The organism is Streptomyces sp. NPDC037301, from assembly GCF_055602785.1.
Window position 1 is genome coordinate 1 of the sequence record NZ_JBVJWD010000037.1, and the last position, 57671, is coordinate 57671.

Below are 57671 nucleotides of genomic sequence, written 5' to 3' on the forward strand. Positions count from 1 at the left end.
GCTTCGTTGTGTACGGACCGAGCACACCACGCATCGTCATACCGCCGTGACCAGCACCTTCACCAGCTCACCCGGACTTTGAAATCACCCTGCCCCCTCGTGCTGCCCGGGGACAGTCCTTCCCTGCCGCAATGTACCAACGGCGCAAAGATTCCCCTCCTGTAATGGCTCTCGGACCGGCGGCACCTTCCCACTCCCAGGCTTGAGGACGCATCACGGATGCCCACGCTGGCATCACCGATGTGGCAAAGCCGGGAGCGGTGGTCTGACGCTCGGGCACCATCGGGCACCGCCGTCTTCCCGCTGCCCCGGAAGGCCGTGCCCCCTGACCGCCCGGTATTTCCGCCGTGCAGGACATCCGGCAGTTGCTCTCCCGCAGCGCGGGAAATCAACACCCTTGCCAGCAAAAGAGCTCTGAAAGGGGGGAACGCCCCCTCAGGATCAACCGGTGGCCACACCCAACCACGCAGGGAAGCGCCACCTCAACTCCGCTGGGAGGAGGCGCGGTTGCCCCACGCCAACGATCCGGATGTCATCCACCTGCCAAGTGAGACACCCCCGCGCCCTGACGAGCCGGGACAAACCCGTTTGGACGAAGCCTTTGATTCGGCTCAGTCAGACCCGGCGCGCATCCCCACGCGCGCCGTATTCAAGTCACTGACCGTAGCCCGCAAGGCAAGCCCACGGGACTTTGGCCAGTTCGCCAGACTCGCCCCCGGTGGTCGGCATGTCACGGTGAAACCCAGCCGCCACAGCCGCAAGGTGGAAGTACGTAATCTCCCTGACGGCTATCCCGCCCTGGACGCAACATACGCCACCCATGAAGAGGCAGGCTGGGCCGCTGGCCAACTAGTCCTTGAGCAGCAGTGGAAGGATGCGGAGCGCCTCGGCAAGGATGTGAGTCCCGGCCCGTATGCCGACGTTACCGCCGACGGAGGAGTGTCGGCGGCCCGCGAGGCACTGCGCATGGCGCTGCAGCACATCGAGGAGGCGTGGGCTGCGTGGTCCGCCTCGCCGCAGAGAGCCCAGGTCACCAGCGCCCGCAGTACAGCGAAACTGGCTCGTGCTCTCGATGAGGCGTGGCAGCAGCGTGGTGGCGATCCGCGCCAGTCGTCCCTGAAGAACCGGGTTTCCGGCCACGTGGAGATCCACCGCGCGGCCATGGCCCTGCGCACCGCGTGGGGTGCCACCGGCTCCGAAGCCGACATGCTGACCCGGCTGGCTCGCCTGTCCGGCTGGGATGCCCACCGCACGGTGGTAACCGTCAACCTCAGAAGCGAAGCCGTTCAGCGCCAGAAGGCAGAACAGGCGGCACAGGACGAAGCCAAGAAGGCCGCACAGGACCAGCAGGCCGAGACAGCTCCTCCGCGACCAGCCGTCATGCCGGCAGACGCGAAACCGGTTGAGGGCGCCCCCGGATACCACTTCACCCGCGCTGGAAACACAATCGATGGCACCCTCACCGTCTACGGGCCCGACGGGACCCCGATCGCCACGGCGCAAGACACCTACGACGGCGTTGTCGGGACGGTCGACGGCGTGCGGATCCCCGGGGGCGCCTGGCGCGGCAATCTGTTTCCGTTCCTTGCCGCCCGCCAGCACCAGGCCGCTTCCATGCCTGCGGACCAACGCGACCGGGTCTGGATCGAACTCACCAAGGTCGGCAGTGCCGTTGCCCACCGCAGCATCAGGGATGACGCACAGGACCTCAAGGCGTGCAAGACCGCAGGACATTTCTACTGGAAGCCGTCGATCAACATGTACGGCAGCGGAACCAACTGGACGCCCCCCACACGGGACCGCAACCTTGCCGCCGCACTCGCAGAGTTCGCCGCCCAAGGCCGCCACGTGCTCGTCAGGTCGGCCTCGCAGGCACAGGAGGAGAAGGAACCAGCACCGGCCGGAATGACACTCGAAGCCCTGCAGCAGGAGCTGAACGACCTCGATCGGACCATCAGTTCCTGGAACACCCGCTTCCGGGGCGGTGATGTGCCCCTGCGGATCTCCTCCGCCATGGCGAGGCGCTCCGTGCTGCGGGCCGAACGGTCACACCGCCTCATCCAAGACCTGAGCCAGCGCCCGGCCCCCGCCTCAGTCCCGGACACTCAGGAGCTGCTTGACGAACGGAAACTGCTCCAGAACCAAACGACCACCTACGCCAACACCGATGCCAGGAAGACGATCGAGACCCGTCTCAAGGAGGTCGACAGCGAGATCAGGCACCGCGCGGCGGTGGAGATCGCCTCGCGCCCCGATCCCCAGACGCTTGAGCAGACCCGGATCACCACCGAGCAGCGGCAACTCGTCAAACTGCGCTCAGACTACGAGCCAGGGTCCGAGGACCGAAGGATCCTCGACGACCGCATCCACGCCCTCGGCGCCGCCTGGTCAGTCCACGAGATGAAGCGGCTCCACGCTCAGAAGGAGCCCGCCGACCTCAACGACTTCGCGCTCCAGGGTGAACGAATGACTCTGCGGGAGCGCGCCGCCGATGTCAAAGACGCGTCGGAGGAATACCTAGCCGCCAGGCGGCAACGCTTGGAGGATCTGCGGGCCGAGGCGGAACGTCGCGATGAACCGACCTACCGCGCGGCAATTGACCGGGTCACTTTCGAAGGCAAGAGCCTGCTCATCGACGGCCAGCGCTACGGCGAGATCGGTTTCAGCGAAACCGATGAAGCATGGCTCGGACGCTACGACCCGGGACTTACCCAGCATGCGCGGCGGACTTTGGGGCGCTCGCGGGCCGCAGTGATCGGCTACACGGTCGGCCACTACGACAAAGACCGTGACATGGAAGGCGCTCGAAAGTGGGGCCCATACGAGTACCTCCAGATCCCTAAGGCCTACAGCACCGCCTACGCCGAGCACGCGGCAGTGCACAGACACCACCGGCCCAAAGCGACGCCCGAGAACCACCACCTCGCCGAACTGATCTCGAACCTGTCACTTAATCAGCACCGCACGGAGCGAATGCGGCTGCCCAGCGGGCTGCTGGCAGAGCTGGAACGCCAGACCCACAAGATTGTGGAGTCCCTGCGGAGCATCAATCTGGACCGTGGCCAGGACAAGAGCGACCGGGACCGGGCTGGCCGGCAGATCAAGGCGACAGCGCCCGTCCTGCTGGAGATTCAAGAATTGCGGGCGCAGGTACGGTCCAAGGGATGGGACGATGACCGCAAGGTCGTCTCCCGCGAGGAGCTGGCCCAGCAGCTCGAAGGGCTAGCGAATGCCTCGGGAAGGGAGGGGAACGAGAGTGGACCAGTACGGGCAGAAGGCCTGGAAACACTGGGAAGACACGTACCCCCAGGAGCTGGCCAAACTGAAGAACCCGCAGGTCTACTTCACGGACCTGGGCATGCAGGCGCAGCGAACGATCGGCGAACTGATGCAGACGATCCAGGAATCGATGCCAGCGACGGACGACTACCAGGAACGCATCGGCCAGCACAACCAGGCACGGGCCATGGCAGAGGAACAGGTCCTGCAGGAGCTGGTGTACGCGCCGCCGCCGATAGCCACGCAGTAGCGCTCCCGCGGTTCGTCTACACCACCCAGGACGACATGGGGCCCGACAGCCCGGTCGCCAAGGCACAAGCCAACTTTGAAGCCATCGCCCTGAAAAGAGAGATCGAATCCTCTGGGCGGGCGCTGACAGAGGCGGACCGCCGGACGCTGGCCCAGTTCTCCGGATGGGGCTCTGTACCGCTGGTCTTCGCGCCCCGCCCCCGGGACTCCGACCCCGTCTTCGGCCCCGGAGGCGAACGCGAAGGTACTTTCGACGCGGCTCTTGAAGACTGGATGCGGTTTGCGCCGGTGCGTGACCGTCTGTGGGAACTGCTCTCGCCCACCGAGTGGCGCACCGCCGCGAGCTCCACCGTGTCCGCGCACTACACCCCACCCGAGATCGCCCGAGCCATGTGGGCAGGATTGGAGGCTTTCGGCTTCGACGGAGGCGAGGGCCTGGACGCCGGGTCCGGCATGGGTGTCTTCCCAGGTACTGCGCCCGAGAATGTGCGCCTGACGTTGGTGGAGAGCGAGGTGACGACCGCTGGCCTCTCCCGCATGGTCTTCCCGCACCTGACCGTGCTCAATGAGTCGTTCGCTGACACCGATATCCCGGCCGGCACGTTCGACTTCGCTATCGGCAACCCCCCCTTCGCGAACATCCCCGTCAGCGACCACGCCAAGAGCCGCAACGGGCACCTGATCCACAACTACTTCCTCATCAAGCAGCTGGAACTCCTGCGGCCTGGCGCCTACGGCATCTGGATCACCTCCACAGGCACCCTTGACTCCAGGCAGTCCCAGGCCCGGGAGGAGATGGCCCGCCACGCAGACCTCGTCGGCGCCCTGAGGCTCCCGGCCCGGGCCTTCGCACGCTCCGCCGGCACCGACATCGTCGTCGACGTCGTGGTCCTCCGACGCCGCATGCCGGGGGAGGAGCCACGAGACCTGACATGGCTCAGGTCAGAGCCCTACCAGGTCGGCGGCAGCACCCCGGACCTCAACCGGTACTTCCACACCCGCCCCGACCACATCCTGGGCACACTGGCGATGAGAAACACCCAGCGCGGCCCAGAACTCACCGTCAAGGGCCGCGCCCAGGTCACCCCGCAACTGGAGGCCAAGCTACGCGCGATCGCAGCCCAGGCAGTGGCCGACGGCCTTGCCTACCGTCCGCACCCGGACGGTCCCGAGCGCCCTGCCCTACGGCTCGAAGAGGCACGGACCAAGCACGCCACTGACTTCTCCGGCCGCCTCTACACCGACGACAACGGCACCATCTGGCAGCACAACAACGGGCTCGCCCCCATCGAAGCTGTCCCCGCCGACGGCGAAACAGAACAACTGCGGCACCTGATCGCCATGCGGGACCTGGCGCTGGAGCTCCGCGCACTGGACGCCGCCGCGGACGCCGACCGCCATGTCGCAGGCCGGCTGCGCGTCCAGCTCAAGGCCGCCCACCGCGACTACACCCAACGATGGGGCCCGCTCTCCCGCCCGGGCCAGCACCTGGCCAAAGCAGGTAGCTCATCCGCTGCTGTATCCGACGAAGTGACCAGGCCGTTGCCCACGGCGTGGGGCTGGTTCCTCATGGACCCGCAGTCCGCCTCTGTCCTTGGCCTGGAGCGCTGGGACAAACAAGCCGACGCGCCCGTCCTCGCGACCATCCTCGACGCGCGCGCCGAAGCCCGCCAAGCAACCCTTGAACGCACCGACGACCCGAAGACCGCACTTGCGGCCGTGCACGGCCGCACAGGCCGGGTCGACCTGGCCGAGATCGCCCGTCTTCTGAACGTCGATATAGTTCAGGCCCGCACCGCGCTCGGCACCGACGTCTTCGACGACCCAGACCCGGAATCCAGCGAACTCATCCCGTCGTGGCTGTACTTGAGCGGAAATGTGCGCGCCAAACTCCAGGCGGCCAAGGACGCGGCCCGCCGCGACCCGGCGTTCCAGGTCAACGTCACCGCCCTGACCGGGGCGATGCCACAGCCGAGAAAGATCGGAGAGTTCAAGGCCAAACTCGGCGCCGCCTGGGTCCCCGAGGAGCTGGTGCAGGACTATCTGCGTCACCGCCTCGGAGACCCGACCCTCGTCGTCGTCCACACCCACGCCGGATGGACGATCAAGGCGCACGCCGTCCTGGATGCGGCCAACGTCCTGCACGGCACGTCCCGCCGACGGGCCGTGGACGTCGCCACTCGTGCTCTCAACGGCGGCTCGACCCAGCTGATGACCGAGGAGGTACTCCAGCTCTCCGGGGGACGTACCCGCACCCTCCGCGTCGTCGACGAGGACGCCACCCGCGAGTACCGGCAGAAGGTCGACGCCATGCGGGCCGGATTCGAGCCCTGGATCCTGGCCGACGAACGGCGCCTGCACACCCTCACCGACGCCTACAACACCCAGATGAACGGCCACGTCCTGACCCGGTGGGAAGGGATGAAACCCACAGCGGAGGGGCTGACCAAAGAACGCACTCTGGCCGACCACCAGAACGCCGCCGCGGCGAGGATGCTGCACTCCAAATCGGTCATCATCGCGCACGAGGTAGGCCTGGGAAAGACCACCACGGCCGTCGTCGGAGCGATGGCACTCAAGCAGGCCGGCCGCGTGCAGCGGCCCTTCGTCGTCGCGCCGAAGAAAGCACTGGGCGTATGGGAAGACGAGTCACGTTTCCTGTACCCGAACGCCCGGATCCTCGTCATCCGCTCCCAGGACCTCACCGGCCCCAAGCGACGTCCCCTGCTGGAGTACCTGCGCACCGACGGACACCTCTACGACCTGCTGATCTGGCAGGAAGAAGCGTTCCAGGCCGTTCCCATGAGCCCGGAGTGGCAGGAATGGTACGAAGAAGAGGAGATCCGGCTCCTCACACAGCAGATCTCCACCGAGAAGAGCCGTCTCGGCATTGACCTGCGGCAAAAGGCCCTCGAAGAGCGCATTGAGCGCCGCCGACAGGAGATCCGCCGGGCCAAGGCCCCCGACCGCCGCCCCGGCGAGATCTACCTCGACGACCTCGGACTCGACTACGCGATCGTCGACGAAGCCCACCGCTACAAAGGCCTCGCCATCAAATCGGGGCTACTTCACAACGCTCCCGAAGACTCCCTGCGCGGCATCCACCTCCACCAGTTCACCACCTGGCTGCACAGCATCCGCAACGGCTTGCCGACCCTCGCTCTCCTCACCGGGACACCCTTCACCAACACGATCGCCGACATACACAACCTGCTGCGTATTGCCGACCAGGAAGTCCTGAAAGCCTTCGCGGTGCTCGTCTTCGACGACTGGGGAATGACGTACGGAGAAGCGGTCACACGCATCGAGCAGGCCCCGGACGGCTCCGGCATCAAGCTCATCGAACGCTTCTCCCGCTTCACCGACCTGCAGTCACTGATGACCATGTGGCTCTCGGTCGCCGACGTGATGCTCGCCGAGGACGCCGGCATCGAGCGCCCCACCATCAAGGGCGGCAAACCCAACCTCGTCCTAGCCGAAGACACACCAGAGCAGAAAGAGCTCTCCAAAGAGCTCATCGTCCGCGGCGCCGCCATCCATGCCGGCGACGCCCGGCGCGAATGGCTCGAAAGCCTGGCCGCATGGGAGGACGCAGGCCGGCCAGGCGGCAAGGAAGCGGCCCCCAAACCCGACATCATGCTGTCCGTCATCTCCGACGGCCGCAAGATCGCCATGGACCCGCGACTCCTGCGCGCAGACACCACACCAGGCCGCAAGGTGACCGTGGTCGCCGAACTCGGCGCGCAGCTCTACGAGAAAACCAAGAACAACCGATACACCTACTCCAAAAAAGACCGTCGCCCCCACCCACGCCCAGGTGGACTCGTGATGATCTTCTGCGACCTGGGCACCCCAGGCGACAAGCGGGGCGCCAAATCGACCGGGTTCATCACCTATGACGCAATCAAAGCCGAACTTGTCCGCCTCGGAGTCCCCCGCGACAAGATCGCCTACATCCACGACGCCGGAGATGCCCCAGAAGCGTTCAACGAGCTCATCGCCAAAGCATGGGACGGACGCATCAACATCCTCATCGGGTCCTCCGAGAAGATGGGCGAGTCCATCAACGCCCAGAACCGTGTCACCGACGTCATCCACATGGATCCAACGCTCACCCCCAACAAATTCGCCCAGCGCGACGGGCGGGGGCTCAGGCCAGGCAACCAGAATGCCGAGGTCGGGATCCATCACGTCGGGACCCGGCACAGCCTCGACAGCTGGGGATACGGCGTCCTCACTTCCAAGGTCGCCAGCTCCCGCGTCGTGATGAGCCGAAACGTCCACCAGGCCCTGCTCCTGGAGATCGACGAAGTCGAGGCCGACTTCGGCACCATGCAGGCAGAACTTACGGGCAACCAGTACCTGCGCCAGATGTTCGACACTCGCGAGGAGCTGCGCACACTCACCTCAGACCAACGCATCACCGCAGGCCAGCGCCTCAGCACCCGCAACCTGCTGAACGAGAAGCAGCAAGAAGCTGCCCGCATCCGGGCAGCCCTTCCCATCCGAGCCGCAGCCCTGCCACGCATCCGCCCCACCACAGGTGACGACTTCACCCTCACCATCTCCGGCGCAACCCACGACCGCTACACCCCCGGAGCCCACGCCCTGCGCAGCGCGGTCGTCCAGGCCCTGACAGCGCACGCGTCTACCGGGACCGTCGGGCCCGCCACGTCGGGCCACTTCGGCGGCCTCGACCTGGCGATCCAGACCGACACAAGCTCAGGCGAACTCACCGCACACCTTCACTTCCCAGATCTTCCCGGAAGCCTCATCCAGATCTCGCCCCAGGACCTGCAGGACGACGCCACCGGCACCAGCCTCATCGGCCAACTGCGAAGCGCGCTGGAGGCAGCCCCCCAACTCCACGACGCCGAGACCGCCGCCCTCCCAGACCTGGATCACGAGATTCGCGATTTGGAGAACGCCCGCTTCAACGACACAGACTACGAGGCACTGATAGAGCGTGCACTGGGGCGGCTGGCCCACCTCGAAGCCATCGTCGCGGCCCACGCCGAGCTCGACAAACTCCCCCCAGCCTCCCACGGCACCGGTACAGACCTCGAAGCAGATCGTGCACGACGACAGGCTGCCCTTGACCAGAATGTGACGCGTCTCAAGGAGTACGACCGAACTGCCGCCACCGTCGATGCCCTGACCCCACTGGTCCAGCAGGCCGTCGAAGTCGGCGGCGAGATCAAGGAAATGACACTGCAGGCATGGGACGAGGTGTCCGGCCAGATCGAATCCGGAGGCAGCGAAGACCCCGCCGCCGACCTTCACTTCCTGGCCGATCAACTCGAGGAGGCCGCCGAAGTGACCGATCACGCCGCTCCCTTGGACCGGCCGCAGCAGGCCGCCACCCACTTCCGGCAGGCTGCCCAGCTCGCCCGGGACGAGGCAAACCACCTGCAGGGGGCCACCACCACGCCACCAGCACCAGCACCCCCTGTGCCCGACACCGACTCCGGGCAGGAAGCCCTCCTTGCCGAAATCAACAAACTCCACGCGGACCTGGAAAACGGGGACCTGCCGTCAGCACAGCGCAAATCCGCCGAGGAACGAGTCCAGGTGCTGCTGCGCGAGCGTCGCCTCTACCTGGGCAAGCCCCTCCCCGAAGACCTGGAAGATCCCGAAGAGCGCCGACGGGCCATGGCCGACCGAGACCGCCGCCTGGCAGAAGCCGAGGCCAAACGCCACGAAGAACGGGCAGCGCAGCTGCGAGGTCAGTCAGACTCGGCACGGGGCCGAGCCGACGACGCCTTCGGACGCTTCGCCGGGGGCCAACCCATCCTGGTGGGGCACCACTCCGAGGGATCCGCCCGCCGAGCACAGGAGCGCGGTGATAAAGCGATGAGCCGCACCCTGGAACTGGAGCAGGAAGCCAAGCAGAGCGACGCCCGTGCCCGCGAAGCCCGCGACCGAGCGGAGATCGCCGGATGGCGGGCACACATGGCCCGCGAATTCCGGCAAGATGACTTCCAGCCCGACGACGTCATCGAGTACACCTGGCGAGACAGCACGCTCCTGCGCGGGGTCGTCAAGCGGCCCAACCCACAGACGATCACCCAGACCGGCTCCACCACAAAGATCGAATACGCGCGGATCGTTAAACGCATCCGCAACGGAGCGGTGGTCAAAGACCCCGGGGAGCTCGACGAAAACCGACTGCATCCGGACGCATCACCAGCCACCGGAGCCGACGCTGCCACACAGATGGCGACATTGGATAGGGCGGGCAACGCGACCACAGACAACGACGCCGCTCTTCAAGGTGTCAGCATCGCCCCCGGAAACACCAGCCACCCGCACACCGACCAAGAGCCCGCACAGGCACCCCGGCTTCAAGCCAACCCTGAAGGGACATCACCACAGGACGGCGCCCCCGCGGATGCCGATACCAGGCGGGTCTCCGCACGCGACGAGAACCATGGGCCGGACAGCGAACTCGCACATGACGCAGCGCTGTTGGACAGCACGCTCCCCGCCCAGATGGACAATGAGGCACTGGAGGCCGAGGGCAGTGACCTGCACGACCTCCTGCAGGCGCTCGCCGGTGCAACGGACCCGCTGGACCTCGCCTACCGCCACCGGGCAGAACAGCGGGCCTGGGAGGTAGCCGACGAAATACGGCGCCGGGAACCCATAGAGGCGGAACGGGAGCGCGGGCAGATCATCCATGACCGTCTCCTGGGGTACGGACTGAGCGACGACGCCCCGACGGTCAGCGGCGGCGACATGGACCAGGCCAGGGACCAACTGCCCCCTGCAAAGCCCGGATCCCCTTCCGACGAGGAGTGGGCCCGGATCGAGACGGAAGCCAGTGCGGGGGAGACCTACCCGCCCACCCCAGAACAGCAGATTGTCATCGAGGCAGTGGCGCGCCGAGGCCTCAACGTCGCCGTACGGGCCCTCGCGGGCACAGGAAAGTCGGCGACGGTCCAGAAAATCTCCCGCAGGCTGCCCGGCAAGAGGATTGCCTACCTCGCCTTCAACCGGAGCGTCGTCGAGGAAGCCAAGGCCGCGAAAGAGGCCGGCAAGTACTCCGACAACATCGAACCGATGACCGCGAACGGACTTGCCTTCAACGCGGTCAACCGACGCTACGTGGACGCAGGCCGAGGCCTGAAGGAACGCCTGCCTGAGAACGGGGGTGCATCCCGGCAAACCGCTCAGCAGATCGCCGACCTGATGCGAGTGTACGACGACATATCCGTCGGCACCCGCCGCCTTCATCCCGCCCAGGCGGCAGCGATGGCCCGCAACATGCTCCAGCGGTGGTGCCAGTCAGCCGACACCGAAGCTGGCCCGCAGCACGCCCAAGTACCCACGTTCCTCGGCGAAGCCAACCGCCAGGCCCTCTTCGAAGCCCTCAAGCCCATCGTCGACCGCATGTGGGCGGACATCACCGACCCGTACGGCACGCTCACCTACGACCATGAGTACATCGTCAAGCAATGGGCTCTGTCGGGCTTCCGGATCCAGTACGACGTCGTCGCATGGGACGAGGCGCAGGACGTCAACCCGGTTCTTGACGGGGCATTGCGCGCTGCGATGAACCAGGGTGTCCAGGTGGTCATCGTTGGCGACGCCAATCAGTCCATCTACGGCTTCCGCGGTGCGACCGACGCGCTGTCCCACTTCCCCGTCGACGTCCAGCTCACCCTCACGCAGTCCTTCCGCTTCGGTGATGCCATCGCCGATGCCGGAAACCGCTTCCTGCGGCTGATCGGCACCCGCATGCGGCTCAAAGGCCTGTCCAGCAAACCCGCCGAGCTAGCCGAGCTCGGACCCGACGACGTGGACGCGGTGCTGACCCGCACCAACGCCACCGCGGTGACCGAAGCACTCGACGCACTCGACGCCGGAAAGCGCGTCGCCGTGGCAGGCGGACTCAAAGAGATCCGCGACTTCATCGCCGCCGTTGAACAACTGAAGGAGACGGGAAAGAGCACCCACAAGGACCTAGCCGCGTTCCACTCATGGCAACAGGTCGTCGACTACGTAGACGACGAATCCGAAGCGGCCGGCTCCATGCGAACCATCGTCTACCTGATCGCGGACGACAAGGAAGGCCGCCTCGACCAGCTCCTCACATCCGAAGGCCTCGCCGATATCCACCTCAGCGAGGACGGCCAACGGCTGTGGGTTGAGGGCACCCAGGCCGGAAACCCCGAACACCAGGCCTTCACCGACTGGCTCAAGGACCGGAAGACCAACGGCTTCGGCAAACTGGTCTACGACGGCAGCTCCCGGCGCTGGTACTACCAGCCCGGGCGTCACAGGGCCTCCTTCGTCAAGGGCGGTCAGACCATCAGCTACTGGGTCAACAACCCTGCCGACAGTCTTGCGGACGCCCGTCGCGCCATTGAAGCGCACATCACCGCCCAGACTCCCGAGCCCGAGCCGGGCCAAGGCGGAATCGTTACCGAGCACCAGAACCCAGACATCACCATCTCCACAGCCCACAAGTCCAAAGGGCTGGAATGGCCACGAGTACGGATCGCCTCAGACTTCGTCGGCCCCGAACTCGACCAGGCGGGCAACATCCAGTGGGACACCATGCCCGAGGACGCCACACTGCGCCTGGCCTACGTCGCGTTCACCCGCGCCACCGAATACCTTGACCCCGGCTCCCTCGGCTGGGTCCTGGAAGCGACCTCCGACAAGGACCCACAAGAGCGGCCCAACGGCATCTACCGCAGAAGGTGGACCACCGAGGACTTCATCCCTGGCCGCACGGTCGCCTACGAAGCCGACGATGGCAGCCCCCGGCGTGGAACCGTCCTGCGCACGGAACCGCCCACCGGCCTCCTGGTCCGAAACGCTGATACCCACGAGGCTGAAGACCTCATCCTGGACCAGGTACTGCTCTGTGACGGCCATCAGCCGCCCCAACTCCCCGTAGCCACCGACACCGAGCTTGACCAGGCACTCGCTGAGGGCCACTACCTGCCACCGCACCTGCGTACCACCGACTCCGCACCGACCACGGCCACCAACCCTGCGACCCCGGCGGTCCAGCCGCCCGCGCAGGCAACCGCCCAGCCGCCGAGCAACACCCCTGCCCCGCCGGTACCTGGCGACGGTCCGGCCACTCACCACACACCAGGACTGCAAACACCCACAACCCCCCAGATTGCTGCTGCCGAGACCGAGGACCTCGCTCGGCGCGCGCACACCTTGATTGCCCTCTACGACAGGGCGCTACAGAGCAACGAACCTGCCGAGCGAGCGCTGCGTACAGCCGCCACTGCAGGCGACGCCCATTACATCCAGGCCTTCGATAGCTGGTTCGCCGATCAGGCACCGGCAGATGCGCCTGCAAACGCAGCCATGCGAGAGGCACTGCGGAACGCGATCGCCCTCGCCTCACAACCCACCCCCGTGCGCCCCTTCCCGGACCGCGTAACCGCGAAGGCCGGATCCACGCTCCTCGCCCACCGCGCCTCGCAGTGGATCGAGAAGGCCGAGAACCACGTCGCCACCCAACACCGAACCTTCAAGGCTTTCGCCAACGCCTGGAAGGGCGCCGACTACGACCGAGACCGCGGCCCCATGGTCCGTGCTGCGCGCCACACCAAGACCCTGATCAAGTGGGTGCAGAAGCAGCACCCAGAGGCTCCTGCCGACTTGATTGGCAACCTCAACCTGCTCGCCAGCCAGGCCGATCAGCTCGTGCAGCGCTGGGAACAGCACTTTGAAGAACCGAAACTCTCAGATGACCTGCGGAACGCCGCGAGAAAGGCCGAGCCCTATGGAGGGCCCCATACTCCGTACAAGACCCTGGCACAGGGACTCTTTCCCGACCGCGACGGTGTGCTGAACACCTGGAAGCGGCTTCGTACTGCCCTGCGTGCCCGCGTCCCGGCAGACGACTTCCTTCTCCTGGAAATGGACGTCCTCACGCTGCGACTCAGGGAGTACGGCACACCCTGGAACGAGGTGACCACCGCAGACCAGGCACGCCTCCTGGCCCACCGGATCGCAGACCGTGACCCCGCGCTGCACAATGCGGCCGCGCAGCATACCGCCGCTGCCTGGACCTACACCACGCGCCTGTTGGCCACGGCCAGTGGGGGAGCCAGCGGCAATGATCTGCTGGTTCGCCTGCCAAAGAGTGCTGAGACGGATGCTACAGAGACCACCCCCCCATCCACCGCACAACAATCCGTCGCTTCCGCCCTGGTACTGCATCACACCCCAACCGGCATCCCCCGCACTTCCATCGAAAACCTGCCGGACGAAGCCGCGGACCTGGCAACATCGCTCGGGTTCCAGCCCGCACCGGCAAAGCCGACAGGCACCTACGCACTGCCGGACCACTGGACGAACATGCTGCGCGGCCGCCGCGCCCACGCCCTCGCCGTCACCCTGAGGCGCGCGGGTCACGCCGTCGCCCTCATCGATGAACACGCACCCGGCTCCGTCGAGAACGCCGCGCCCTTCACGGACCCTGAGGAGCACGCCCAGAGCGAGCACACGGCGGCGGCCGCCATCGTCGAATGGAGCCAGAGCCATCTCGGCAACTACGGCAGTGACGTGCCGCGCCACGACGATGACTGGAGCACCGCCGAACACACCGCGTGGTCCGCGGCCCGCAGCGCACTGAACTCCCTGACTGCCCGGCACCGCGAGCACCAAGAAACTCAGGACACATCACCGACCGCAGGGCCCTGGCGCGACTTCTTGGCAGCAGCCGAGAACCTCGACGAGTGGAACCACCTCGCACCTGCCTCGCGGGCCTCGGCGACGCTCATTGAGGCCATAGACCTCTACCTTGCCCGTTGGGACGCTACGGCCGACACCGCACTGCTTGCTGCCCCCACGCACAACCAGGCGCTCATACAGCTTCTGGCCGGCGACGCCGCACGGGCGCTGGTCGAACGCCCCACCACAGAGCAGCGCCGCAGCGCGGCACTCGCGCGCGTCACCATCGGGGAGCCCGGCGAGAACGGCCGACGGCCCGTGCGCGTTGACGGCGAGCCAACCGGCCATCATCTTGCGGACGACCTCCACGGATGGATCCTCCACCACGACAGCGGCGCAATATCCGATCCGTACGAGGACGAAGACGAAGCGCTCTACGACGCGGTCCGTGCGGCAGACCTCCGCCGCTCCGCGACACCCAGCACACCGGCGGCCACCGCGCTGGAGCCCCAGACCAGCCATCCGGTGGAAACCACTGTCCCCGCAGGGGCTGCGGACGTTCCACGCTGGGACGATGGTGCCCCGCAGCTTGCCGTGCCCGTGAAGGCCGAACCTCTGCCGGACCGTCCTGGGTACTTCCAGCACACCGACCCAGAGACCGGCACCATTGCCGTCTTCGCCGCCCAGCAGTTCATCGGCCGCAGCGAACCATTTACCAACTCAAGAGCCCAGACCCGCTACCGCAATCACCTCGGCGACGACCAACTGTTCAACGGCAGGAGCCCCAGCGACGCGGTGAACAAGATTGCCGACGCTCACGCAGCCCTGACCAGCCCGCTCCCCGAACGCACCGGCCATGCCGAGGACGTCTGGATCGAACACCACGACCAGGCCACACGCATTCACGGGTCAGAGAAAGAGGACCTCGAAGTCTTCGCTGCACTTCAGCTGTCCGGCTCGTTCCGACCCCACTACGAGCGCACAGCGGGCCGCAAGACCTTCCAGTACTGGGCCATGTCCTCCAAGCTGTCGTGGGAAGAGCGCACCGAAGCTGTCGAGCGACTCGTCGCCCTGATGACGTCACGCGGCCGCACCCTCATACGCAAGGACCAGGCAGAACCCGGCGGCGCACCCACCCCGGCCACAGGGCCTGTCGGCAGTTCCTCCCCAGCGGCCCCGGACACCACGGACACGGTGGTCGACACCAGCGACTGGCCCGCGGATGCCGACCCCGTACCTGGCAAGCCCGGGTTCTGGCTGTTGTGGGAACCCGCCCAGGAGTTCAACCCCTACGCCGACTATCACGACTACACCCGTTATGTGCAGATCGGGCATGCCGCCACGACCATCGCCCGTGCCACCAGCCCCCGGGCGGACGGCAAGAAATGGACTCTGCAGATCGGCGGCGACCACCTGACCGGCGCCGCCACGATCGAAGGCACTGCCCAGCACGCAGTGCGCCACTGGCAGTTGCTTCACAGCCCCGCCGCGACCGCAGAGCCTGTCCGCGACCCGATGTGGGTGGAGCACAACGAGACGACCACCATCGTTCACGGCTTCGCCGAGGGCGACGAACAGGCATGGGCGGCCTTGCGTCTGGCGGACTTCGGCCGCGTCGGCAAGACCGACACCATCGGTCTACGCAGGGTCCGCGACAAGGACAAAAACCTCAAGGAGATGCACTTCGGCACCCGAAGCCACAAAACCAGCCTGCTCGTGGGCTCCCTCGCCCACGTCGGACGCATCGTCGAAGTCCACCCCTCCGTCGCAGCACGGAAAGCGGCCCTCGCTGCCCCAGAGCCGGCCCACCTCACGGCACAGGACCAAAAGCAGGTCACCGACGTCCGCGCGAGCACGACAGTAGGCCGCTGGTCCCCTGCCGACTTCCATCCAGGAGACGAAGTCCGCGTCCGCTCCCTCGCCTACTGGCGGCGTGTGAAGGAGGTCGAAGCCGGCGGCGTGGTGACCTCCGACGGCGACAAGGCTTCCTGGCGCGAAGTCCTGGCCCAGCGCCGCGACGGTCAGATCACACGCGCCGACACACCGCCGGACACCAGTTACGCGCGCCCCCTTGCGACCCGGGTGCGCGACCTCGATGACGAGGCAATCAACGCCGAGCTGAACAACCTCACCCTTCCGCCCGCGCGGCCCGAACATACCTCTCTTATCACCGCCCGCCGCAACTCCCTGAAGGCCGAGGCGGAACGGCGCAGCGAGCGCGCCACCCAGGCCGAGGACCAACGGTCCCTCTTCGCCACAGGCATGGAGATCCCCGGAGCCCTTGAGAAGGCCGGTGCTCTCGTCCTTCACGATGAAGACGGCGTCCTTCTTGGCGCGGTCATCTCCGAAGGCCGCCGACATCAGTTCATCAACCGCGACGGCTACCTGCGAGGCTTCCCCGAGGACACACCCGCCCTCGCCCAGGACGCACTCTTCAAAGAGCTGGAGCAACTCGAAGCCGCAGCCCCCGAAGGATGGCGGCCGGCGCCCTTCACCACGCTCACTGCCGGCGAAACAATCCGGCTTCCCGGCACCTGCCGCAGCTGGGGAGACCGGCGCATCAAGGTGCAGAGCGCCACCCCCGGCGAACCCTTCGAATACACCACGGCCAGCCGTACCCCGACCGGCGAGCTGACCGTGACCGGCCTCAGGGACGGACAGCCAGTCACCCACACGCTCAAACCGGACGAGGCGGCCCTCGGAGCCTTCCGCCGCGCAGCGGGGCCGCACGCCTACAACGACCAGCACCGAGTGCTGCACGCCGCGCGCACCCGGATTCGCCGGGCACTAGCAGGCGTCGGACCCATTCCGATCACTGGCGCCAAAGCATGGAAACACCTACAGGCCACCGCAGCCAGCGTCCTGCGCCGACCCGCGACTCCCACGGAGCTCTCGGCCCGACTACCGCAACTCGTCGAAGCAGTGAACGCTTTCGCCCAGACCTACACCACCGACCGATCGGACCAGCAGGAGGAGCTCACGGCCCTGGCCGATGCGGCGACCGCACTCGCTACCACCCTCCAGCACGCGCCTGCCGAACTCCTGACGGAACCGGCCGCCCCCCGACTCCCCCGGGAGACCGACGCCACAGATGACGGGCAACAGCCTTCAGGCCGGGAAGAACCCGTAGCCAGCGACGCCGATCCGGCGGAAGCCGGCCGCCGCCGCGATCCCCTGCCCACCGGCACCCGGCCCGCATCGGAGATGACCGAGTCGGAACGGTCCGAGGAGGAAGCTGCCCTGAGGGCCTACCGCTGGGCCATGGACCACAGCGTCGACCCAGGCAGCACCCCCGACGGCGCCGTATCCCCAGCGGACATCGAACGCCGGAACCTCCTCAATCACCGTCACCGCGAGTTCGCCGAAGCACGACAAACAGCAGATCACTCCCAGCCCGAGCCGGCCACCGAACAGCGACCCTCGCAAGCAGAGACGAGCTCCGTGTCGCTTGCCCCGGCAGGAGCCGCGCGAGACGACACACTCGGTCGAACCGCGTTCCGCGTCAGCAGCGGAGAGCCGTTCGCGTGTGTCCTTCTTCCCGAGCCCCTGGCCCGCCGAGCCGGGAGCGCCGGTGTGGTTGTCGACGAGCACGGCTGGTGCATCGGCCGGGCGAACGACTCACAGGAAGCAGAGAGTGTCGCCCAGGCCTACCGCGATGAGCATGACCGGCTACGAGCAGCGGGGCGCTCGACCGATCACCTGCTTCACAAGCTGACCGATGCTGAGCTGGCATGGATCCACGGCCAGGGCGACCAGGACAATCACGAGTCATCACCGGCAGATGAAGAGCCGAGCGCGGCTGAGCCAACCGCTCCCACCGGGCCCGCCCCCTCGGGCGTCTCCGAACCTGGCGTGCCAGCCGCTGAAGCGGCCGAGCCTCCGACGTCCCGGACACATCCTGGCGCCTTCACCGACATCGACAGCGCGCGCAGGCACTTGGCCACCCTCGACGACTATCGAGCCCGCGCCGTCCTCGCAGCGCTGCAACTGGACAAAGGCCAGCTCACTGCTGACGGGAACTTCATCGTCGCCAAATCCACCTCGACCGCCTCTCGTGAGGGGATTCGCCATAAGGGCCGCTGGTACATCCTTCACGCCCGTACCGCAGTAGTGGTCGGCGGCTTCGACGGGGACACGAGTAAGACAAGCGCCCTGGCCTATGCCAAGATCCTGGCAACGGCAACCGCCCTGCACGGGGCCCCCATCCCCTGGGCCGACTTCTCTGACTACGCCGCGGCCTCAAGCGCGCGCGTGGACGCCAATGCGTCGATGGAGCAACTCACAGCGCAGGAGAACGACCGACAGGCCGAGGCCGAAGACCGCAAACGGGCTGGTTCCCGGTCGGCTCCCCACGCGTTTGCCCGGCGGGCCGACATGGTGGCCCACTGGCGCTCGGGCGGACGACACTCCGCAGACGATGGCAAAACGGGCTCATTCATGCGGTACTGGTCCTCCGATGCGGAGCGCCAGACACTGCACCTCAGCGCCGATGGCCAGTTCACGCTGATCGCCCTCCGAACCGGCTGGGAGGTACGCCCGGCGGGAGACGGCATAGCCTTCAGCGGCGGCGGCCAAAGACTCAAGTTCAATTCGCGAACCAAGGCAGAGACCTTCGCCGTGAACCTGGCCGCCATCCGGCGGTCGGACGGCACGGCGCTGAACTGGGCGAATCAGGATCTCCGCGCCGAGATCAACGGCTTCACCTCGGACCGCGGAGAGCCCCTCGGCGTAACCGTCCTGCGTGCCTACGCAGACACCTACGCCGACGGAAAGGGAATCCCCCAGGGCATCGACCCGGCGGCCCTGTACCAACGCGCGGTAGCTGCGGCGGCCAACAATGGCGCCGGCAAAGACAAGAAGTTCGCCAAAGACGTCAAGGCAGGTGACCTCCTTCACGGAAAGCTCCCTCGCCAAGTCACCTCCGTCGAAAACACCGGACAGGTCTGGCGGATCACGACCTCCGACGGCGAAGTGGATGACTACGCACGGCGTGACACCCTGCAACTGTTCGAGAAGGATGCCCTCGCTGCCCGTGCGACTAACGGCTTCGACGGAACGGTCGCGACGCGCGTTTACACAGCAGAACTCAAGGCAGGCGACGTCGTCGAGTTCGAAGCCTTCGAGAAGGAGATCACCGGGCTGTCCAATTCCGAGCCAGATGAGATCCGCAACTGGAACGGCCAAGGCACATGGCGTGTCGTCGGCATCGTCAACACCGCGGACGGCCCACCAGGCACCCATGACGAAGGCGATGGCCTTCACCTCGACGCGGTGCGTGTCTGGCGCAAAGGGTGGTCCGAAGACGGCAGCGGCTGGCAGGAGCACACACCGGGCACCGACAGATTCCACCTGGACCGCTATACGGCCCCCGGAATCGTCACCCGCCTAAAGGAACACGACGCCGAGACCTGGAATCAGCAGCGCGCGCTTGCACGCGTACGCCGCGGTGTGCGCGCTGAGCATCCGACGCCGCTCGCACCCGCACATCCCGCGCCCTCCAGTGACCACAGCCCCGGCGGCGCAGCAGATCACGCTGCCTACGGCACCGGTCCCACCGCCGAAACGACCCCCGTCTTGCCCCCGGCACGAGTAGCGCCAACGGCTGCGGACACCGCCGCCGCGGAAGCCGAGCTGGCCCGCGCAGAGCGAGAGGCAGTGTTCCACGACCGGGCCGTTCTCAAAGCCATGGGGGGACGGCTCGTAAAGGACGAAACCCAGACCCTCCTCGGCGCGGTCATCAAGGTCGGCGGCAAGTTCGCCGCCATCGACCGGGACGGATACCTCGTCAAGATAGCCGACCGGCAGCGCGATGCCGTCCAGTACCTGTACTGGCACGCCGATACCGCAGAAGGGACCGCGCCCGAGGGCTGGCGCAGAGCAGCTTGGTCCACCATCACCGAAGGCGAACAGATCCGTCTGCCGGAACCGCACCTCCTGTCCACCGCCGATCAACGCACGGGTCCCCTGAGCCACGCCCGTTGGGGAGCACCGGTCACCATACGGACGGTAACCCGCAATCCCGACGGCTCGGTGGCCGTCCACGCCATGCAGGAGAGTGTCCCTCCCGTAGTCATCGCAGCTACGGAAGCCCGCGCAGGAGTGGTCCGGGAAGCTGTCGGTGACCACGCGATGCCCGCAGCGCAGATGGTTGCCCGGCAGGCGCGTGAAGCCATCAGGTCTGTCCTGCAGGGCACCACCACTGATGTCAGCTACCCGATTCCGCACAGCGAGCCTGGACGGAGCATCTGGAACACACATCAGCAACTGCTTCAAGCCGGCGAAACAGTCGCACGACGGCCCGCTTCTGTGGACGAACTACTCTTCCGGCTCGCCGCGGTGACGGGCGGAGCCCGCACCTTGGCACAGGCAGCAACCGGCGCTGGCGAGCGTCTCATCGCAGAACGTGCCGGCGAGGTCGCTGAGGCGAGTGACCACTGGATGACCTCATTGGAAGAGGCCAGCGCCCCGATATCCGAGACGGTGTCGGTGCCGGTCGCCCCCCAGCACCAACCCACCAATGTCCAGAACACCGCTGACATCGGCATCGAAGAAACCCCTGACACTGATGCCGCATCGGCCGACACAGCGCCTCCGGACCCCCAGTCCGCCCCAGACCCTGGGGACACTGAGACAGAGGAGAACGAAGACTCCACAACCGACCCCGCAACACGTCAGCGAGAAAGACGACTGACAAGGAACGCGTGGGCGGTCGACGCCCTCGGAGTGAACCAGGCTCAGGGCGAGGTGTACGAGGGGTACCGCGGGCGTTTCGGCGGCGACTATGACATCACTATGAAGGGCGGCCGGTACTGCTATCGGAGTCCGGGGGGGGCGGATCGCGAAAGATACAGTGTCCGCTTCATGCCCGATCCGACTCGCCCGTGGGAGTCCGAGCAGATCGGAACGGCAAGCAGCATCAGCGAGATCATGCCCGTGATCCGCAAGCACACAGCCAAGCAAACCAACCCACGCGACCCACAAACCACCGCACTGACCCAGGACGAGCAGAAGGCCCTCGACGCAGTGGCCCGAGGGACAATCATCCGAGGCCTGGGCAACTGGTACCGGGTCAACCCGCACGGGCGGGGAGGTAGCTCCGGGACCCACGACGACACGACACGCGCACTGTGGACACTGAGTGGCCTCGGCCTTGTCGAAGTGGCTACCGAGCCGGATCCCGACGACCGTCACTGGGCAAGCCTCACCGAGCTCGGAGAAAGCAGACTGCGCGAGCAGCAGGTCGAACCCGACTCCGAAACAGTCCAGGCTAACCGGCAGGACAGCTCCACGCTACGCAGTGGCGAGCAGGCGCCCGATTGGGTGAAGATGGATCCCCGCGTCTACGGTCTTGAAGGACGCCGGACCGCGCCTCCCTTCCCCCCGGTCGACCCCGTACACGGCCAGGATGAACTGCCCCCCGAGGCATCGCTCCATGACGCACCTCAGACGGCCCACAGCGTGGATACAGGCGAATCGGCAGTCAAAGACGATGCCGTCCCCGCGGCCCCCGAAGGCGAACAGGAACCCAGCACCGAACTCACACCTCCGCATAATTCCGCTGCGGCCGTCGACCAGCGCAGAGACCAGACGCCGGGTCAGACATTGGTCGAGTACGTCTGGAGGCAGAGCCGTTATGGGTGGCCTCCGGCCAAGCCAACCACCCTGCCGAATCTGGTCTTTGCCCACGCATGGCTCTATGAGGCCACACGCTGGACGGTACGAGGTCTATACAACCTGCTGCCCCCACCGATCACCCTGGGGGACGAATTGCTTCAGCTGTTCAACCGACTCAGGGAGCAGCCAGGTGACCGAGACATCAGTGAAACCCTGGCCACCGGTGTGTCCCGACTCAACGATTCCGCCGATGAGATAGCCGATCTGATACGGCAGATCATCCGTCTCGCCGAGGCACGCACGGACCTGCACACCTGGGCACCCATCAGAACGGAACTGGACGAACTAGCCTCCTGGGTAGACAAGTTCCAACAAGGGCTACGGACTGGGGTACCCAGCAAGGAGCCCCGATACGGCGAACACGCACGGCCCGTCCCCGTACAGCTTCCACCTGCCAGCAACGTGCTAGAAGCACGGAACGCACGAGTAGGCGACCAGATCGTGGCGAAGGACGGTCTGCCTGCACGCATCACCGACATACGGAGGGGGAATCCCCACTCAACCCGCATCCGCGCTGATGACGGCGGCGAAAGCATCCAAGTACATCCCACCCACCCACTAGCCCGAGCCGAGCACGTCGACACCGGTGTCTACGACCTGTCCGGAAGCCGCGTCGGCACACGAATTCGGACTCTCTCCGCGAAGGCCGGTGACCGAATCTCTTTTGTCGGCGACTGGCGCACTCTAGACGTGCTGCTCGCCGGCAACGGCACCATCCTCAAGGACATCGACGACGCAGACCGTCCTGCATGGCTGAAGGTCGAAGCCACCGTTGCCGCCACTCATGACGGCACCGAGACCGTTCCGCTGACGGACGTCCTCATCCAGCATCCGAACGGCGCCGTGGAACACGTCGAACATGTCGCGTTCGCACACCCGCCCCAACAGATCGTGCACCTGCAGCGCACCGCTGAGGGGACGGAGCTCACCCGGCACGACCTGATCCCGAAGGCCCTACAGACAGCCCAGTTGGCGGTGGGTGATGTGCTTGTGCGAGAGGGACGTTGCGGCGCCCTCGTGCTGGAATCCCACACCACCGAGCATGGAACCTGGGTGCATCTGCGCGACCAGGCAACCGGCCTCCACAGCCACCGCCACTTTGACGGGGCACCTCTTCTTGGTCTCCCGGCGAATGAGCAGACCACCGCCGCGGCCCACCGAGCCCTGCAGGACCCCGTCGTGCTCGGCAACGACTCGCAGTCCGCAGGAGCACCCGTCACCGATGATGAGAACAGACCCAAGGAGGAACTGCGTCTGTGGGCCTGGGCAAGCACCCAGGCTGACGCACTTGTTCGCGCCCTTCACAGGGCGGATCCCAGCACCATGGACCCGCACACCCTCACCGTCATCTCCACTCACGCCCGTGACCTTCGGCGATACGAACACTGGCGGATGCATCCACAAGCCCTGCTCGCCTTCCGAGACCAACTCCGTCAGCTGCCGGACCACGATTCCGAACTCACCCGCTTCGTCGACGCAGCCGTCGCAGCGCAGGAGTACGGGGCCGCCCGCCTGCAGGCCGACACAGAAGTGCTGTCCAAGGAACGGTGGGCAGCGGCCAACCACTACGCTGAACCGCCCGGCGCGCAATCCGGGCAGGCCCCATCCGCATGGCGCCGCCGACTCGTCACGAGCAGCCCTGCCCTGCGGGACCTGCTGCGCACCACGCCGTCCAGCATGGAAGAGGAAGACCTCGCTTCCGCCCGAATAGCTGCCGCGAGCGCGACCACTCTGGAACTGGTGAACCGCCTCGCCATCTACGAGGACACTCAGAACCGGTGGCGGATTGTGCTGCCCGCCACGGGAACTGACCTGATTCCTCCAGGCCGTGCCACAGACGCCACCCATGCAGCATGGCTCGCCAGGACCATACAGGCCCGCATCACCGATGCTGACAACGAGCCCTTCCCGTTCGATGCACCCAATGCCGGCCAGCACCTGCCCTTCTGGCGCACCGAAGAGGGAGCATCGCTGCATCAGGCGCTGCAACTCCTGCTGAGCGAGATTGCGCCGCCTCCGCTCCCGCGAGACCACTACCAGCAACTCCGCGAGCAGAACGCGAATGCGCGACGCACTGCCATGACTGGCTCCGACCTCGAACCGGGCGACCACGTCATGATTGACGGCGGTCCCGCGCGATGGATCCGAGTCGAGAATTGCAGCGAACGCCACTTCGCGGGCCATCTCATAGACGGCGAGCACCCCTACGACACCATCCTGGCCCGACTGCGCGGCGGAGAAGTCGAGACCACGGACGGACGACTGGAGCACCTCACCGACCCAGAACCCCTTCCCTTCACTTCAACCAACGACCTCGGCCCAAGGCCCGCCAAGGCGGAACAGACCACTGCCCAACCTGGACCGGCCGCGACCAAGCCCATGGAGTCCAACCAGAGGCAGCGTTCTGCAGCCAGACAGGGGAAAGGCCGCGCTCAGTCCGATTCGGGCGATGAGCATGCGGCAAGCAATCAACAGCCTGTCGCCTCAAACCCGCCCGGAGCGCAGCCCTCCCACCAGCCCCAGCCTGAGGCCCGCGGCGGAAGACGACGTCGCCAGACGGCTCCGGCACAGGACGAGTCACTCTTCCCTGTCGATGACCTCGATGCCGTTCCTCAGCCGCCACCAAGCCCTGCGGGCGATGTGCACACCTCACCGGACAGCAACGACAAGGCGCGACCGGACCGACCGACGGCGAACGAAGAGCCGCTGCACACCAAGCCCGTTGTCAGCGCCGACGGCCGCTTCCAGCGCAGCCCGATGCCAGACAGCAACTCCTTCGAGGTCTACCTGAGGCACAAGAACGGCAGCATCTCCTTCCTGTGCATGGTCGACCAGGCACAAGACGGGCAGTGGACGGCCGCCGGCGCCCCCGCCCCCGCCCACACCGGACCCACCTGGGAAGCAGCGGCGGGGCTGGCCGAACGGAATCAACGTGCTCGGAGAATCCTGGGGCCGGGCTTCAGCTCACTGACCCTGCATGCCCGCACGAGTTCCTCCGCAGCAGAGGCCGCTGACCGGTTCAAGGAGGAACTCGGCCGCCTCCTGGACTCTCCCGATCCTGTCCCCGGACCAACACTCCTGTGCCAGCTGGGCGAGCGACCAATCTACTTCGCCGCCCTCGACCACCCCACCCTGGGACGCGTCGTGGACATGGGCCTTGACCCCGGGCAGCGTCCCATCGCCCGTGTGACGCGCGCAGCACTCGATGCCCACTCAGCAGCGGAGCTCCTGTCAGGGCTCGTGAAGTCCGCGCCAGCGAGCCGACCCAACGGCCCACAAGGCGTCGACGAAGCGGCGGTCCGGCAAGCGGCCGAGGGAGTCCTCTCCGCGCAGCAGCGCCGCCTCTCAGCGCCACCCGGAGCGCGACCCCCGGAGTCCGTGGGCGCTACCCGCAATAGGGCACAGGCTGCCGTTCAGACAATTCCGCACGCCCCCCATGCGACCGCAGGTGTAACCGTGACCTGACCGCCTGCACCTGGGTATTCCCGCGCTCCGGGAAAACAAGGACGCGCGGGGGCCGACTTCCAGCAGGGCGGGAAGCACACACGACTGCTGCTGCGACACCGTTCCGGCGATCCCTACGCTCGCGCGTCTGGGGCCGTACTACCCCCACGTGCAGCCGTATCACAGTACGCCCCGGGACATGGACCTGAGCTGAGCAGATCGGCGAGAAGTCGAGGAGGACACCATGACCGACGGACCAGTCGAACTCACCGATCCCGCGCGTGCCCACGCAGCAGAAGGCTGGCAGACACCGCTCGACGACCTCCCAGTCCTCGGAACATCCCCCGACCCCCTCGCCGCCGCTGAGAACGCCGCAAAAGAAGAGGGGGATGACTCACCTGCCGAGGGCGAACCAAGCCGTACCGCCCCGGCCTCCCGCGGAGACCCCCTCACCTCGCTGCCTGCGCAAACCCCTGATCACATACCCCACCCGACCGCCGGAACCGGACGATCGCCCGGGGCCCCCCTGCAGCCCCGGACAGCGGATACGCCCGACCTCACCGCGCCGCGCACCGCCCTGACACCGACCGACCGCCACACCCAGTCGAATGATCAGGCCGCCCATGCGGAAGCAGAATCCCTGCTCTCCTACGAGGTGCAGCTCAACGCCCTCACCCCGCAGCTGAGCGAGGGCGAACACATCACCAAGGCCAAGCGGGCCAAGGACCGGCAGGGCGGCTTCAGCTCAGGCCCCCTGTGGGACCTCCTTACCGGTGGCGTCGGCTTCATCGTCGAAATGATCGAAGCCGGCAGCGACGCCGACAACGCCGGAACGCACCGTCTCAGCGTCTCCGGGCAATCCGGCGCTGTCAAAGACTTCCCCGGATGGGACCAGGTCATCACCTGGGCACGCCAACAAGCCGCAGAGGACAGCCCCGACACGGACCAGCACACCGGACTCGCAGCCGGGACAGAGCCCAGCCAACTGGACGGCAACAGAGATCAGCCCCTGACCGCACCTGGGCCGGGCACTGCCCCGGCCGACGGACACAACCCGGCCAGCACCCTGACTCCTAGCAGTCACACGGCCCCGGAGCCGTCGACCGGTACGGAGCCAGCCGCAGCGCCGCTGTACTGGACGACCGAAGACCGGGCGATGTGGAAGGGCCGTCCGGTCAGAGTGACCTCTGTGAAGCGGCACCCCGAAAAGAAGCCGCACATGGCCAAGAGCCCGGGCCAAGAGCTGACCGTATCGTGGCCGGAGGACGCGGCATCCGGGCTCGAGAAGGGCTCGGAGCAGGTCAACGAGTCGGAACTAGTCCGCATCGAACTCTCCGCAGACGAGGTCCGGTCGTTTCCAGGGGCATTGCTGGACGGCGAAACAGCCGTCCAAGTGAACGCGAACAGCTGGCAGTTCGCAAATGCCCAAGGACACGTCTACCGCCTTTGCAATAAGCCATGGGGTGAGAAGAAGGGCGATACGCACTGGGCAGTGGGGCATCTTCCGGATGCGCCCGGAGGCAACCTATACCGCTGGATCGGGAAGCACCACCCGGACCTCGACTACGTCCTGTCGTGGATGCGCCGGGACGGTGCATCACGCGCACTGGCAGAAGGCCGCTGGGCCCGACACCCGATCGACCCCGACGCCGTCGTGCCATTCAGCCTCGACGCCGAGGTGACAAAGCTCGAAGAAGGCTTCTGGAAGGTCACGCGCTACGGGCGGGAAGGCCGCATCGGCGACTTCCCCTGGGGCTACATGATCGGCCCATGGGGTGGGCTCCCAGAGAACGAAACCCGCCGCTACAGCGACGGAATGAAATGGGACTACGCGATCTATTGCATCACCCAGCAAGGGTTCCACGATCTCCCCACCGAGCGGCTCACCATCCTGAAGTCCCACTGGGGGATGAAAGAGGACTGCGCGACCGGCGGCCCCAACCACCTGGGCAGCTGCAAAAAGCATGAACCCCGGTTCCTTGTTGAGGTGGAAGGTGAAGGGCGCGTGGTGATCTGCGCCAAACATCTCACCTACCGCCTCACGGGCGGCGGCTTGCACGACTTCTCGGCCTACGAGGCAGCCCGTGAGGCGTGGAAGGTATCGGGCAAGGGGTGGTGGACTGACTGGCAGGAGCGGGCGTACGAGCTCACGTGGGATCTGGTCGCTCCAGCGGTCGACAAGGGACTGCCCATCCCGGATGTGCGGGCGGCGCTCATGGCGGAGGCCGAGCAGATCCGGGAGAAACGTGAGGAACGGGAAGCTGCAAAGGCGGCGAAAGAGGCCAGACGCGCGGCCCGGGAGGCCGCGAAGGCCGCGAAAGCGGCCGAGAAGGCGGGGCAAACCCGGACTGGCCCCAGCGACGATCAGTCGAACAAGCCTCAAGCGGACGTCAGCTCCCACAAGCCCCTCCGCTCCCAGGACGCTGCTGGGAGAGACGAGCAGACTGCGCTGTCTCACGGCGAACCGTCTGTCGCCGAACCCGCCGAAGCTAACGATGGCCGGACAACACTGAGACCGGCTGCCGAGAGCCAGACCCCCGCAGAGTCCACACCGGCCCCTGTTACGGCGGCCTCCTCGACGCCCCCCAAACCGACAACGACACCGACCGTCCCATTGGCTGGTGATGGTTCCAACCGCTACCAAGCCGTCCGTACCAAGGCGCAGAAGGCCTGGATCGTCGTGGACACCCAGGACCACAGCATCCCGTGGACCTGGGCGGACAACAGCGTCATCGAGTGCTTCTTCACCGGAGACAGGGCTGAGGGCACGGCGCGCAAGGCAGCCCACAAGCTCAACAGCGATCCTGCCGCCCGCATGGAGCCGCCTGAAGGGGCGACCACCCGCTACACCCGCCCGGCACAAGGTGAGTACCTCGGCAGAGTCACTGAAAGCACCGAAGCCCTCGCACGCATCGTGGAACCGGGCACCCCTGCTGATACCCGAGGAGAGCGGCTGACCACCCGCCGGCGCGGCAAGAAAGCGAAGATCGCCACAGAACAGCCAGCTGTCGCCGTCACAGCAGACGGGAACCTGATCCACTTCTGGCACCAGGAGGGAATGCCGGAACTGAGAGTCCGCCAGGAATTCCATGTAGCTGGCACGATCTTGAAACGCAAGATCGACAAGAACCAGAAGACGACCGTTCTTGCAAGTGTCTCCCTGGAGACCCCAGACCAGCGCTTTGACCGCGTCCATCTTCACCAGGCCGCGCCCACCACGCAGTGGACGCTTCCCACGCAGGGTAACGAGGCACTGATGGAAGAGGAACAGCGCGTCCGCATCCATGACCCCGAGTCCCCCTACAGAGCGGACAACACCAAAGGTTCCGCAGCTTTCGTCACCGTCACTGTGCGCCACCAGCGACTCGACGGCAGCTGGCGAACCGATACACCGGACGGACGGCACCTGGTCATCACACACAAGGACGTCCGCGCCATCGAAACCACCGCCGACCAACAAGCAGAGCCCCACCCCACTGCGGATCCGCAACACGCCCCAACGAACCCGCGCTGGGACGTCCCCGAGGATCTACGCCAGAAACTCGTCAAACTGAAGTACCCCGACCTTCACGACCGCTGGGAAACACGCCTCGCCAAGAACGATGAGGTGCTTCTCATCACCGACCCGTACAACTGGCACACGGTAGACGTGGCTAAGCCCTATGTCTTCAAGCTGAAGACCGGTCGTCACTGTAACTACACAGAAGTCATTGCCCGGCGACGGGACGGCCAGGGCACCACGGCACTCGACGTACCACAGCACAACGAGCTCACACCACCCGCCCAGTACCCTGCGAAACCTCCGATCGGCGGACCCGTACGGGAGCTGGACATGGAGGACATCACCAGGGAGCTTGCCGAACTCGACGCCTGGAGCACCGCTGCTGCCCCTGATGTACAGACCGAGGCGACAGCGACACTCCTTCTGCGTGTCGACGACCGACGACGCGCCCTGGCCCGCGCTCAGGAGAACCGGCGGCCTGCAGACACCCCCCGCACGTCCCCGGCTCCCACACGGCTCCCGCCCATCCTTGACCAGCAGTTTGCAACCTCAGACGACCTGATCGACCATCTCAAAGATGCTCAGGCCCGACCGAGAGGCCAAGACCGGGCCGCCGAGGACAGGCAAGCAGCCTTCTGCCGGTCTATGGCCCGACGCTCCGACGCTCAGCACCTGCTGATCCCAGCAGCCGACGGGCGGCTGGCCGTCGTCCAGGTCAGGCCTGGAAACTGGCAGGTCCGCGCCCCCCACCGGCTGCACGGTTTCGGCAAGGGGACGTGGGCGAAGTCCCGCTACCACGCCGAGGCCCTTGCTGAAGCCATGGCCGACATCACCGATGCCGCCGGCTTCCTCTTCCCCTGGTCGGACCCGTGGGCGGACCAAAGGGCAAGACTCTTCCGGGACGCGAGCGGACGTACGCTTGAAGAAGTCCTTATCCAAGTGCGTGACGAAGTCCCCGAACCGCCCGAGCCTGATGACGGGTTCGGAACCTTTTCGGAGGCCCCCACTTCCACACCGCGACAGGGCGCCGAAGAGCAGATGCCGCCGCTGGATGGGAACCTTCCGACGGCAGGTGTAGCGCCCTCATCTGGCATCGGTGCGACGAAACACCCCGAGGACCAGGAAACGGCACCCAAGGCCTCCGACGTCAACCCTGATAGGGCAGGCGGGCAGGAGCAGGACGGCAAGAGCCCAGCCAGGACCGTTGACACAGGATGGACGACACCGCTCGATGATCTACCCATCCTCGGGCAAGCGGAGGCCACCCCCCAAGCCGAGAACAGTCAGTACGACAACCACGCCTACATGCCGGTTACCGATCAGGATGACCTGCCGCAGAACGTGGCCGACCAGGCGCCAGCGACTGATCCCTGGACAACCGCGGCCGATGATGTCCCCCTGCTCACCATCACCGCCGTACAAGCCGCACAACCTGAGCTGACCGACGTCACTCAGGAAACAGCTGACCCACCGCACTCAGCCAAGTCCGAAACCCTCGACGCCGCCACCACTCAAGACCGTGGCATTCCCACCACACAAGAAGAACAGAGCACACCGAACCACGCCCCCCCACAGAACGCGGACGATTCGAACACGCCCTCAGACCCCGGACCAGCAGCACCCACCACGGCCCGCAACCAGTTCGCCGACACGGAACTGCGCCCCGCCCGTCTCCTGTACCCCGAAGGCACACCGCTCCTCGTCCATGCACCCACAGAAGAAGGCGCCGACACCGAGGCCACCTCCGAAGGAACTGCCGCGCCGCCCTGGGGTACGGGCCACTGGCAGGCGGTGCGGTACCGCGACGGATCCCGGGAGATCATTCACCCCGCCCTCATATCGCTTCCCGGACGACCGCGCTACCCAGGTACCGAAGGTGCCTCCGAGGTGGCCCGCTGGGAGGCTCTAGACCGCGCCGAAGCCATCGGCGCCCTGCACGCCGCGATTCCTGCCGGTGCCGTCAGGCACGGAGACCAACTGGGTATCGAACGCCGCTCGCGCGGCACGACTCGCACCGATCTGTACGGCATCACCTCCATCAGACTCGCCACCCGGGGACGGGGACGCCGGGCACGGTTTGGCCTTGAGTTCACCTACCCTGGCCCGCGTGGAGCCGACAAGACGGCCTTCCACGAGGAGTCGAGCGCTGTGCTCATCGGGCACCCCGATACCCATCCGGCCGTCACCGGTCCCGATGACGGCCGGCCGATCACCACCCGGCTTCTTGCTCAGCTCTACCAGAGCGGTGCACAGCTGGTTCAGGTACCGGACTTCAGCACCCTGGAACTGGTGGCCGATGGGCAATTCGCCATGCACCACGGAGATTTCGGGTGGGAGCTGTTCCCCGCCACGACGGCGATGACGATCCATGCCGACCAAGTGCTTGGCGTGGAGGATCACCCGCTGCCTCTCGCGGAACTCACAGACGCAGACCAGGCCCGTGGATTTGCTGAGCACCTCGTGGCCCGATTCCCGCCCACTGAGCCTGGAGGCATGGACTTTGCTTCGCCCGAGTTCGCGACTGTCGCTTCGACCTGGCGCGATTCCGAAGGCGGCTCTCTCTACCTGGCGCTACTCGCCGAGCGCGCTGGCTTCGACCGAGCCCATGCCCGAACCGATTCGGTGGTTTCCAAGTTCTACACGCTCTTCGAGGACACCCAGGACCGGCCCGAACCCCCGGCCGGAAAGCAGTGGGCCGACCAGCTCATCGACGGCGACGGCATCCTGCTCGAAGTCGATGACGCCGTGACGTTCTCTGCGATCCGTGATCACCACCTTGCATCCAACGGTCTTGTCTCCCTGACCCTTGACGACGGTGAACGCGTCCACCTGGCCCGCGGTGCCCTCATCCCCAGCGATGTCGCCCAGCCCCTCACCGACGCTGCCGGGACCATCTACGCCGACCGCCAGGCCGCATGGGCCGTACAGGACGGCTGGATCGAGTTCGATGCCGCCGACGTCGACCCCGACATCGCCCCCCACCTCAACCTTCCCTCGCCGCTGCTGCCCGGTTCGCGCATCCGCGCCCAGATCACAGGCCGCGATGATGACGACGCCCTTCACCTCGCCCACCTGCGCCTGCTCACCACCGATCAGCACCGGCACTCACTCGTCGACCAGCTCACCGTTGCACCCCCCGACACAATCGTCCGCCTGCGTGAACACGCTGCCGGGCAGGAGGAGACCTGGATCCCTAGCCACCCTTCGCCAACCTCTCAAACGGCCGCGCAAATCGTTCAGCCCACCACCGACAACGGCACTCGGGCACTCCCTGACCAGGCAGCTCACATGGCCGACTCAGGGGGCGGGCCCGCAACGCAATCAGAAAGGCCCCCGGCCCAGCCCACTCCGGACACCGCTCGTGAGCCAGAGCCTGCTCCCGCTCCCAGCATGCCTCCGACCTCCGCCGTAACTTCGTCCGCCGCAGCAGTTGACGATGGGACAACGGGGGAACAGACCGCCGCAGCCCCAGACAGCATCGGCGGCGACACGCCTCCCAAACCCACGCCCCCAAAGCTCACTGCTCCGCCAGCCCCCGCCGGCCCGGACGGCACCGAGCCTCGTGAACGCCAAGCTCCGCCCCATCCCGCAACTACGGACGGCGCGAAACGCGTAGCAACCGATGAACCCGACGAGAACCCCAGCAGCCCTGTCAACACTGCGCGGGAGGGGAAACCGCCCGCGCCGCAGACACCCACCAGCCGAGGCTCAGAGACGGGCCCGCTACAGGAACACGCCCAACGACTGGCCGACCAAGCAGCCGCCGCGACCACCGCCGATCAAGCGCGAAGCCAGTGGGAAGAAGCACGGGGCGCACAGATCCCGGCGGACACGCGCGTCAACACTCCGCACGGCACACAGCCCTTGTTGCCCTACCTCACAGCCCGCGGCGAAGAACTCGTACGGAACGAAAAGGCAGAAGACACCTCTCACAAGACCCCGCGCCCCGACAACGAAAACCCCGCCCCGGTTGCCCCGGATCTTGCGCCTGCTCACAACACACAACCACCCTCGCCGCCCGCCCCCTCCACGCCGGAGGCGGCCCCCGCGCCGGTGCTGCAACTGGACGACGGCCGCGTTCACCAAGTACCCGAGGAAGCTGCCCGACAACTGCACCAGGACCTGAACGCCGCGCTAGCCGCCGAGACGCCGCCTCAACAGGCGTCCTTGTACGGACACCTGCACGGCCAGCCCATCTACCTGCTCCGCGAAGCAGCCTCACAGGAAGCCACGAAGGTTCCGCCCGCCAGACGGGCGCTCTACCTCGGCCTCAGCGAGGGCGGCGCGGACCAGTGCTTCGCCTACCTTTGCCAGGCCGACCTGACGGACCTCAGCCCCGATGCCTTGCTGCAGGCAACTCAGCAGTGGGCCAGCGCGCACGAGCCGGTTCTCACAAGTCTGCGCGCGCTCGCCCCTGGCACCCCCCAGACCAGCCCGAACGGCACCGGTGAGTTCCCCCAGGGAGAGGTATCCCGCCCCAACCCGGGCCATGATCCTGCGCAAACCGAGCCCCGCGACGCTGCAACACCTCAGCCTTCCAGCCAGCGCACCGACGACACCCGTAAGGAGACTCAAGCCCTTATGACGGCCACCACGCCCGAGGACACGTCCGTCCGGCCGGCACCGGGTATCGCTGAGTCCGCCCCCGTCACAGCACCCAAGCCATCCGGTGGGCCCGCTCCCCAGCCCGAGACCCCCACACGCCTCACCCCCAGCACATCGCCGCCAGACGCAGCGCAGCCCACACCCTCCCAGGAGCCCGCTCCGATACCCGGCGCGGTGAGCGAACGGCTCCTCCACATCGCCCAAACCGCCGTGGAGGGCACAGGCCTGGCACCCGACCTGGTCGGAACTCATCAGGACAGCCACCACCTCGTGATCACACACGCCACCACGGGAGACGACGACCTCGACGGCGAAATAGCGCGTCTGATCCGCGCCGGCATCAATGACCACGTCACCGACGGCGGCGACCCAGAGCTCGCGCGCTACGCCGTGGATGTCCGCGTGACGCAACAGCAGGGCCAGGCCACCCTGAACGACCCCACAACCTCCTCACCAGACACCGCAGTCGTCACAGACAAGGACCGCCTCTACCAGCTCATGGAGGCAGCGGCCGAGCTCTTCGCCGCTGAACTCAAGTCGTCGACCCAGGAGGCAAAGGCAGCAGCCAACTACCTCACCCGACGGCGTGGCCACGACCTCCAGGGCGAATTGGTCGCCCAGTGGGGAGTCGGACACGCGCGCCGAAGCCGCCATGCCACGGTCACCGACAAGCTCCGAGAACGTGGCTACACGGATCAGGAACTCCTCCGTACGGGGCTGCTGCGACTCAACGAAGAGACCGATCGCCTTAATAACGCATTCTGGCATCGCCTCATGTGGCCCGTGCGTGACCTTGATGGGCGCGTGATCGGATTCACCGGTCGAACGCTAGGCGATCCCAAGGACCACAAGTACCTGAACACGGCTGCCGCGTCGCCGCACGGGCCAACGCTCTACCAAAAGAGCAAGGTCCTTCTGGGGATGGAGCGTCTGAGGACCACCCAGGGGCCCATCTACCTCGGCGAGGGCCCCTTCGAACTCATGGCCGTTGACGCCGCGCACCAGGCCGCCGGTCAGCCCCTGCCGGCAGCGGTGGGAACCTGCGGGACATCACTGACAGCCGAGCACGTCAAGGTACTCAAGGAATTCTGCACGCCAGGCCGGCCCCTGATCTGGCTCCTCAACAATGACAAGAACAGAGCTGCTGAAAAGGCGCTCCTTCGAAACTGGCACCTGGTCGCTTCATTGCCAGGCGGCGTCCTTGTCGTCAAACCGGCAGGAGCCAACGACTTCGGCGACATCCACGAAAACTCCGACCAGGGACCGCGTGAAGTACTCCATCAAATAGAAGGCAGTCGGCAACCGCTCCTGGACGCCGTCATCGACGCCGACCTCGTCCTCAACTGGGATCCGACAGTCGAGGACGAGAACACCAGAAACGCAGCTGCGGCCAAGATCGTCGCCGACCGGCTGTGGGAATACCTGGAGGCCGCACGGGAACGCGAGCCCGCCCGCGGCGAGCTCGAAACCTTCGCCCTCACCCACGCCCGACGCGTCGCCCAGGAACCCTGGAATGTACCGCTGAGGGACACACTCGCCAGGATCCTCATCGGACCAAGCGAGAGGACGGCAGACGACCACTGGCGCGAAACGGTGCGTCAGCGCGCAGAAGAACTCGCCGCCGGCGAAGTGACACGCAACGCCCCGGACTCCCCGCTACCTGGAGAACACGTGACCCGCCCACCGACAACAGACGAGCAAGCACAGCCCTCCACGCCCGTCGGCTCCGACACAAGCGATAGTCGGAGCTATGCCGTCCGCATCCCCGACACCTACTTCCAGCGCCACCTGACCAACCTGGCGCGAGTGGCCTCAGATCAGCATGCTGCCCTGCCCAATGTCGCCAACGACGCGATCCAGGCCCTCGGACTCGGCCTCAGCAATGAAGCGGAAGCCCGCACGGCCGCGAGCTACTGGTCCGAGCTGCATCCGCTCGCCCAATTCGACGCCAACACCGACCACGTACGCCAGCACGTGGCAGCCAACAGCCGCCGCGATGAAAAGCAACAGCTCATCGCCGACGCAGCTGGCCAAATGCGCATCGCCATCCAGGAATTCCTCCCAGTCGTTCGTACAAGGCTCGACGAAGTGCTCGCCGATATTTCGATCCCGCCGGGTCTGGACAGCGCTTCGCCGGAAGCCGCGGCGGCAGCGCTGCACCAGCTTCGAACCGCGGAGGCGGACCTGGTCCGCGAACTCACCAGGACTCTCGCACAGATCATCGGCACCACGATGGACCGGGCTGCAGCAGCGAAGATGGAAGCCGGGGGAGTCCGTCATGCCTTGCACCAAGTGCTCGGCTGGGACGGGTCCCTCTTCGCCAAAGACACACCAGAACCGGTAGCGCACTTCGCCGCAGCCACGGCCGCCATTCACGGCATGGCACAAGCAACCGGCCGTGACTTGAACGCGCGTCTCGGCCTCGTCGATACGGAAGAGAGCGAGCGCGCACAGGCATGGTGGCCGCACCTCATCAAGGGAAGGGCGGATCCCTCAGCCGCGACCAGCCCGACAGTAGATGTCCCAGCATCCGACTCCCCGGGGCAGCAAACGCCAGGGGAACCGACAGCATCAACCCAGACCGCCGCCACCCTGGCTGGCACCGCGCAAACGGCCACGGAAGAGCCCCGGCCTGACGCGGTCGACAGGCACTTGGGTACCTTCGAACTCACCCTGGAGCCAGAAGGACGGAACCTATACCAGACCACCCACCGTGTTGTTGCGTCGTCGCGGCTGAGCAAAGAACTCAACGCGCTGCTGGACGCCCACCGCCTTGCCCGCCGAGCAGACGCCGACCAGCCCAGGCCCTACGGAACACTTCGCACGATTCCCATGGCCACCAGTGCCGAAGCGCTGGACACCGACCATCCGGCACTCGTCATCTGGTTCGGAACCCCGCCAGAAAATCCCGTGCGCCTGCCACACAGCGACCTCACCCGACTGATCGGCTCACGACTCCTGGCAACGCTCGAATGGCAGGCATTCACCTCGGCGAGCACCGCAGCCGTGCTCTCCTCACCCTGGTTCGACGAACTGGACCGAATTCTGCCCGACGATCAACTCGACACCAGTATCACCAAATCCGAACTCATCGAACTCCTCCACGCCTATGCCGAGCTGCACGCCGACCCGGAACCAACCGAGCAGGAACTCGCACGCGCCCAGGAGGCCGTCGCGCTCTTCGCCCGCCAGCGACCCGCCGAGGCCCTTATCCACCTTGCCGAACACGGCCACCGGTGGATCCGGCTCGGCTCCGAAGGATGGACCTACCAACCCAGCCCCCCAACCAGCACAACCCCGGCCACGGACGCCGATCCGATCCAGGTGACAGCCCTTGAAGAGACGTTCCAGGAGCTGCGAGCCGCAGTCCGCAGCCTGGACGAGGACGCCGAGACGGCCGCGACCTCCCAAGGGACGCCCAGCGAGCAGACTGCCCCAGCCACACATGAACCACCGAACACCGCACACCACGCGCCCATCACGGCAACAGCCCAGGACACGCCCGGTCAGCAGGACCCCACTGCTGCGCCCACGCCGACCACACACGAACCACCGAACACCGCGAAAACCGGGCCCGTCACCGAGGAAGAACTCAGCGCAGAAGAAGCCGCCCTGCGACTGAGCCTTGAGTCGTTCTCACCGCACCAGGACGCGCTTCCGCCCGGCCTCTACTCCAGCCTCAGCGACCTCGTCGGCCAGATCGAGGGCACACTGCCCAAGATCCGCCGTCTCCACAACGCCAATAAAAATCCGCTGATGAACCGCGCCCTGCGCATCATCGTCCGCACCAGCGAATTCCTGAGCACTCTAGCCACCCGACTCCACCTCCCCGACCTGATCAGCCGGAACATCGAGCGGTTCATCGCACACCTGCGCGGAGCCCCGCGCCCCGGAACACCCACCCCCGACGACCAACTCCCAGCCCCCCACCGCGACCGCCGCCTGCAGGACCTCAGCCACAACCAACGCTCCCTCGAAAAACACATGGCTAACCCGTCCCTCACCAGCGACATGCGCGCCGCCCTACAGAGAGACTGGGTCCTCAACCGCGCCCAGTGGTTCGTTCACCACGAGGAGAAGTACGGCCCCGCCCCCGGCGACCTGATCCCCGCGGAGAGCCACCTGGTGGCGGGAGCCCCGCCCCTACCGAACATAACCAAGGCGTACAGCGACTTGATCAGCTCCCTGCATGCACGCGCTGAGCAGCTACGCAAGAAGTCAGAGAACGATCCCCGCGCCGACCTTTACACCCGCGCTGCTCAGGCCTACCAAGCTCGACTCGCCGGAAATCCCGCCGAACGTGACTACCCCCCCGGCCTCATCACACGCAGTGTCCTGCGTACAGCGGCCCTCGCTGTCGCCCGGCAAGGCAGCGCGTCACCCGTGGCCATTCAGGCCGCGTTCGACCACCAGATGCCCTATGACCTCGCCAATCACACGCTGCAGCTGCTTGAAGCCTCCAACATCGTCGGCCCCCTGACCGGGCGTGCTCCCCGAGCGGTGAACGTGAGAAGTGACAGCGACGTCGAGCGGCGGCTGAACAGACCCCCGGTGCCCAGCCCCACCCCGCCACCAGCACGCGTAGACGTGCCCGCCACGCAGGCAGCTGGCCCGGAAGAAGACCCTCTTGAGAAGGCCCTGCACGACAGGGTCTCCGAACTGTCCGAGGCCGCAAACCACATGCATCGGCTGAGGGGTCCCCTCCGAAATCCCCGCCCGCCTGCCACCGGCCTCAAGAACGCCGACCCGCAGATCACCGAAGCCCAACGCGCGGCGACGCATCAGCCGGTCTCAACCGGGCCGACCTACTGAGTTTGAGCTCATCCACCGCTTACAGGAGGTGCGAAATGAGCATCCCAGCTCCTGTCCAAGACCCCAACCTGGTACGAACCACCACGGGCGCGGCCGGTGGCAAAGTACTCGGAACGCCATCGACGTCATTTGGCGCCGCTACCCGACTCCGGAAGAGACCGGTCTTTCCGGGGAGTCCTTGGACACTCTGGTCGAGGCCGGCCGCGCAATTGCCCGCCCCGCGGCGGACCTGACCGCTGGCAATTGCTCGACGGGCGTGATCAACCCGAGTCAGAAGCACCAACGACCCGATCAGCGACGCCCGCACTTTCGTGGACCAGTCGGCCGCGCACATACCGTCAGATATCCCGACGGTGGCACTACCAGCAGCCTGCACACCGAAAGTCGGCAGCAGAGTCATCCAATCCTCTGACCGACCACACTCTCACTCACGGAGCTTCACATGACGATTGAGTCTCCGCTGGACGCAGAACAACGGAGCCGACTGGAGCGGCTTCGCAGGCAGCGTGCCGCTCGCGAATTGCGCAGGCGGGTGAACAACGCTGCCAAGAACTCACCATCCGCCAGCCGCGACACGAATTACTACGCTGCTCTCCCGAACCCATCCTTTACGGGAATTCGGTAGCCGCGGGGAGCCGTCGCGGCCACGAGGCGGGACAGAACGCGGGCGCGCCAGCGCCGGGGGAAGCCAGGGCGGTCGTAGAGCTGCTGGTGCGGGAGCAGGCTGAGGAACGGCAGCCCAGCCGCCGAAAGCGGGAAGAAGCGCGACGGCTCTGAAGGCGTGACATCGCGGCGTGTCCTGTAACCAGTGTGGACCCACCGGCCCTACTGCGCCTGAAGATCGGCCCATGGAGTGCCCACCGCAACGGTGCCAGCCACACGTGCCCATGACCCCCACAGCGCGCGACGTCTACGGCCACGGACACGGTGGCAGCCCGGCAGAGTGGGGCGATGCTTTCAGCCGCCGAGTCGACGGCGTGGCCGTGCGCCTCGTGAGGCCCATCGACACCGAACAGCCGAGCTGGGCGGTCTACGAGCACGGTCGGTACCTGGGCACGCTGCATGCCCGCAGCGACAGCGACGGACTGTGGCACGTGCAGAGCGTGGCTGAACGGCACACGCACCTGGACGATGCAGTGCGAGTCCTTCGCAGGCCGCCATCGTGGCTGGCCGCCCGTGCGCGGGCCGCCCGATGGGCCGACGATCTGCTGACCGATCCAGCACTGCTGCTGGTAGACGTACAGACCACCGGCCTCGGCCAAGCCTGGGCCGTTCAGTTCGCCGCGATCGACGGCACTGGTCGCACCCTGGTGAACGAACTGCTCGACCCGCAAGCCCCGATCACTGGCGCGGCGAGCACACTGCACGGCATCACTCCCGCCCATGTTGCCCGGGCCGCGACCTTCAGCGACCTCCTACCAGATCTGACTGGCATTCTGCAGGGGCGGCGCTGCGTCGCCTACAACGCCCGCTTCGACCAAGCCGTGCTCGCACGCGAGCTGCTACGTCACCACCGTGTCCCCTCACCGGTGCGGGCATGGCTGGACGCGTGCCGGTGGGAAGACGCCATGAGGCCGGTCGCCGTAGGCAGAGGCATGTGGTCGGCGGACCGCTCCGCCTACCGCGACCAGCGTCTGGGCGGCCCCTATGACGCGGCTGTCAAATGCCGCGCTTTGCTCGGGAGCCTGCGCCACCTGGCAAGCCTGGGCTGAGGCACGCCGTGGCGGTCGGCGGCTACCGGTCGAGCAGCGACAATGCCGGGCCGGTACCGGCGGGATGCACCTCGATGCCTCCATCGCAGTTCAGGAGTACCCGACGTCCCGGGTAGGTGCGCTGCGCGATGGCAGTGTCCCGTTCATCGAAGTCGCCAGTGAACAGCAGTACACCGTAGATGAGTTCAGTGCGCTGGACAGCACTGGGCCAGCGGTGCAGACACGCTTCGGCGGTCATGGGCCGGTCGGCTGGCGGCAGGTCAGGGCCGGGCACGATATCTCTTCCCTTCTTCACTCTTCTCGCGCAGGGCAGAGAGCGGATTTTGGGGGAGCGGGCCGCGTAGCTGGGGCAGCAGCGGGGCTGTGCGATCGAGATGACTACGCAGCACGGGCAGGGGGAGAGCTTCCTGGCGCAGCACCTTCCCCGAGATCAGCCTGTTGGCCACTGGTCGCCGCCTGCTCGTCCTCCACGTCGTACTCCAGCCCCGCCAGCAGCAGGTTGATCGCCGGAGCAGTGGCCTTCAGGACCGCCTGACCGCGCCGCCCGAACGCCTCCTCCAGCAGCCGCAACGACACCGTCACTCGGTGGTGACCGGCCCGGTAGTCGCTGTAGGAGATGTCGAACTCCTCACCACCCGTGGCCTCCACCTCCATGCCCTGCCTGCTCACGACCGCCTCCAGCGCCGCCAGAGCGAGAGTGCGCGGATCGTAGAGATCTGCCGGGAACTGCTGCCAGGACTGCCTCTGATCGATGCGGTGCAGCGGAGCGGCACGCGCCAGCACCGAGGCACGCCGCACGAATCCGGGCTCAGCAACCAGACCAAGCCATGTGTCGACTCCCTCCATGGCCTCCGGTGCAGCAGCCAGAAGCCGCCGCTCCTCCCAGTCCAGCAGAGACTGCACGATCTGGTCGGTGTCGTCATCCTCGTGAAGGCCGTGACCGGCCTGTGAGAAGTGTGTTCCTTGCATGCGCACAGTGCAGCAGACAGATACGACAAGACCCTGTAAAAAATGCTAATCCGGTCATTCTGTCGGCGGGCGGCCGACAGAGGGAACCTCAACCGCTAAAAGCCCCCCTACACCAGCAGCTTTCCCAGGCCACCCCTACAAGCGGATCTGCTGCTGAACACCGGGTCCGCGTCGGGGCACACAGATCCCCAACGCGAAAGAGGAACGAACGGCGTTGGTCTCCATACCGGCCCGTGCTGGGCCCAAAGCCACGCTCGGCAGGGCGCCAGCAGCCTGACCGGTAGGCGCCAGCGTCTGCCCAGGGCTCCACCTGCCCGAATGGCCCGCGAACCGGGCCATTCGGTGCAGCCGCCGCGCGGCACGCCGGCCACCTGGCATCCCGTCACCAGCCCGAACAGATCGCTGCAGCCGACTCCTCCGCCGCGCAGTGAACCGTGACCGCCGACCTGTACGCGCACCGGCCCGTGGCTGCGTCCTTCAGAACGGGCCGAGGGCGGTGGGGACGGTCTCGGCTCCACCCAGCCACCGGGCCCACCAGCACGCCGCGGCCACCGTCACCGACGCGTGGATACGACCCGCAACGATTCTGCACCTGCGGAGTGCGGCCTTCCCACCAGGCCAGCGACACTCCTCGCTTCATTGGTCAATCTTCAGGCGTCACCCCATGGGAAAGGGCGAGGTTTAGTCTTGAGACACTGCAACGCTGCTGCCGCCGCTGCTGGGCGGGCCGGCAGCGATGACCTCAGTTCTGAACTTGGCGTCACTGCCCCACCGCTCCCGGGATCGGGGTTGGTGGTATCCGTTGGTGCATTCTCCAAGCCAGGACCGTGAGATCCGCTCCAGGGCGCGAGCGAAGGCATCATGCCACAGGTATACAGAGGCCCCGGAATCGTCCTTCGCTTCAAAAGCTGAGCGGTGGGCTGTCCAAAGAGCCGTGAGCTCTTCGACGACACTGCCGTGAAGCCACCAGCAATCGCGGGGCAGCTGGTCGACGGTGAGCTCGAATTGGTCGGCAATATCGATCACCCAAGAGGTGAACTCGGCCCACGTCTCAGAGCGTTCGGGCTCCTCCAGGTTGCGCCAGATCACGGGCGTACCGGCCGGCCGACCGTCACCGTTGGAGTCGGCACCTCCTGGGCCGCCAACTCCACCGCCGAGAGACTGCTGATCCTCGACCCGGGCCATGCGGATGTGGAGGCCGGAGAGCTCGTCATTGATGGATTCGAGGGCCTTGAAGAGCGGATCGAGCGGGTCAGGCACCGGAGTTCACCTTCCGCAGAGTCTCCTTGGTTGCTGCTGCGATCTCCTTGGCACGAACTCCTTCATGGATCCGCTGGAAGCGGACCCGGGTGACGGGAGTGCGGCGATGGATGACGAGTCCTTCTCGCTCCTTGATCATGCGGATGTCACCCGGTTCAAGAACCGCACGGCGCCGCGTGGACACCGATATGGATGAGCGTTCACCGTCGTCGCTTACGCTCTCGGTGTCCTCCTCGAATTCTCCGGCGAGTGCCGAATAGGTCTTGAGTTCCTGCTCGTCACTGATCCCGCCGAGAATGATCTTGACAGTCGCTGCCGCAAACATCTTCCTGACGCCTATCTCTCCCCAGCGTTCCTGTGCCTGTGCCAGGTTCTGAAGAACAGCAGCCATGAAGATATTTTGGCTTCCGGATACGGACATGAGGGATGGGATCTGTGGAAGAGGCGCGACATTTGCGAGCTCGTCGCCGAGGATTCCCAATGGCGGGTCCAGCCGGCCGTTGGGCATACGCGCAGCCAGGCGCTTCCCGGTATCCAGAATGGCTCTGGAGAAGGCGGCCATGATCGGTGCGAGGGAGGAGCCTTCTTCTTCCTCTCCTATGAGGAAGACCGTTCCCCCCTTTGTCAGCCAGCCCTCGATGCTGAAGTTGTCGTCGTCGCTGGCTGATCCGCCGAATATCTCGGCGACGCTGGCGTCATACAAAGCGAGGAACGATTGCTCGGCGGTACGCCAAGACGCACTGCGTTCTTCTGGTGCGGCAGAGTGTTGCGCCGCGAGGGCTCGCGAAAGCTCGTGGCGACCGTATTTGGCGAGGATGGTCACGGCGTCACGTTCGTTGGGCGAAGTTGCCCAGCGCATGATGTCCAAGGTGGGACGGTTGTCCAATGCGGCAGCGTGCAGCCAACACGTGATCAACATTTGGGCATTCATCACGAAATACCCGCCATTTTTGGTGCCTTCGTCACTCTTGGTGGTAGTGGCAAGCGTCTCGGCGCGCTTTCGTGCGACCGAAAACTCCTCGCAGCCGTCGCACAGCGACCATTTCAGCTGGACAGGCCACCCGGAAAGCCCAGTAGGGTCAAGTACCATGACGGGGCCGAGTTCTTCGCGGGCTTTAGCGGTGGCGTAGAGAACATCGACCTTGGATGATGTGGCGAGCACGGGCCCAGGGAAGTCGAGAATCCAGGGAATGATCAGCTGAGATGTCTTTCCCTCACGCGGTGGGGCGATGAGAATAACGGTCTCTTCGAATGGAATGTAGAGGTCGACGCCGGTGGGAATAGCGGTTCCTGCGAAAACGGCGACTTCTGTGACCTTGACGTCTGTGACCGCTCGCGACGGCTTCTTTTTGCCCAGCCACACTGGCCGTGTCTCGCCCGAGAGTTTTGCGGTCTTGGCGAGGCTGGGGCGCAGTGCCGACAGGCGGGAGAGAGCCTTTGCCTCACCCATCGCATCCTCGAGCTGCTGCCTGGTTGCCAGGCCGTCGGTGCCTTCGTCGCGCCACTGTGTCCAGCAGCTCCAGGCCGCCCGTGTGCCCCAGGCGGATGCTCCGGCCTCCAGCAGCATGAGGGTATAGAAGGGGAAGGGGGCGCCGACGCCGGACTTCTGACCGAACGCCGAGGCAGGGTCGCCGGGGTGCGTCAGCAGCTCCGTCAGTGCGGCTGCGGCCTGGGACCAGGACACCGAGGCGGGTACTCCGTTGGAGAGCAGCCCGGAAAGGACTGCTGCCAGCCAGGCCCAGAGGGTCAAGGCCATGAAGGCAGCCAGGAGGAAGATCCACCACGCGTCCCGGTACAGGTGAAGACCCCTCGCGGAATGGGGGGAGACTACCTTCGCCATGCTTCCTCCTCGGACGCGAGGAGGCTCCGGGCCGGTGCGCGGAGGTGTGTGAGCCGGCCAGATGCCCAGGGGGCAGGCTCAGTGAAGACGCGAAGCACCTCCTCCGGGAGTTGCACGGTTCCCGGGGTGGGCACGTTGACGAACCGGCGCACGTCAGGGGTCATCAGCGGCAAGACGTGCGTGTGTGTGGTCATCAGGCTGTGACGCCCAGTTTGGGATGGTTGCAGCATCAGCCCATCGCCTCCCACAGCGTGCGCTCGACATTCTCAGTGCCGCGGGCAGCGCGCGGACGCGAAGGGGTGTGCCACCCCCGGCGAGGGCGCCGCTGAGCTACCACCCGCCAGTTAGCGCCGCGCAAGCTCGCGCCACTCTCCCCGTCCTGGGTGTAGGTGATCAGGCGGGTGTAACCCAGCGCCTTCGTCGCGCGCCACGCGGCGCCGTAGAGGAGCGAATTCGCGTTCCGAACCCCGTCACTACACGTACGAGTAACTTCCAGCGTTGCCCGGTCGTCCAGGCGACGAGCGACAGGCCGCCCCACGATCACGACGGCGCGCAGGATCCCGTCATCATCAGCGGCGCCGACAGCAAAGATCTGCCCGGCGGGCGGCGGGTGGTGTCGGTGCCAGGCGCGGACGAATGCCGCGGCCTCGCGAAACCGCACGGGCACCAGGTGGAGGCTCATTCCACACCACCACCGGCTCGTGAGTCCAAGCCTCCGCCGTTGCTGCGGGGCACGTATGGGGTGCGGGAACCCACGACAATGGATAGCCTCATCATCGAGATGTCACCCGCGAGTTCATGGGGATTATGGGTGCCGTATTCGGCAACTCACGGACCTTCTCGGTCATCTTCGAGTTGGTGTTGGTCAGCGAGATCTCGATGCGGCTCCGGATGTGCTCGACGAGCTGGACTCGCTGGCCGACCTGCCATACCGCATTGCCTGGCGCACACCTGCTCGCGCCATCTGTGATCGCGTCCCGGGCCCAGCCGGGGAGCTGGAGGTAGTCTGCCGTGATGTCGGCCTCGTGCCTGTCCATGTGATAGATCACGCGCGTGGCGGTCAACTTCAAGATGGCCTCGGCCTCGGGCGCTTCGGCGAGGCGCAGATCCGCCAGGTGGTGGAGTATCGCCCAGAACGACAACCCCAACCGGCGCCCAAACCTGACGAACTCCTCGAAGAGCCGCGCTACGGGGCGGTGCGACAAGATATGCCAGGCTTCCTCAACTATGAGTGTTCTTTTGACGGAGTCACCCGGTTTGATCCAGCCCCAGCGCAGCCAGGGGCCGATGACGCTCATCAAGAGGGGCATGGCACTTCCCTCGCGGGGGAGCGCGGTCAGGTCGAACACGATTAGCTTGGCGTCAAGGTCGATGCCCTCGGTCGTCGGTCCGTTGAACAGACCCGCCAAGTCACGTTCCTCGGAGCAGAGCTGGTCCATGGCGAGTGAAGCGGGCTGGCCCCACGCCACCATCTGGTCCTCGCTGACCTCGCGTTTGCCGAGCAAGCCGGGACCGGGCCGGGTCAGCGTGTCGTGGATGTCGCTGAGGACGGGGACTCGGCCTTCGGCGACAGCCCGCTCCATGGCTGCGCGATGTGCAACGGACAGAGCGAATCGGGTCTCGGAGGAGAGAGGACCGCTGAGGATCTCGACCATGCTGCACAAGACTGCGAACTGGTGCTTGCTGGGGATGCGAGGGTCCAGGGGGTTGAGGCGCACGCCGTCGCCGTCCCCGCCGTAGACCAGGCGGATGGGTTTGATACCCACGGCTCGGGCGATTGCGTCCCACTCGCCGACGCCGTCCTCGCCCTGGGCATCGAGAATCGCAAATGCCCTCTCGCGGAAGCGGAGCTGGCGCAGTACGTAACACTTCTCCAGCGCCGATTTTCCGCAACCGCTCTTGCCCAAGACCAGGGCGTGGCCGCTGGGCAGACGTTCCCGGGCGGAGGGGTCGTAGAGGACGAAGGGGTCATAGATGAATGCCTTGCCGCTGTAGATCTCGCGGCCGATTATGACGCCGCGAGGGTCCGAGCTCGGCGAGCCGACCGCGGGATACAAGCCGCAGGCCTGGGCCGTGCTCGTGCGCAGGGGACGGCGGCGTGTCTGAGTCTGGGGCCGCAGTAGTTCCAGCATGATGCTCATCCCCCCAGCAGGCCGCCGGCGAGCGGCAGAGTGTTGGCGAAGGCGCGGTGCTGTTCCAGGTCGCACCATTCCAGGGCGAGCTGGCTCTTGGTCGACGCGGCGCGGATCGTGCCCTTGTTCTGCTCCAAACCGTCCTGGTCCCGAGCGGACACGGTCACCCAGCCGGTCAGGCGAACGCCGGCCGCCCCGGAGGCGATCTCCTCCATCGTGGAGGTGGCCGCATGCTGCTCACGGCGCTCACGTGGATCGGTGATCTTTCCTGGCTTGGCGTCCGCCTGCCCCAACTCGTTGGTGGCATCTGAAATCGCGTCCTGCATGGCCCGGTCGGAAGGAACCAGATCCATCGTCACGGCGACGGTGCAGATCACGTCCGGCACGTACAGCAACACCGGGGCGAGGAAGTTCAGGCCCACCGGCAAAATGGGGAACTGCTTGATCCAGGCCGTGGCATGCATCCAGGGCTGGCTGGTCTCCCAGCCGCGCGAGACCATGACGGTCTGTTCGCGTGCATCCATTTCCGCAGGCCAGCAGGTTGCTCGATCCATGCCACGTACATCATTAAGCCAGTGATCGGGCGCGTAGCAGTGGTGTACGAAGGAAGCGAGGGCGGCCTCGTCGAGGCTGCGGACCCATCGCAACTGGGCGGTTCCCAGACTGCGGATGAAGCTCTCGACCTCCTTGCCGAGCACAACGCCGTAGCCTTCGAAAAGGGAGTTGTACTTGAGCGACTCCGCGACCAGGTCCTGGCTGTAGCGGATGCCGATGACCAGAAACAGCCGTCGGTCCTCGGCGCTGATGGCCACCCTCTGCAGCAGCTGTTCATAGGAGTCATGCAGCCAACCAGCCGCTTTCGGGTCCCGGCGGGCCTGGGCGTCGCGGGCATGGGCGTTGGGGTCGACGGGCACGATCCGAGCGATCCACTGGAGCCGACTGATCCGGCCCCCGGCGTCCGAGGTCTGTCGAAGGAGGGTTTCCCAGGCGGAGACAAGCGCCTCCTGGTCTGCCGTGTCCAGACCGCCGAAGTTCTTCTGGCCTTCGACCTCTATCACCGCAGTGAACAGTCCCTCGGTCGGCTGAAGCAGTACCGCTATATCGCCATACGCGGTGCGGGCCCGGAACCATTCCATCCCATGCGGCACCCCAGCGGGCGCGTTGACGGGCACGGACTGCCCAGCCATCGTTCGGCCCGCCAACGGTGCCTTCGACCGGTACAAGAGCGAGCCGTTCCGCAGCAGCTTGCGATAGGAGTGCCGTATCTCCCACCAGCGCAGATATGTTCGGCCCTTGTAGGGAAGGAGGACGCTTGCTGTGCTCAGAACGAGGATGGATGCGAACGTCGCAACCTTGAGGGCCGCACTCGGGACCACGGCAAGGGTGAGCAGCGACGCAGCGGCTCCGCCACCGAGCACGAGCTGCTCGTCTCCTTCGAATCGCCGGCCAAGCAGGCCGCGTGGGCGCGGCCGGGGAAAGAGGAATGCGCGAGGCACGGCTACTCCATTCCGCTACTGAAGTGGTCGGGACCAGACGGGGGCGCCGGGGCTGGCGCCGAAGCGGGGGATGGAGCTGGCGGCGCGCCAGCGCCGTCGGGCGACCCTGCCGGAGGAGGCGATGAGGGCGGTGTGAACGCACCGCCCGATCCCGATGACGAACCTGACGAGGAGTCCGAGTCGGCTAGCGCATTCGACGACTGATTCGATCCGCTGCCTTGCCCCTGACCGCCGCCGAGTCCCTTGAACGCGGCGTCTTCGTAATCCTTTTGCTGCTCGTCCATGTCCTGCTTGGCCTTTGCGGCGATGGCAGCCTCGGGCCCCGCTGCGGCTGCGAGCTCCTCGCCACTGCCGCCACCCGAGTCGCCTCCATCGCCCCCGCCGAGGCGGGGGTTGTCCATCCCCTTGAGGCGGTCGATCGAGGACTTGCCTTGCTCGTACGCGGACTTGGCCTGGTCCACGAAGGTGCCTCGAGCACTGAGGATCGCCTGCATTTCATCGCCAAAGATGGGCACGAACTTGCCGATCTGGAATGGTGCGAACAATGCGAGGAAGAACAAGGCGAACACCGATATGAGTGTACCCAAAGCCTGCCCGAAACTTAGATCTGCCACATTGCGAGGAATTCCCTCGGTGAGCGCGATAGCGAGTGCCAGAACCGTGTAAATGACGTACTTGGCGGAAATGATGGCGACCATCACCCCAGCCCACTGTTTCGTATGCTTCCATAAATCCTTGTTGACCAGGCCGGAGAACACCGTCGGGCCGAACACGAGACCGCAGAGGATCAGTGCATTGCGGACTGCGAGCAGGAGCCAGATTCCCAGCAGGATCATGATCAGGGAGAATCCGATGATGAGCGCCAGGGGTGCACCAAGGCCCGAACCGGACAGCACCATTAGGCATCCGACGACGATGCCGCCGAGAACGGTGATCTTAAGGGCCTGCGAACCGAGCATTGACTCAGCCGCGCCGTCCATGAGCTTGACCGTGTAGGCGACCGCTGCGGGAGCGAAGGCGCTCACCATAACGGCCATCAGAAGGTATCCAATGGATTCGCTCAGAGCCTGCCCGAAGTGCACTCCCTGCGCCGCCCTTTTGGCCACGGCGAACAGCCAAAGAATTGCTGTGAGGATCGTAGAGACGCCAAAAGTCAAGGCGTAGATTTGAAGGAAACCCGGATTTCCCCAGTCGATCTCTGTGCCGAGGTTTACGGCCAGGGTGTTCATTTCTTGATCTCCCCACCCAGTTCCTGGATCAACTTCCCACTGGTCTGGGCGAACTTCTCCGAGAAGTATCCGAGAGGGTCCGACGCCAGGTCGTACGCCGTGTTCACCTTTCCGCCGAGATCGCTGAGGGGCTTGGTTACGTCCTTGCCTATATCGGCAGCCCTGTCGACTCCTTTCTCCAGAAGGCTGCATCCGGGGAGATCACAGACGTCCACGGCATGAGCATCCGGCAGAGTCGGTGAAAATATCGCCGACGCGCACGAAAGAATGAGTACCGGAAGCAAGCGGGCAAATGCTCGCGAAGTCTTAGCCGACGTAAGGGGGCGCATTGAATTCCTCATCCATCTTCCGGAACATGTCGACCGAGTCCGGAGCCCTATCAGTGGTCTGCAATGGCGTCGGCCCAGCACTCTGAGAAATGTCTGCCAACTTCCAGTCGCTCTGCTGCCACTGGAGCGTGAGCGTGTAAGTGGTCCAGTTGGCAGAAACCGGGAGCGGCGAGTTCGTGCTGGTCATGCCGACCAGCTCGCTCATCCAGATCTTGACCGTCGCCACCTGAGGCGAGTAACTGCCCATCTGCGTGCCCACAGGAGAAGCGCGCATGATCATGTGCGCAGAACCTCCACTGTCGAGCCCGAGAGAGGCCACCACCTTGGACGCGTCCCGGTCATCCCTGCGCTGCTGTTCCTTGACGGATTCACGCGTCATGACCGTTTCCAGAATGGCGTGGCGAAATTCCTGGTCCGTGAAGTACGAAGGGCTTGACCGTGCTACCTCGTAGTTCACCGCCGCTGCGAGTGCGCCGGCCTTGGACCGTGGATATCCGACGGGGATTCCCTTGACTGCACCTCCGGCTTTCACGCCGCCACCACTTCCACCTGGAGATGAAGTGATGCTGGAGGTGGGTGTCGGTCGCTGACCGGAATTAGATGACCCGCTTCCGGAGATATTTGACAGAAATACTCCAACGATGAGGATCGCAGCGAATGCAAGACCGGCAATCTTCGCACGCCGCCACGGGGAGTTTTCGCCCGGAGCCGTAGACCCTGCGGAATCTGGCACCAGAGAGCGGGTGCCGCCCCGCGCCTTTGCCCGACTCGTCATTTGACCTTGGCCCCCATGCCGTAGACGATCGTGAAGATCGTTGCCATGGCGGCTACCACGAACAAGCCGACCAGGGCACTGGCGACCTGAGTCTGGCCCTTCTTGGTCTCCATGGTGTTCGCCTGAGAATTTCCGACCTTGATATGCATTGCGCCTACAACCGCCGTTCCCAGAAGAAACAGGACGACGCCAGCCATGATGACGCCAATCACCTGTTGAGCCGGTTCCTGGAGCGTTGAGAACGGCCCCCAGCTCGGCGTGATGCCATGCAAGAGACCATCGATCTTTCCACCCTCGCTTCCGCCCTCCTCTTTTCCGCTCTTAGCTCCGGCTATCACCGACGTGCTGTGAAGAAGCGTGAGCATCTCCGTCCCGTCCCTCCAGGTCGCCGTTGAGGGAACTCCTCGCCCGTGGACGGCGCAGCGTACGGAAATGCGGGAAGGATTCTCCCGCTTGACGGGAATGGAACCGTTCAGGAACTGACCTTGTAAGTCCTGCTACCCCGCATGCCGTTCGCTGAATTAGGATCCCCCTCTGGTGGCGGTCGCTTCTGATCCCTTTTCCAGGTCAGAACCGTAGGGACCCCAAAGCGGAGGGCAGTACGCGCGGTGTGAGAAACGAAGCCATTTCCCGCACTGCGGGAAAAAATCTCTAAGTTTCCCGCGCTGCGGACGAAACCTTGCGGACGACACGCACACCGGAGGAAAAAGAGTGGCCGTTTTGCAGCGAATAGCAATGCTCGGCGCCGTCATGCTGCTCGCCCTCGTGATGTTGATCGGCCTAGCCCTGCAGGCCGTCTTCTCAAGCCCGGAATCCGTCGCCAACGCCCAGACCTGCGAGGCGCCCCTCAAGCCCTTCGGGGACGGAACCGACGGCACCGGCCCGCAAGGCCCCGAGGTGAAGTTCGAGGGGGAAACCAGGACCAGCAGAACTACACGCGTCACCGTGCCACTACGCCCCGAAGGCCCTCAGGAACAGCCCAAGTGGAGCACCTCGCGGGAGCGAAACGCCGCCGTGATCACTAACGTGGCGCGCACTCGCCACCTCAACCCACGCGCAGCCGTGATCGCTGTAGCCACCTCGATGCAAGAGTCAACGCTGGACAACCTCAACGGGGGCGACCGCGACTCGGCCGGGCTGTTCCAACAGCGCCCATCCCAGGGATGGGGAACCCTCGCGCAGGTGACGGACCCGATCCATGCGGCAAACACCTTCTACAATCACCTGGTCAAAGTCGCCAACTGGCAGACCGACCCGCTGACTCGGGTAGCGCAGAAGGTCCAGGCGTCCGGGCATCCCGAGAAGTACGCCAAATGGGAATCCAGCGCGGGCGCACTCGTTGCCAAGACCTGGGGGACGGAAGCCGTCACCTCCACCACTGACGGCTGCACCGGCGACGCAGACGCCCCGGCCGGCAAGTTCAGCGTCAAGAACCCCCGCGCCCCGGCCCAGGCCATACAAGCCGCCCGCAAGGCCCCGAACACCCCCCTGCCACTCCAGACTTGTAACTCCGAGGGCACGTGGCGCCGTTGCTGCGATAACTTCGTCGCCCAGACCTACGGCTATGGCAGCAGCGGCTCCGCGACCGCCAACGCCCACTGGGACCGCCTCGTATCCGCCGGACTCGCGCACGCCGGATCCAACACGCCGCCCCCCGGAGCCCTGCTCTTCTACGCCACCAACGACCCGGCCGGCCACGTCGCCCTCTACCTCGGCAATGACCTGGTCGCCTCCAACGACATCAAACGCAACGGATACATCGACATCGTCCGCCGCAAGGAACTCACCCACGGCGCCTGGAGACTGCGCTACCGCGGCTGGGCTGAACCCTCATTCCCCAGCGCCGGCGGTAAATCTTCGATCTGAACCACAGCCAACCCCCCCGGAGCGACCTGAGTAGAGGAGAACCATGACCACTGCGACACCCCCGATCCCCGTCCACATCCTCGACGAGACAACTGTGCACATCCACGGAGAGCCGATCGCCGTTCCTCCAGGAGTGGACCCCGATCAGGCCGTCATGAGCTACCTCCACCTGGAGGCGGCCGGCGTCGGACACCCGATCAACGCCCAGATTGACGACCGCCGCTACGGCGTCGAGGCCGCACTCACTGTCAACCCAGACGGGACCACAGCCACTGCCACAGCCACCCGAGCCGCTGCGACGTCGAACACACAGCAGCCCGAGCCAACCAGCCAAACCCTCGCGGACATCCACACACTCGTCGTTCAGGGCAACGTCGAGGAGGCCATCGAGCGCACCAACGGGCTTCTCCTCCGACTCTCCGCCGACCCCTCTCGCGGTCCTGAACACACCGACACGCTGGAAGCAGCCGAAACACGCGCCCACCTGGCGTGGATCAAGCGGGACTACACGTACGCCTACCACACCTGGAGTTGGATCGCCGCCACCTGGCGTGAACGCCAGGGCCCCTGCCCGAGAAACCCGGTCCACAACCACACCCTGTGCCGCCACATTGCCATCACCACAAGTAACGCCGCCAACGCATGGATGCAGCTCCCCGCTCAGGAAGCCACCGAAGCCGCCGGCGAAGTTCTCGCTCTGCTGGAGCGACACTCCGGGAGCTCGAACACGCCCGCCGCACAGCGCATTCGCTTCCGCTTTGCGGAACTGGCGGCGCAGAAGCCTTGACAGCACGGTAGTCTGACGCCTCCACGACTAGCCCGCGTCGCCGGCAGGAGGACCAGATGGTTCATTTCGTCACCGGGTTGATCCGCAACAGTGCCCTGCTGATCAGCTACGTCGCGCCCTTTCTCCTGATCGCAATGGGGCTGGGCACCATCGGCTGGGTGGCCGCGAACGAAGGGCCCTCGCCCAGAGTGCTCCCCGGGCTCGCCCTCGTTGCCCTGGGGCTGGCCATCGCCCATCTCGGAGCGCGAATTCGCCGCAGGCAGGCCGGCGGCACCGTGGCATAGATAGGCACCGGACCCCAGCGGTCGATTCAACTGAGACGTCGCTCCTGCGCGGCAGCGTCCCGTCGCTGGGCTTCGCGCAGAGCCAGTTCGCGTGCTCCCACAGCACCTGAGGAATTCCCCGAAGCCCTACGTGGCTGACGTGCGATGTCGGGCCGGTTGAGTCGCTGCCCGGCAAGGCGATATACAGCGGACTCCACACTCGGGGCAACAGAGAGAACCTGGAGGAAGAGGCGCCGGTCGGAATTGTCCAACGGATCCTGCAGGCGGTAGAGAACGCAATAACGGGGCGGGGGAGTCGAAGCCGAGGGCTCCCGGGCGGGAAGGTGCGCACCACTGACCGCAGTGATGTTCCGCCAGCCCGGATCGTGCTCATATGTGTCAAAACGCAGCACGCGGCAATCGCTGAGATCCGGACTTCCCGCGCGTGCCTCCAGGGGGCGGCCGACAACCTCACCCCGAACTAACTGCCCGATGCGCGCCAGAGCGATGTCGCGCAACTGTACGTCCTGCTCCATCAGAGCCAGGATGTCCTCGCGCACGGCCGGATGGTGATTTCCCCGATAGCGTGTTCGCTCCCGCTGCATGGCCCCTGCCCTGGTCGCGTCAGACCCGGCCTACGGCCGGTCAGCTGTCCCGTCGCCGCGGACCCACGCGGCGAGGTCCTCGTCCGATATTCCATCGCCCGGGCCCGGTGCATCACCCAGTCGCTCGGCTGTACGCAGCGCAAGGGCCGCAGAATCCAGCTCTTTGACGAGCCGCCGGTACCTGGCGACAGGCAGGAGCACGGCCTCGGCAACCCCTTCGTCACCGATGTAGACGTCGGGTGCCTTCTCGCCCTGTTCCCGACAAGTGCGGACCAAACCCCGAAGCAGAGCGGCCGCCTCGCCGGGCGAGTTCACATCCTGCGATTCATCCATGCGGCCACCGTAACCGTCATGTGCCCGCACCGGTATCGCAGCGACCAGCACGTTCCGCGGGACGGGAGGTCCAGGCGGCGCGCGAGGCTACCTCTGGGCGGATCGCCAGACCGAACGTGTGAGGCACGGCGAAGTCCGCGCTGTGCAGGCCCTCGCAACAGATGGGTGTGGGCGCCTGGCTGAGCTCGGCGAGGGCGCGGTGCAGGGAGCAGGAGTGTCGTTGAACTGTTAGAACGCCCGGACGGAAATCCCGCCCCAGGGGAGGTTCGCGATCCCTTGCACCGCCCGGCGGGAACTCGGCCAAGCGGCCTTGCCACCCCTGGCGGTCAGCGCGAACTGTTGAAGGACCGGGCGCGACGCCGCCACCGCCCCCCTGTGGTGAGCGTCGCGTCCGGCACCGCGCCCGCCCACGACACTCAACCCGTACAGGAGCTCCTGCAGATGAACGTGCTGGAGAAGTGCTACGCCTACACCCGAGCGGACGAGGTCCGCGCCGCAGACTTCTACCCGTATTACCCCGTCCTCGACGGGACAGATGAGGGCGGCGTGGCACGCCTTGACGGACGGAGCATGACCAACCTGGGTTCCGGCGACTACCGCGGCTTCACCCTCCACCCCAAGGTGAGGCAGGCGGCACGCGAGGCCATTGATCACTGGGGAACCTCCGCAACCGACAGCCGTCTACTCAGTGGCAACCTCGCTTTGCACGAACAGCTCGAAGGGGAGCTCGCAGCCTTCTATGGCGCCGAGGCGGCTCTCGTCTACTCGGCTGGCTACATGGCCAATCTGGGTGCCGTCTCCGCTCTGGCGGGACGGGGCGAAGCCGTCGTGCTCGACCAGCAGGCCCACGCCTCACTGATCGACGGAGCTCAGCTCGCCAAGGCGCGGGGCGCGACAATAAGGTTGTTCGCCCACAACGACGCATCCTCCCTGCACCGCACGCTCACCGAACTCAGCACAACGCCCACACTCGTCTGCGTCGACGGCCTCTACAGCATGGAAGGGGACGCCGCCCCACTGCCGGACCTCCTGCAGATCGCCGACCACCACGGCGCGACCCTCCTGGTCGACGACGCGCACGGCCTGGGCGTGCTCGCCCGAGGCCGCGGAAGCATCGCCCACCACGCGCTCGACGGTCAGATACCCCTCACCACCGTCACTTTCAGCAAGAGCCTTGCAAGTCAGGGCGGCGCAGTCCTCGCTGACCGAAAGGTCATCGACTTCCTGCGCCACACAAGCCGACCGGCCATGTTCTCAGCCGGACTCGCGCCGGCCAGCGCCGCCGCAGCCCTCACTGCGCTGCGCCTGCTGGCCAAGCAGCCCACCACGCCCCGCGCCCTCGCCCTCGCGACCCGCCTGCGCACCGCGCTGGCGGAGATGGGCTACAGCGTCCCCACGGGAACCGGCCCAGTCATCCCAGTTCGATTTGCCGACGAGTACATGCTCCTTCTCTCTCACCGCATGCTCACCAACCACGGCATCTACAGCAACCCGATCCTGCCGCCCGCTGCCGAAGGCCCTCAGCTGCGCCTCGCAGTCACCGACACCCACACTGATGAGTCCATCACCGCGTGCCTTGAGGTCTTCGCGCATCTCCGTGACGACCTCGTCGAGACCCCCGCCGCGTAATCCAATCAACCGACCGGTGAGGCAAACAAATTAGCCCCTGTTCTGGTGACGCGCGCCAGCTCCCGAATCGGACACCACCTCGCCCACGCCCTGCTGGCGCGGCCACGACCTGGTGCTCGTCACGTGCAGCGCCGAAACACTGCACTCTCTCCCTCACGAGCTCTCCGCACAGTACAAGACCCAGGCCGACGCGCTCCCCGCAGACCTCACCGACCTGGAGACCGCGGCCGATGCTGCGAGAGCCACCGACATCCTCATCAACATCGCCAGCCGTGCCAACTCGCGGCTAATGCGGCGAGAAACCACTTCATCAGAACGGGGTCTCCTTATCCCCGCAGCACGTCACAGCAACAGCCTGGCGCCTCTGGCCACCGGCCCCGGCAGCACCCGGCGGCCGCAGCAGGGACTGAAGCGAATGACCGCGGAATCCAGAGGAAAGCCGCACTATGGGGGGCACCCCCAACAAAGGACGAAGGGACAGGACCCCGTGACGGCATCCACCGTGACCACCATCGACCCCCGCCCCGCCAGCCGAACGATCACCGTTCGCGTCAGCCCAAAAGGGCGGCCCGGCGAAGGGATCTTGCAGGTCACATGTGACGCCAGCTGCCGCACCGACCACATCCGCTACCAGGAGACCGACCGCGCTCGACAAGCCGCGCGAAAGCACATTGCCCACCACGCACGCCGACTCGGCCAACCACGAGCTGACGCCAACTGCCAGTGCAGGACCCAGGACTGCTCCTGGCACGCCGAATCCAACGTCGAACGATGCGCAGGCGGTGTCTGCCTCGTCGTGGTGACCGACCTTCACGGCCGCGTCTGGCAGCTGTCACAGACCTGCGCTTCTTGCACTGCGGTGATCCGGCGCGTGCAGATCCTGGACACGTCGGTCCGCTCGCGAGGCACTGGCAACGCAGACCAGGCAGCAGCCCTCACCCCCGCTGTAGCAACCTCAAACCCCCGGGCCGTGGTCCCCGGCGGATTCACCGCACCCCCCGACGCACACGATCCGTCCGTACCCGGGGAGCAGCGCCGAGGCCTTTCACGCCCACGTCGACAGGGGCGGGGACGACGCGTGGCGACTGACTAGGCCTCGGGGAACGGCAGAGCCGCCCTCTTCCGTGCCCTCTCTGGAGGTTCTGTTGAGTAGTCGCATCGGTGGCGCAGCCGCACCTGTCCGCGTCGACGTCGGTGGGCGCTGCCGGGGCCGGGTGGGAACTTCAGGTGACCTCTCCCTGGGCGTCGGGGCGGGCGCAGTCCTTGCGGGGCAGGATCCGTACTGCGCCCCGACCACCCCGACCCATGCTCCCCAGCGCCGCACTCTGACTCCGAGCCGGGGGCCGTTGCCGCTCGTCATGCCTCCGTAGCTACCGCCCCTTTGTGCTCCTTCAGGCCGCAGTCGCGCAGCACCGACAGACGGGCCCCGGTACGCCTCGACCAGCCTTGACGCCGGAGACGCCGGCCCGGATGAGTCACGGGCGATGGGTGCCCACACCTGCACGGAAGCCCCTGGGCGCCACCGGGCCAGCCGTTAGACACGCCGTCCAAGTCGGCCTGCGGCAGTGCGATCTCATCGGACTCACCGTTGTTGGGGCCCTTGTAGTCGACTTTCCAGCGCAGGGCCACATACATCGGCAGCTCCGGGGGCTTCAGGTCCTGCACCACACCGTGCGAGGGTTCCCGCCTTCCGAAGCCACGCACACACCCGCGCGAGCACCCTGGCCACCAAGCACCTGATCCAGCCTCCGACTCCGCGGCGAGTGTGAGGCGCCGTGGATCGATGTCGCCTCTAGCCGACTCACCGTGGCCCTCGAGGTTCATCTGAACGCGCGATGCTCCCAGCAGCCCTCTGACACCGCGGTAGCCGTGCCGCGAGGCGAAACGCCCTTCGTAATTCGAACCACCTCAGGGGAAAGCGATCTCGCGAAATCCGCAGGGCGGGAGCCACGGACTCCGCCCATAGACACGGCCTGCAGATACCTCAGAGCCTAGGACGCGTCACCGACGAACTCCACGGCTACGCCGCCCCATGGCCTGCGGTTTCGAGCACGGCCATGTCGGGGCGCACTGAGCGGGGGACAACCCACCATGGCTTTCACAGCGCTTCACGCGGCACGCGGCCGTCTGGACGGCACACGCGACGACCTCGGCGTCGACTGGTCATGGACCGCCATTCACCGCAGCCGCCCTCAACTTGCCTGCGTCGAATGTGGCCACAGCATGCGAGC

General features: G+C 66.0%; 21 protein-coding genes (1 of these 21 running past the window's edge). 8 read left to right on the forward strand and 13 right to left on the reverse strand.

All coding sequences use genetic code 11. The features are described from left to right. Positions 1-762 precede the first annotated feature (762 nt). From ACZ7IB_RS36585 to ACZ7IB_RS36595, 3 genes are all read left to right on the forward strand, one after another. Positions 763-25317, forward strand: coding sequence for a UvrD-helicase domain-containing protein (locus ACZ7IB_RS36585; protein ID WP_470918647.1), 24555 nt, complete (start codon positions 763-765; stop codon positions 25315-25317). Positions 25318-25540: 223 nt separating this feature from the next. Further along, positions 25541-38215 (forward strand): hypothetical protein, encoded by a 12675-nt coding sequence (locus ACZ7IB_RS36590; protein ID WP_470918648.1) that lies wholly within the window; start codon positions 25541-25543, stop codon positions 38213-38215. A gap of 887 nt (positions 38216-39102) precedes the next feature. Next, a complete protein-coding gene (locus ACZ7IB_RS36595) occupies positions 39103-39927 on the forward strand; it encodes a 3'-5' exonuclease (RefSeq protein ID WP_470918650.1) in 825 nt (274 codons plus the stop codon). Between the two features lie 22 nt (positions 39928-39949). Here ACZ7IB_RS36595 and ACZ7IB_RS36600 read toward each other — a convergent pair whose 3' ends face one another. The 11 genes from ACZ7IB_RS36600 to ACZ7IB_RS36650 form a co-directional block, all read right to left on the reverse strand. Further along, on the reverse strand, positions 39950-40201 hold the full coding sequence (locus ACZ7IB_RS36600) for a hypothetical protein (RefSeq protein ID WP_470918651.1): 252 nt from the start codon (positions 40199-40201) through the stop codon (positions 39950-39952). 104 nt (positions 40202-40305) lie between these two features. Further along, positions 40306-40896 (reverse strand): hypothetical protein, encoded by a 591-nt coding sequence (locus tag ACZ7IB_RS36605; RefSeq protein ID WP_470918653.1) that lies wholly within the window; start codon positions 40894-40896, stop codon positions 40306-40308. A gap of 681 nt (positions 40897-41577) precedes the next feature. Continuing rightward, positions 41578-42156: a hypothetical protein gene (locus ACZ7IB_RS36610; protein ID WP_470918654.1), complete on the reverse strand. Its 579-nt coding sequence runs from the start codon at positions 42154-42156 to the stop codon at positions 41578-41580. Next, the gene (locus ACZ7IB_RS36615; protein WP_470918655.1) at positions 42149-43996 is read right to left on the reverse strand and encodes a type IV secretory system conjugative DNA transfer family protein; all 1848 of its coding nucleotides are present in this window, start codon (positions 43994-43996) and stop codon (positions 42149-42151) included. The genes ACZ7IB_RS36610 and ACZ7IB_RS36615 overlap by 8 nt, the downstream gene beginning before the upstream one ends. A gap of 229 nt (positions 43997-44225) precedes the next feature. Then, the gene (locus tag ACZ7IB_RS36620) at positions 44226-44678 is read right to left on the reverse strand and encodes an XF1762 family protein (RefSeq protein ID WP_470918656.1); all 453 of its coding nucleotides are present in this window, start codon (positions 44676-44678) and stop codon (positions 44226-44228) included. A gap of 91 nt (positions 44679-44769) precedes the next feature. After that, positions 44770-46137 (reverse strand): ATP/GTP-binding protein, encoded by a 1368-nt coding sequence (locus tag ACZ7IB_RS36625; RefSeq protein WP_470918657.1) that lies wholly within the window; start codon positions 46135-46137, stop codon positions 44770-44772. Next, entirely contained in the window at positions 46134-47624 is a 1491-nt protein-coding gene (locus ACZ7IB_RS36630) for an SCO6880 family protein (protein ID WP_470918658.1), read from the reverse strand. The genes ACZ7IB_RS36625 and ACZ7IB_RS36630 overlap by 4 nt, the downstream gene beginning before the upstream one ends. Before the next feature lie 2 nt (positions 47625-47626). Beyond that, a complete protein-coding gene (locus ACZ7IB_RS36635; RefSeq protein ID WP_470918659.1) occupies positions 47627-48853 on the reverse strand; it encodes a hypothetical protein in 1227 nt (408 codons plus the stop codon). Further along, complete coding sequence (locus ACZ7IB_RS36640) at positions 48850-49068, reverse strand: hypothetical protein (RefSeq protein ID WP_470918661.1); 219 nt, start codon at positions 49066-49068, stop codon at positions 48850-48852. The genes ACZ7IB_RS36635 and ACZ7IB_RS36640 overlap by 4 nt, the downstream gene beginning before the upstream one ends. A 91-nt stretch (positions 49069-49159) precedes the next feature. Next, entirely contained in the window at positions 49160-49957 is a 798-nt protein-coding gene (locus tag ACZ7IB_RS36645) for a DUF8175 domain-containg protein (RefSeq protein WP_470918662.1), read from the reverse strand. After that, entirely contained in the window at positions 49954-50322 is a 369-nt protein-coding gene (locus ACZ7IB_RS36650) for a hypothetical protein (RefSeq protein WP_470918663.1), read from the reverse strand. The genes ACZ7IB_RS36645 and ACZ7IB_RS36650 overlap by 4 nt, the downstream gene beginning before the upstream one ends. A 346-nt stretch (positions 50323-50668) precedes the next feature. On the opposite strand from ACZ7IB_RS36650, the gene ACZ7IB_RS36655 reads away from it, so the two are divergent. From ACZ7IB_RS36655 to ACZ7IB_RS36665, 3 genes are read left to right on the forward strand one after another with little or no spacing between them, the layout of a single operon-like run. Continuing rightward, positions 50669-51823 (forward strand): C40 family peptidase, encoded by a 1155-nt coding sequence (locus ACZ7IB_RS36655; RefSeq protein WP_470918664.1) that lies wholly within the window; start codon positions 50669-50671, stop codon positions 51821-51823. 43 nt (positions 51824-51866) lie between these two features. Further along, a complete protein-coding gene (locus ACZ7IB_RS36660; RefSeq protein WP_470918666.1) occupies positions 51867-52610 on the forward strand; it encodes a hypothetical protein in 744 nt (247 codons plus the stop codon). A 56-nt stretch (positions 52611-52666) separates the two neighbouring features. Further along, positions 52667-52894: a hypothetical protein gene (locus tag ACZ7IB_RS36665; RefSeq protein ID WP_470918667.1), complete on the forward strand. Its 228-nt coding sequence runs from the start codon at positions 52667-52669 to the stop codon at positions 52892-52894. 26 nt (positions 52895-52920) lie between these two features. Here the strand turns inward: ACZ7IB_RS36665 and ACZ7IB_RS36670 are convergent, their stop codons facing one another. Then, a complete protein-coding gene (locus tag ACZ7IB_RS36670) occupies positions 52921-53433 on the reverse strand; it encodes a hypothetical protein (RefSeq protein ID WP_470918669.1) in 513 nt (170 codons plus the stop codon). A gap of 75 nt (positions 53434-53508) precedes the next feature. Next, complete coding sequence (locus ACZ7IB_RS36675; protein ID WP_470918671.1) at positions 53509-53811, reverse strand: hypothetical protein; 303 nt, start codon at positions 53809-53811, stop codon at positions 53509-53511. A 375-nt stretch (positions 53812-54186) separates the two neighbouring features. Here ACZ7IB_RS36675 and ACZ7IB_RS36680 point away from each other — a divergent pair, with 375 nt between their 5' ends. Together ACZ7IB_RS36680 and ACZ7IB_RS36685 are read left to right on the forward strand one after the other, a co-directional pair. Then, a complete protein-coding gene (locus tag ACZ7IB_RS36680) occupies positions 54187-55440 on the forward strand; it encodes an aminotransferase class I/II-fold pyridoxal phosphate-dependent enzyme (RefSeq protein ID WP_470918672.1) in 1254 nt (417 codons plus the stop codon). Positions 55441-57663: 2223 nt separating this feature from the next. Beyond that, positions 57664-57671, forward strand: the beginning of a protein-coding gene (locus tag ACZ7IB_RS36685) for a competence protein CoiA family protein (protein WP_470918709.1). It continues 1036 nt past the right edge of the window; only the first 8 of its 1044 coding nucleotides appear in the window; its start codon is at positions 57664-57666; its stop codon lies off the right edge, out of view.

Excerpts from the sequence above, each read along its gene's own strand:
- ACZ7IB_RS36635 (WP_470918659.1), bottom strand. The coding sequence starts at position 48,853 with ATGAACACCCTGGCCGTAAACCTCGGCACAGAGATCGACTGGGGAAAT.
- ACZ7IB_RS36675 (WP_470918671.1), bottom strand. The coding sequence starts at position 53,811 with ATGGATGAATCGCAGGATGTGAACTCGCCCGGCGAGGCGGCCGCTCTG.
- ACZ7IB_RS36590 (WP_470918648.1), top strand. The coding sequence starts at position 25,541 with ATGACCGACGGACCAGTCGAACTCACCGATCCCGCGCGTGCCCACGCA.
- ACZ7IB_RS36645 (WP_470918662.1), bottom strand. The coding sequence starts at position 49,957 with ATGACGAGTCGGGCAAAGGCGCGGGGCGGCACCCGCTCTCTGGTGCCA.
- ACZ7IB_RS36650 (WP_470918663.1), bottom strand. The coding sequence starts at position 50,322 with ATGCTCACGCTTCTTCACAGCACGTCGGTGATAGCCGGAGCTAAGAGC.
- ACZ7IB_RS36595 (WP_470918650.1), top strand. The coding sequence starts at position 39,103 with ATGACCCCCACAGCGCGCGACGTCTACGGCCACGGACACGGTGGCAGC.
- ACZ7IB_RS36625 (WP_470918657.1), bottom strand. The coding sequence starts at position 46,137 with ATGAGCATCATGCTGGAACTACTGCGGCCCCAGACTCAGACACGCCGC.
- ACZ7IB_RS36605 (WP_470918653.1), bottom strand. The coding sequence starts at position 40,896 with ATGCAAGGAACACACTTCTCACAGGCCGGTCACGGCCTTCACGAGGAT.
- ACZ7IB_RS36660 (WP_470918666.1), top strand. The coding sequence starts at position 51,867 with ATGACCACTGCGACACCCCCGATCCCCGTCCACATCCTCGACGAGACA.
- ACZ7IB_RS36620 (WP_470918656.1), bottom strand. The coding sequence starts at position 44,678 with ATGAGCCTCCACCTGGTGCCCGTGCGGTTTCGCGAGGCCGCGGCATTC.
- ACZ7IB_RS36615 (WP_470918655.1), bottom strand. The coding sequence starts at position 43,996 with ATGGCGAAGGTAGTCTCCCCCCATTCCGCGAGGGGTCTTCACCTGTAC.
- ACZ7IB_RS36665 (WP_470918667.1), top strand. The coding sequence starts at position 52,667 with ATGGTTCATTTCGTCACCGGGTTGATCCGCAACAGTGCCCTGCTGATC.